This window comes from Desulfomonile tiedjei (genome assembly GCA_016212925.1).
Classification (GTDB): Bacteria; Desulfobacterota; Desulfomonilia; order Desulfomonilales; family Desulfomonilaceae; genus JACRDF01.
The window spans coordinates 1-46689 of sequence record JACRDF010000004.1 but is presented as its reverse complement, the minus strand read 5'-3'; the positions used below and the strand labels follow the sequence as shown (position 1 = coordinate 46689).

Sequence of the window (46689 nt, the reverse complement as noted above, 5' to 3'; positions counted from 1 at the left end):
CTGCAGGACAAGGGAGCCGACCTCGAAGGCCGCACGAAACAAGACAGCGAAGAGACGATCTACGAGTACCCCGGTATTTGGATTATTCCGTACTGGGCCAACTAAGGACCCGGCGTGACAACTCCGCACCCCGGGAATTATGAGGGGCCGCCCAAAAACCGGCGGCCCTTCCCCGACTAACATTGGTGGAGGATACCATGAAAAGGAAACGCGACCGAGTAGTACCTGTCAAAAGCTACTGTGGCAAGGTTCTTCCAGGGGCCCTAGTCATCATGATGTTGATTGCAATAATTGGCGGGAACCCATCTACAGCACTCGCGGTGCGGCTCGATCCCCAGTACACACCCCTCATGGAAGCCTGTGCGGCGGGCGACATCGGTGTGGTCAAAAGACTGATCGAAAATGGTGCGGACGTCAATGAGCGCAACAAACACGGGGGAACTCCACTCTCAGTCGCCTGTTACCGCGGGAAGTTAGATGTCGCAAAATTGTTGCTGGAAAGAGGCGCGAATCCGAATGTGAGGACTCCCGGCTCCGGGCTTCTTTCGCTGCTTATGGACGCTTGTGTCAGAGGCAATCTCGATTTGGTCCGATTATTGGTTGAACACGGGGCCGATATCAATGAACGCAATCGATCCGGTTACACAGCTCTCGCGCTTCTGGCGAACCACATCCGACTGAGGGACGAGAGGACGAAGAAAGACAATATCATCATAAAATACCTGAAAAGCCGCGGGGCCACTGAATAGTCGGCTACTTCAGACAGAATCGTTCATGTCTTATAGTTGCCTATCCCTGTGGGCCTCACACAACAGAACGGCGCAATGCCTCCAGGATCAAAGTGATAGAAGACATCCGCTCGTGAGAAATATCTACGTCGACCTTTCCGCTTAAAACAAGGCGGGTGTTCTCCATCAATAATCTTCATCTTTTCTTGTTATCTGCTCCCGCTCCTTCCGAATTGTAAAAGCAAGACCGAAGAAAGACGGAAGGTGCAAACAGCATGAAAACATGGGCTATAAAGAGAATGCAGCAGATGGAAGCTAATGGCGCTCCCGAGTTGGCACGGATGTTTGAGCTGGTTGCCCGAATCTGCGAACTGGACGAACAGCTCACCGGCAGCAGGCACGGCACGACTTATATTCCACCGGTCCATGGGGTGAATACTCAATCTCCAACGGCACGTCAGTTTGCTTGAGGTGGAACAAAGTGTTCGTCCGGCGTTAGTCCGTTTCGCAATGGTTTGCCCTCGACAGGCGGTGTGACTCCGGAGCGGAGTCAGGTCCACCGTTCGTAAGGAAGGAGGCACATCCCTGGCTCGGGAGTTGTGAACTTTATGACGAATCAATATTAGAAGCTGACGAACGGCCGAGAGCGGTACTCAAACCCAATCTACCGACAGACACTCTTGTGAAAATGACACTCACTTGTCTCGTATGCCGCAGAGTATCTTGTCGGGCCCGGATTTCTACTACACCATTCCAGCAGTTGGGGTAAGAAACAGGGAGACGCCTTTCATCATATCCGTGACGACAGAGGTCTTGCCGCTGGGATTCGGAAATAAAACAAGTGAAATATGATTTTGACTTCTGGTTCTCCTTGGATATATCGACCACACAAGCGAAAGGGGAAAATCCTCATGAGCGATCGCACGGTACCGGAGATGCTGATTGATGCTTGTCGATCTGGAGATCTGGGCGCCGTAAAGGAATTCCTGGATTCGGGGTTGGATGCTACCTCCAGATCGGTAGATGGTGAGACTGGTCTCATTGCAGCATCTGAAACCGGACGGATCGAAGTCGTTAAGCTCCTTCTCGATTGCGCAGCGAATGTAGACGCAAGAGATGATGAAGGCAATTCCGCTTTAAGCAGGTCCATTTTACGAGGATTTACGGACATAGCACACATGCTGGTTGAGCATGGCGCTGACATCAACGCGATGTATGAAGTGGAAGGTTCTGCCACTCCGTTGATAATGGCAGCCTGGTGCGGAAACATGGAGCTCGTGAAGCTCTTTGTGCGACAAGGAGCAAATCTGGAAGCACGACAACACAAAGGAGGAACTGCTTTACTGACAGCAATCTATCAGAAACATTGGGAGATCGCGGATTACCTCATACAATGCGGCGCGGACGTTAATGCTGCAAATGATTCAGGCGAGACACCATTGATAATAGCTTCCTTTCACGGCAGTACAAATACGGCTCGATTGCTGCTCGAATGCGGAGCCGACGTAAACCACCGCCATTTTGGGGGAGGCACTGCGCTCATGTGCGCAAGTTGGAAAAGTAATCTTTCTGCAGCGGAACTGCTCATTGAAGCTGGAGCAGAAGTGAACAGCCAGAACAAGGTCGGAGCCACCGCCTTGACTGGAGCAGCGACCTACGGTCACCTTTCAATCGTGGAGTTGTTGATCGAATCTGGCGCCGATGTCAACGCCCGGGACCAGTTTAGCTACACCGCTTTGTTGAATGCTGCTGCGAGAGGATTTCCTGATATCATTGACTTCATGCTGAACAATGGCGCGGACATTAACGTTGCTGATAATGATGGGAAGACTCCTTTGATTTTGGCGACGGAGAATGGATTTGCCGAAGCAGCAAGAATCCTTATCGAGCGCGGAGCCGATGTGAAAGCAAAGGATACTGAGAATCGTACGGCTCTCACATGTGCCATTGATGCCGGAAACGAAGAAATAGTTCAATTGTTGCTGGCCGCCGGAGAAGCATGACTTCCTTCACAGTCGGTCACCGCGGAGATCGCAGATACCGCGGAAACAATTGGTCCGCCATCCCGATGCAAGGCAAAGAAGGAATCGCGCCCCTTCTGCGTTCGCGGGGCATCCCGCGTCTCGCGGGACGGTGATCCCGTGTTGAAAGCAAGACTTCTCTGACACTGAACGCTTGTATTTTGGCAACCGCCATAAGTCGGTCAGTGTCACTCATCAGGATACTGTTCCCACTACCCGAGTCCCGGTTTCTTTGCCTTCCACCTAAAATATAGCAAGTGTCAAAAATAGTGTCCGATTATTAGAAGCGCCTCTTTGAATTTGGTAGGTGCCGGCCGATTTCGGAGAATACTTGTTTCCAATTTGTTACCATTTTCGCGGACTGAGATGGAACGAACCGGATTCGGTCCAACTCAGTTGGATTGAAATTGTTGGGGATTTCGATTAGGGCGTCTGTTAATCAGAGTGTTTTTCGCGTTCGCAACGCGGGGGTCGAGGGTTCAAATCCCTTCATCTCCACCAAGGAATTCAACAAGAAGAATCAGGAGGTTAAGCTTTGAAGCAGGCATCCTGATTTTCTTGTTCTGACCCCTCGGTGTCCAAATAGTGACTATCAAGAACCTCCCAGTGTCCAACTTCAGCAGAGGTGTCTGCAGAAAAGGCAATGGTCAATCAAATTAAGACTTCACGGATGAGCCAAGAGCAGATTTGACCCCTTTACAGGGCGTCCGTTGAATTGGTTGTTTTTTTGCGTTCGCAACGCGGGGGTCGAGGGTTCAAATCCCTTCATCTCCACCAAGGAATTTCACAAAGAATCAGGATGTTATACTTACGAGGCGGCATCCTGATTTTCTTGTTCTGACCCCTCGGTGTCCAAATAGTGACTATCAAGAATCTCGCAGTGTCCAACGTCAGCAGAGGCGTCTGCAGAAAAGGCAATGGTCGTTGACATTAAGAGTTCACGGATGAGCCAAGAGCAGATCTGACCCCTTTTTCCCCTTTTTTCCCCTCAGCATAGACAGGCTTTGATTATTGGGGATCGCTATTCTTTTGATCCTTTCGTTAAGAGCACTTTGGGTGACGCGACGGAATGGGCAACCCAAACGACGATTTTGTAGGTAAAATGTCACCAGAAGCTGAAAGATTGGTAAGTTACGACCTCTATGGAGGGATCTTCGGCCAATCTATCGTCGAAAAACGAAATACCGTAGCCCTGCAACCGCCAGGCAACCAGGAAGCTCTTGTGGAATTTGACAGACATTCAAGTATTGTGGAAATTGTTGCTGTACGGGCAGTTGCAGTTCCACGGCGTCCACGGCCACAACTATTACTTGCGTGGCTTTCGGGGCAGCCTTATACTCAATTCTGAAAAATGCGAAAGGAACAAGACGATCAGGAATAATTTCAAAGCTGTATCAGCGCCCTCATCCGGTGGGCAAGCAGCAGAATCGGAACAACGAAGGGCGGCAGATAGGCAATACAGCATAGGGCTTGGTTACCTGCGAGCATTCATTATAGTACTCGTGGTCCTTCATCATGCTGCTCTCGCCTATCAGTCGTTTCTCCCCACGTCTCCTGCATCTACGCTGGCCGAATATATGCATTCTGTCCGTGCTATCTCTCCAGTGAATGATCAACAGCGTTCGATGATCCTTTCTCTCATAGCGTTCTTTAATGACAGATTCTTAATGTCCCTGATGTTCTTCCTTTCGGGACTATTCGTCTGGAAGAGTCTTCGGAGCAAAGGCAGATCTGTCTTCTTTCGCGACAGGCTAATAAGGCTCGGTCTACCGTTTGCAGTAATGGTGATTCTTGCACCACTCGCTTATTACACGACTTATCTCCAAATCGGCACGAATGGGGGGCTATCTGGCTATTGGCATCAATGGGTGTCTCTTGGCGACTGGCCAAGCCCAGGACCCGGATGGTTTCTTTGGTTATTGATGGTTTTTGACATCATCGCAATACTCTTATATGCACTGATACCCACGAGGAGCGATTTCTTTGATAAGATAACGTCTGGCGTACTGAGCCGCCCGGCGCTATTTTTCGTGTTCCTTGTCCTAATATCTGCACTAGCCTATATCCCAATGTGCACCGTTTGTGATCCCAACTGGTCCTGGTGGGTATGGGGCCCGTTTAGATTCCAAACAAGCCGCATATTCCTGTATATGGTCTATTTCCTGGTCGGAGTCGTTCTCGGTGCTTATGGCATTGAACGAACATTGGTTACACCGAATTCGACGTTGGCACGTCGCTGGGGCATCTGGGTAGTTGTGGCGTTGGCAGCTTCTCTGATAAATCTCGTCGCGCTTAAAGGTACGAATCAAATCCTAGCCAGTGTTTCCTTTGTAGTCTCCTGCGCTGCATCCTCCTTTGCCTTCCTGGCAGTATTTTTAAGATTCGCAAGAAGGCGAAGAAAGATATTCGACAGCCTTTCCTCTAATTGCTACGGCATATTCGTAATCCACTATGGGGTCGTGAGTTGGCTGTTGTATGCCATGCTGAAAGCGCCGCTGCCTGCCGTAGCCAAGGGATCCATTGTTTTTGTCTGCGCGTTAATGCTGTGTTGGGGAGCCGTCGCCGTCGTTCGCGGTATTCCGGGAGTTGCGAGGGTATTATAGGAGTGTGGGGCAGTTGGTAGAAATGCCGTACGTCCATCTGCTTTCTTGGCCAATTGGACCATATCTTTCGAATAATCAGCTGCCTTCGAAAGTTCAACGTCAGCGAAAATGGGAACTGAAAAGGGATACTGTTGAGCGAGAGTCTGCCCAATTCAATTAGCTGGTCGTTCGTCAAAATTTCAGCTAACATTAGCTAACAGAATTCAAAACGACTTATCACCAAAAGGAACAAAACGGAACGATGGCGGTTGAAATAATTAAGGAATTGTCATAACTGGCTAGGATCACTAACGCAGAAAATGCGTTTGCAACGCGGGGTCGAGGGTTCAAATCCCTTCATCTCCACCATAATTCTTCGTCAAGAACCACTGAGAAATCTCAACCATTTTCCTTGAAAATAGTCCGCACTTAGCTTGAGTGAGGTCCTCTGCTTACCGAACTTATGCGGCCATCTCAAGTTGCGGGAAGAATGCCGTTCAGGTTACGCCCCTTTTCTGTCAGCCGATATTGCTGTTTGCTGCTTTGAGGTTTGTGAGGGATCGTCATCTCCACCAGGCCGGCCTCCATCAGCGGGGCCAGCACCTGGTTCCTGAACTTGGTTCTGTTTGCCCGCCTAATTATACCCATAAGATCCGTAATGCCTTGTTTTGTATGGAGACTTTTCAGGATCTGCACTTGGTCATCACTTAGTCCCCGCATGGTCCAAACATGGTCCGAACTTAGTCCTGACTTGGTCCCAACGCGGGTCTGAGAGGCCTTGGTTATTCGCTCAGTACCTGACCAGGTCCCCAAGGTTTTCGATGGGACGCTCGAGCCTACAGATCGGTCGTGTCTCGCCAGGGTATGTGTTTGGTTTTCGTGAGAAGCAAGGCCATACCGGTTCAGCTTGCGATAAAGTGTGCTGAGATTAATGTTTAATCTCTGGGCGATTTCGCTTTTCGAGACATTCATGGCCATCAGCTTGGCTATGGTATGCTTTTCAAAGTCCTTGGTTGACTGAATCTCGAGGTTCGGTTTCGCTTCCGTGGCCTGATAGATCACATCAACCGGGATGAGATCCGCAGTCAGCTGGTTTGTCTGGACGCAGTTCATCATACGTTCCACCACATTCTGCAATTCACGAATATTTCCCGGCCATTCATGCTTCAGAAAGAAATCGATTACCTCCTGATCGATGCGATCGATCCTTCTCCCCAGGGCTTTGGAATATTTCTTGACGAAATAGTCCAGGAGCAGAGGTATGTCGTCCAGCCTTTCGCTTAAAGGAAGTAGGCGAATCGTAAAAACGTTTAAACGATAATAAAGGTCCTTGCGGAAATTCCCTTTATAAACCTCGTCCAACAAATCTTTGTTGGTTGCTGCAATGATGCGGACATCAACCGGACGCATCTTGGCTCCGCCGATGCGGAAAACGCATTTCTCTTCGATGACTCGCAACAGGACGGGCTGCATTTCGAGCGGCATCTCGCCAATCTCGTCCAGGAAGATCGTCCCGCCGTCGGCCAGCTCGAATTTCCCCTGATTCCCGCCCCGCCGGGAGCCCGTGAACGCGCCTTCCACATGGCCGAAGAGTTCACTGGCGATCAGATCTCTGGGGATAGCGCAACAGTTGATCGCGATATAAGGTGCGTTTTTACGCTCACTGGCGGTGTGGATGGCCTGCGCGTAAGCGTCCTTTCCCACGCCGCTCTCCCCCAGGAGCAGGACATTGGAACTGCTCCCGGATGCCAATCTCGCCTGCTCGACTGTGTTCAGAAATTCGATGTTCCGCCCGCAGATGGCGTCAAACGAAAAATTTGCCCGGGCCCCGATCATGCTTGTTACCAGTTTCTTGACGCGTCTAATCTCCGTCAGGATCAGGATCTTACCTATGACTTCACCAGCTGACGATAAAATCGGGTTCCACGTAAGGGTAAAATCATTCCATGTCTTACCGGAGTGTATCCGGACCTCAACATGTACCAGATGATCGTTGCCATCTATCAGAGACAAGACTTGCCGGTTTTCTTGACCTAAGACCAGTTGGAGGCTCTGGCCGAGAATCACTTTGTCGTTGAGCGCCAGGATTTTTTTTGCTTGATCGTTGATCAGTGTAATGAGGCCCTTATTGTCGATGGCAATCAGCGCCTCCGGAATCGAGGCCATGACAGTTTGCTGATAGCTGTTTGCAATCTCGCTTTTGACAAAGGCGGCTTTTGCCTCGTCCAGCGACTGATTGATCTTCATCTGGTTTTCGATCAGGTGGGCCGCGGCGACGGTCATACCGTAAGCATGATTATTTGCTCGATCACGACGACAAAACAGGACAATGCCGCCGAGAAATATCCCATCCGGGTCGAAGATGGGGGCGGCATAGGCAGTGGACACATGAGAGCGCTTAAGGTAATGTTGAGCCCCCATTACGCAACTTGGCTGTCTCGTTCTAATCGTCAACGCGATCGTGGTGGTTCCGACGGATTCTTCGTCCCACAACGCGCCGACTACCCAATTCTCCTGTCGAGCCCTCTCTTGAAAGCTTTCGGCAATTTGAACCTCAATCAGAAAACCCTGAGGATCGAAAAAACTAACCACGAAAGAGGTGAACGAGACCAAATGATGGTAATGGGTCAAAAAGAACCGGCTGTTCTGAACGAGTTTACTATTCTTTTCGGCCAAGACGCTGAACTCTTCTTTCGTCAAGATTTTCTGGTGGGGAATTCCCAGGGGATCGAGACCTTGCTCGCGACAGCGGATCCATGAATCAAAAATATCCTGAGGAATTAACTCCTTGTCCACATTTTCATCACCTTGCACAAACTTTTCCCATTCCCGATAAATCGAGTTGAATTTGGCCTGACGCCTAATTTTGTCTGAGCTTTCTCCCTCGGCTGCGAAGGGATTCAAAGCGAGATTTCTAAGAGTCATTTATGATTCTCCATTTTTGGTTGCATTCTGCAAAAAGATCTTCTCTTTATGCAAAACTAATGGCTGCAATATCAAGCAAAAAGATCCTCCGTAACAATAATTCCATGCATTGTTAAATGCTTAAGCACATATGCGTCGATGGCATATTAAATGCTAAGGAAGAACGAGTGAGCATTAACATGCCAACTAATCAAACGGAAGGATCGCCGCCTTTTTTCAGCCCACGAGATAGCTGCTGTCGAAAGATTCCCGATTTCTTGTCGCGTAAATTGCAGAGCAGTTTCTCAAATATACAGCCTATCTTATCGAGGTGGTTATAACTATAGTGATTCTCAAGAGTTTTCGCGGAATGAAGGCACGGTGGCGCGTTGGTCAACGGCGGCCAATAGGCCGCCCTACGGGAGATGACATCAAGCCTGGGACTACAAATGTAGGGCGGCCTATTGGCCGCCGCAAATTGCGGGGCGAGTCAAGATGAAGCCACCAGAGGGACACGCCGGCCAATTCGTGATCACTTTCGAGAACAGGTATAATAAGATTACTATCGAGCTAAGGAGGATTTACTCGTGATCAAATCGAGACTATGTGAATTAGTCGGGATCAAGTACCCGGTCATCCAGGCGGGCATGGGCCCCTTCAGCAACAACAACCTCTGTGTGGCAGCAGCAAACGCGGGGGTTCTGGGACTGCTTTCCACCAGCGGTCTGTTCAGCAAACAGGATCAGCCCTGGATATACAAGGCTTTTGTGGAGAGCGGGGAGGCCGACTATGACGACGATATGGCCACGGCTTTGGAAAAGGTATTGAAGCGAACCTATCGTCTCACCAAAGACAAGGGGGGCATTTTCGGAATAAACGTCATGGTGTCGGCGGAGTTGAAGGATCGTTCGGAGGTTATGATTGACACTGCCATCAGGGTCAGGGAAGAGAATCCCGACATTAAGAACCATTTCAAGGTGATCTTTACCTCGGCCGGTGACCCTGTCGGCTGGAAGGACAAGATCAAGGGCGCGGGTTTCACCTGGATGCATGTCGTTCCCTCCGTCAAGGGCGCTCTGCGTTGCAAGAAGGCCGGTGTCGATCTGATCGTTGCCTCCGGCCATGAGGGAGGATTCCACACCTCCTGGGAACCGGTCCACTCCCTAATACTTCTGCCTGCCGTGGTCGAGGCGGTATCCGACGAAAAGACCCTGGTATGCGGCGCAGGAGGTTTCTGCGACGGTAAGACCCTGGCTGCGGCCCTGGTCTTAGGCGCGGATGGAGCCCAGATGGGGACCCGCTTCCTGGCAACGCAGGAGAGCGATTTCCACCAGATATGGAAAGAGGGCGTCGTGGCCGCGGGTGACCGGGGGACCCTTGTGGCCCGCGGTTTTGTCGGTCCCGCCCGGTGGTTGAAGACCCCCAGGAGCCTCGAGCACCAGAAGAACACACTCCAGAAGTCGCCAGGAGTCTTCCTTGGCGCTCCGGATGACTTTTCCACGATTGACATGTCCCTGATCGAATTTGAGATAGAGTCTATTCGGGCCGTCTATGACGGCAACAAGGAGAAAGCCCTCCTGGCTGCCGGCGAAGTGGCACAGCGGATCCAAGACATGCCTAAGGTCAACGACCTGGTTCAGTGGATTGTTAATGACGCGGAAAATATCCTGCGCAGCGTCCCGACAAAATACCTGGCTTAAGAACCACGGCCGCGTGAAAAAGTCCTGAAGACAAAATACGCGGCCGTTTCTTGCTGAACTGTTGGAAATGGTAAGCGGGCCAAGAGAACTTAAATGAATATTGCCGAATTGAGGGTGAAAAGTCTTGCACTCGGCGACTGTAGCCGCTGGGGAAAATGAGCTACCGGGGATATGACCCGACGCAGAGCGAGACTGGCGACGTGCTGAGAAAATGCGGTTATTTCAAAGCGGGGAACGGAGATCTCTTAAAGATTGTCCATGCCCCGCTTTCTTAAATTACACAAACGAGGAAGGCAAAACATGAATAGCAGAGAAGTCGTGTTTGTTGACGGCGTCCGGACGGCATTTGGGACCTTGGGACGCACACTGCGGAATTTCACGATGGAAGAACTCGGCGGGCTGGCTTTGAAGGGCCTGTTGGAAAAGACCAAGATTACAGAGAAGGCACATGTGGATACTGTATTTGCGGGGTCGGCGATCGGCGGTACATCCGCCCTGAATCCCGCGCGCTGGGCCGCCCTTGCTTCCGGTCTGCCCGTGACGACTGCAGCGTCTTATGTCGAGATGCAGTGCGGATCGGCCATTGACAGCATCAACCATGCCGCATGGCGGATCATCGCGAACCAGGCGGACATCATCATAGCGGGCGGTATGGAATCTTACAGTCAGGCATGCTGCAAATTCTCCATGTCGACCGAGCCGTTCAGGATGATACCTCCCATGCCGGTCCCGACTTCTCTTTCTCCCACTAAGGACCCTGCCACCTCGAACATGGGACTGACGGCTGAAGCCTTGCAACAGATGTACAACATCTCCAGGCAGGAGCAGGATGAGTTCGGCTACCGGAGCCAGGTCCTGGCAAGGAAAGCGATTGATGCCGGCTACTTTGTCGACGAGATCGTGCCGATAAAGGTCCTCACCGGGAAAAAGACCCCTCCGATTGAATTCAAGGTTGACGAACATCCCCGCGAAACCTCGATGGAAGCCCTTGCAGCGCTGCGCCCAGCATTCATCGCAAACGGGACGGTTACGGCCGGAAACGCATCCGGACGTAACGACGGGGCCGCTTTTGTACTCATGATGACCAAAGAGAAGGCGATCGAGCTGGGATACACACCGATGGCCAAATGGCTGAGCGGTGGTGATTACGGTGTCGATCCCAAGATCATGGGAATCGCGCCTGCTTACGCGATCCCCCAGGCATTAAAGCGCGCGGGCCTGAAGCTTGCGGATATTGAAGTCATGGAGTGCAACGAGGCCTTTGCAGTGCAGAATCTCGCGGTGATCAAGGAACTCGAAAAGCAGATGGGCGAGAAGATCAATATGGAGAAAAACTGGAACCCGAACGGCGGCGCTATCGCATTCGGCCATCCGAATGGAGCTTCGGGCGCCCGTATTTGTCTCTTCACAATGAAAGAGCTTATCAGAAGAGGAGGAAAATACGGCTTTTTCAGTTCCTGCTGCGGTGGCGGACTCGGCGTGGCCACGGTCATCGAGAATCTTCAGGGCTGAAATTGAAAAACACATGATGAGGCAGGGGTCAACCATGAGGGCCAAGGAAGGGTACATTAAGAGCTTGGCCAAGATGAAGCGGGACCTGTACGCCGACGGTCGGAAGATCGACCGGACAGATGAATGGCAGATGAACTGCCGGGTTGCCCGTGAACCCATCTTTTTCGCTTGTGCCTTTGCATTTGATTGGGGGCGTAAGAAACTCTGAATTCTCAAGGAATTTGCACCCTATGGACGGGTCGGTGTTGTATAAGGGGTGTTCGCACAATTTTCAAAGGGAGCTTGTCCATGAAGACTCTACAGCATCTGTCGGAACCGATTAAAATCGGCGCTCTCCAGGTTTCCAACCGGGTTGTCATGCCGCCGATGGGCACGGGGCTGGCCGATACCGACGGCATCGTCAGCGAGGCCAACCTCGCGTATATCAAACGCCGGGCGCAAAGCGGCGCCGGTCTGCTTATCACGGAGATCACGGCCGTTCATCCGGCAGGCCACGTTTCCCCCAGCGGTCTGGGGGCGTGGGACGACAAGTTCATCCCCGGCCTATCCAAGATGGCGGCAGCCGTTCATAGTCAGGGCGCTAAAGTTGCTCTACAGCTTCATCACTGCGGCCGGGAAAGTTACCTGCTGCAAAAGAAGAATTTGGCCCTCGGCCCTTCGGCCATTCCCAGTTACATATTCGGCTTTCTCGGTTCTCCGCACGAAATGACTCTGGAAGACATCCAGGAGGCGATAGCCGCTTTCGGCTCCGCGGCGCTTCGCGCCAAAGCGGCCGGATTTGACGGCGTGGAACTCCACGGTGCGCATGGCTATCTGCTCATGCAGTTTCTTTCCGCGCACTCCAACCAGCGCCAGGACCAATACGGCGGCGATTTCAAGGACCGTGCGCGATTCATGCTGGAATGCACCCGGGAAGTGCGCAAACAAGTCGGCCCCGACTTCCCCGTGTCCATGCGCATCTCCGGCGAAGAAGGCATTAAAGGCGGCTATGGCATAGACGATATGCAGACGATCATCCCCGATCTGGTAGCTGCCGGTGTGGATGTCATTCATGTCTCCTTCGGCACGCACGGGAATATGGAACTCAATCTCAATACACCGAATCCCAGCGCTCCCGTTGAATTTGTTCCGGGGTTTAACGCCCATCTTGCGCGTAAGATCAAGGAAGTGGCGACAGTACCGGTCATCTCGGTCGGCCGCTTTACGGACCCTTTTTTGATGGATGAGGTTATCGCCCGCGGTGATGCGGACATGATCGCGGTGGGACGTCAGCATCTGGCCGATCCGGACTTTCTGAAAAACGCAATTGCCGGGCATCCCGAGGATACGATGGAATGCCTGGCCTGCAACCAGGGTTGCATCGAGCGCCTGTCCCTGGAGCAGCAACCTATCCGTTGCGCGATCAATCCGCAGACCGGCCAGGAACTGATCAGACCGGAAGGACCGGCGGAAATTAAACGAAATGTCTGGGTGATCGGAGCAGGACCGGCCGGGCTCACCGCGGCTTTCGAAGCCGCAAGGCTGGGACATCAAGTCACGCTATTCGAGCGCGAGAGGCAAACCGGCGGAAATGCGCGCTATGCGGCTATGGCGCCGCACAAAAATGTTTACGAGAGATATATTCTCACTCTTACAGCCAAGTGTAAAAAGCAGGGCGTGGAGATAAAGACCGGCGTGGAGGTCACTGAAGCCATGATCGATGACGGCAGGCCCGAAGCCGTGATTCTCGCGATCGGCGCGGCCAAGTCGGACTGCCCTGCCGAGGGTATCGGCACTTCCGTGGTTTGTGATGCCTGGCAAATCCTGGATGGAGAAGTTCAGCCGAAAGACCATGTTGTGGTTGTCGGCGGCGGATTGGTCGGCATGGAGACGGCTGATTTCCTGCGGGAAAAAGGTGTGAAGGACATTACCATTGTGGAGATGCTGCCGAAATCACCCGTCTTGCCGCTGGCCGCCCACGGCCAAATGCTGCATAAACGCCTGCGGGCGGCAGGGGTCAAACTGATGTTTGGCACGACAGTCAAACGCATCGAAGAAGGGGCGGTCCTCTTAACGAAGAACGCGGAAGACCTTAGGCTCGAACCGGTCGCGCAGGTCATTATTGCGATTGGTGTGACGCCTCGTAATGCTTTGAAAGACATGCTCTCGAAAAAAGGTTTTCGTCATTTTATCGTCGGTGATGCCGCTGCCCCGCGACGGATCATCGAAGCAACCACCGAGGGGGCCAAGGCCGCCTGGGAGATCTAATGAAGATATTTCTTTTTGCCGCGGTCCGATCAAATGCGATAGTTGTGCTTATGTAGCCATGGGATCAATAAAACGAGATCTAAAAGAAAAGCAGGAGGAGAGTGAAACATGAAGATAGATGACGTGAAGAATGTGAGTGTTGTGGGTGCGGGGAATATGGGGCACCAGATTGCGCTGCAGTGTGCCATGCACGGCTTTAAGACGGTCAGCACGGACGTGATTCCGGCCGTGCTCGAAAAAGCCGAGAAATTTTGCGATACCTATCTGCCGGGGCGCGTCCAGAAGGGGAAGTTGACCGAAGAGGCCGCGAGAAAAGCCCGCAGTCTCATCTCCTTTACAGGCGATCTGAAAGAGGCCGTCAAGGATGCCGATTTGGTTATCGAGGCGGTCCTGGAAAGAATCGATCTGAAGCGGAAAGTCTTTGCCGATCTGGACAAGTTCGCTCCACCGAAAGCCATTCTGGCCACGAACAGTTCTTTCATTGTCAGTTCCCGCGTCGCGGATGTTACCAATCGTGCCTCTCAGGTCTGCAACCTCCATTTCTTCAACCCGGCGCTGGTCATGAAGCTGGTCGAAGTGGTCCAAGGGCCCCATGTCTCCGACGAAACCGCGCAGTGCATGATGGACTTCTGTCTGAAGATCGACAAGGTGCCCATCCTGATCAAGAAAGAGGTGGATGGTTTCGTCCTGAACCGCATCTTCGCCGCTATTTCGAAAGAAGCCATGTGGATGCTGGAAATGGGCGTGGCTAGTTATGAGGATATCGATAAAGCCTGTGTCTATGGTGCGGGCCATCCCATGGGTCCCTTCCGCCTCATGGACCTTACGGGTATCGACCTGTCCTATGACATCGGTATGGACCATTTCTATGCATCAGGCAACAGGGCGGACCTTCCGACCCCGAGCGTTGTGAAGAAGGTTACCGAAGGGAAATTCGGCCAGAAGACGGGTGAGGGCTGGTACAGCTACAAGAAATAACCGATTCTACAAGTGGCTGCAAGACCTCTCTGGCCTGCGCAGTTACAGTAGGGGCGCTTCGAGAAGCGCCCAGATTTCGGGCGGTTCCCGAACCGCGCCGTACAAAGCCCGGAAACCGGTACATGTGTTATCGAGGTTTTGCAGCCAGCTGTAATTAAGGTTCATCAATTGAGCACCTTCCGGGTTGCACGATGCGGGAGGTGCTTCTTTCTCAAGGTCCTTTACGCCGGTTCTCAGAGGCCTTTGATGTGATTTATTGATTAATGGGGCCGATGGCGAACGTGTGATTTAACAGCTTGACAACCTGAAAAGGAACCTTTCATGCGGAAAGCCATTTATCACGGTATTCGGGACATCAGGGTTGAGGAAGTTACGGACCCGGCGCCAGGGCCCGGTGAAGTCAAAGTCAAAATCAAATACTGTGGCATCTGCGGGTCCGATTTGCATGAATACCTTCATGGCCCATTCCCGAAGAGCCCTTTCGGTCATGAGGCCTGCGGCACTATTGTGGCCGTCGGGCCGGGTGTTGAGGAATATTCGGTCGGCGATCGTGTTTGGGCCTTTATGGCGGGGGCCTATGCCGAGGCCATGGTCTGTCCCACGCAACGCCTGTTGAAGGTCCCCGATGATATGGACTGGAGACGGGCCGCCGTCCTGGAGCCGCTGTCAGTAGCTGCTTACGCCATAGATCGCGGCAGCGTTAGAGCAGAGGACACCGTCTTTATTGCCGGCGCCGGCACGGTAGGGCTTATGGCCCTTACAGGCCTTAAAGCCATGGGCGTCCAAACCGTTTACATGACCGACGTTTTGGAAAACAGACGAAAAATCGCCGAAAAAATGGGGGCAACACTGGTCTGGGACCCCTCAGAAATCAAGAGTTCCGCAAAGATCAGAGAACTCACGAATGGGCGAGGGGTGGATGTAGCCATCGAGGCCGTCGGCTTTGAGGCAACGTTGAAAGATTGTCTGGGTTCAGCGCGTTACCAGGGCACGGTCATCGTCCAGGGAATTTTCACCGAGCGGGCCTCCGTTCATATGCTGGGCTTCGTGACCAAAGAAACAACCATGATCGGCACCAACTCCATCAATCCTTCACTGGCCATGGAATGGCTGGAAACGGGAAAGATTCAACCGGAACGCATTATCACGGACATTATACCCCTGGCAGACATTGCCAAGTGCGGATTCGAGGTTTTGGCGGGTAAGAGCAAGACCGCCATTAAAATTTTGGTTGAACCCTGAGAGCAATCGCAGAATGGGGCGCAATCCTCTCGGACGCACTCACAGGGCTTGTGTGTGTATTTGGAACCTCTCTTGGCGTTCGATCCGATTCGTCCAAGGCTATTTAAAGATTAGGAATATGGAATAATTATCGAGGAGGCAGATTATGAACTATGAATTCATCAAGGTAGAGCAGAAAGGCCATGTGACCACGGTGACCATCAATCGTCCTGAGGTCATGAATTCCGTCAGTCCGTTGGTCAGCCTGGAAATGGACCAGGTATTCAATGATTTCGATGCCGACCCGGAACAATGGATATGTATCATTACAGGCGCGGGAGAGAAGGCTTTCTCGGCGGGCAACGACCTGAAATTTCAAGCCGTGAACGGCCCGGCCAAGATGCGTGAAATTATGAAAGGAGTGAAGGGCGGGTTTGCCGGATTAACCTCACGGTTTGACTGCTACAAACCTTTCATCGCAGCGGTCAATGGACTGGCTCTTGGAGGCGGGTTTGAAATTGCCCTTGCCTGTGACATCATTGTCGCCTCCGAAAACGCCAGTATGGGATTGCCCGAACCCCGTGTCGGATTGATTCCCGGTGCAGGTGGCGTGCATCGTTTGCCCAGGCAGATCCCCTATCACTTGGCCCAGTATATGATCATGACGTCTAAAAGAATCACGGCGCAACAGGCCATGCAATATGGGCTTGTCGCAGAAGTCGTTCCTCTCGCGGAGTTGATTCCGACTGCCGAGAAGCTCGCCGCGGAAATTCTCCTGGGTGCCCCTCTGTCTATCCGTGCAGCCAAAGAAGCAACTGTGAAAGGGTTGAACATGACCTTGCAGGAGGCCGTATCCACTCAGTTTCCGGGGCAGCTTGCCATGTATCAATCCGAAGATTTCGTTGAAGGGCCTAAGGCTTTTGTCGAAAAAAGGCCTCCCAATTGGAAGGGCAGATGAATTCCAGGGCATCACAGAGGCGTCTTTACACTTTGCCAAGAGTTTCGTCCGATTCGAGCCAGTCTTATAACGAGTGCTAAATTTCTTGCCCAAATGCAATTAGTCTGCGTACGGCGCAGGCCCCCGTGCCTGCCCCGGGACCAACGAAACGTCAAAGCAAGGGCGGACGCGGGGGTCCGCGCCGTACGAGGCCGGGGCTTCTCTGGGAACCTGAGAAATGTCGTCGCACACGGTTTCGAGAGACAAATCGGACAGTAATTTTGGCAACTAATATAAACAATTGAAAAGGAGAAATTCATGATCAAGACGGTCGATCAATACCTAGAAAGCTTGAACGACGGGCGGGAGGTCTGGTGCCTGGGAGAAAAGGTGTCGGACGTCCGGACCCATCCCACCCTGAGCGGCATCATCAAGACGGCCTGCATGGACTACGTCCTGCCGAACCACCCTGACTTCAAGAATCTGTTTGTGACGAAGGACGAGGACGGCGAGGACATCAATTTCCTGCTCACCTCCCCGCGGTCGCCCGAGGACCTTCTGAGGCGTAGGGAGTGCTATATCAACGGCATGCGCTCAGGGGGAGGCGTCATCGTCCACTGCATGGGGGCGGATGCTCTAGCAGCCTTCACCGTAGCCGCCCGGGTCATTGATAAGGAGATGAAGACGAATTATTCGGAACGCGTCGAGAATTACCGGAAACTCCTGCAGAAAAACGACCTCGCCATAACCGGCGCGATCACGGATGTGAAAGGGGACCGGAGCCTGCACCCCTCGCAGCAGAAACAGCACCAGGACTATTACTTGAGGATCGTAGACAAGCAGAAGGACGGGATTGTGGTGCGGGGGGCGAAGGTGCATATAAGCGCTACCCCGTGCGCCAACGAAGCGCTGTGTCTGCCTTGCCGGACACACGGCGAAAAGGACAAGGAATACGCCCTGGCTTTTGCGACACCTCTGAACGCGAAGGGGATCAAGCTCCTGGCTGTCGAGCCGGTCTCCCGCACGTACGGCGAAGAGGGTGAATTCGATTACCCCAAGACGAGCGAGACGCAGCCGACTGAATGCCTGATCGTCTTTGATGACGTGTTTGTTCCGTGGGAGCGTGTATTTATGTGCGGAGAGTGGCAGTTCACGCGCAACCTGGCCTATGCCTTTGCGAACTATCATCGCCTCTTCGGGACCTGCAAGATGATCGGCAAGCTCGAGATTATCACCGGCGCCGCAGCCCTGATTGCCGAGTATAACGGCGTGGAAAACGTGAGCCATGTCCGGAACAAGCTGGCCTGGATGGCCATGATCACGGAAACGGTCGCGCTCTTGGGCAAGCAGGCCTGCATGGACCCCGAGACCGAGTCGGGCCTTGATGTGGTAATGCCGAACCGGATGGCGATTAACGCCTCCAAATACACCTTCGCCAGCAATTTCCACCAGATGTGCCAGCACCTGCAGGACATCGCTGGCGGGCTCGCGACCACGGTTCCTACGTACCGCGACTGGAACAATCCTGAAATCAGGCCTTATATTGAAAAATATCTGAGCGCCAGGGACGGTGTCCCGACCGAAGACCGGCTGCGCGTGATGCGTCTCGTAAAGGATATGACCTGCAACTTCTACCAGATCGACACGATCCACGGCGAGGGCTCGATGGCGGCCCAGCAGATGTTCCTGTACGCAAGCGCGGACTGGGGCAAGCTAAAGGCAGCGGCCAGGCGTGCCGCCCATGTGGACGGCTGGCAGACCGATCCCATTTACGGAAAGCTTCTCCTGCCGAAGCAGCAGGTGAAAATGCCTCCGGTTTCTGAGTCGTATCAGAGCATCCCGCGTACGGCAAAGAAATAGACAATAGAGCCACGTGCGACCGGAAAAGCCAAACTGTACCTGAAAGAATCAATGACGGCCGGGAGAGAAGCAGGACCGTGGGCACTTACGAAGTAATCGTTTCTCGCGGCAGGCCGGTCACTTATTCAGTGGGCTCTTATTAAGGGATTAACGCGAGAGGAGATTTCATGAAGATTCACGACAAAGTTGTAGTGGTCACCGGCGCCGCTTCCGGGATCGGTCGGGGATTGTGCCGACGTTTCGCCGCCGAGGGGCCAAAGGGTATCGTGGTGTCCGACTATAATGGAGAAGGGGCTGCAAAGGTGGCCAAGGAGATCGGTGGTCTTGCCGTGACGGCAGATGTGGGCAAGGAAGCGGACATCCAAAAACTGGTGGAGATCGCTACCCGTGCCTATGGCCCCATTGATTTGTTCTGCTCGAACGCGGGGATCTCTGTACCGGGTGGCGTTGAGGTTCCGGATTCGGAATGGCAGCGTTGCTGGGATGTCCATGTAATGGCCCATGTGTATGCCGCCCGAGCGGTTTTGCCGTCCATGATCGAGCGCGGGGGCGGGTACCTACTCCAGACGGGTTCAGCCGGCGGGTTGCTTACTACCGTTGGTGCAGCACCTTATGCAATCAGCAAGCATGCGTCTGTGGCCCTTGCGGAATGGCTTTCAATTACCTATGCCCGCGATGGCATCAAAGTGAGTTGCCTGTGTCCTTTGGGAGTAAAGACCGGAATGCTCTCCGAAGAAACGGAAGGTGTCGGAAAGCTGCTCATGGAAACAGCCCTTTCTCCGGAGGAAGTCGCGGAACATGTCATCGTAGGATTGGAAAAGGAGGAGTTTCTGATTCTCCCCCATCCGGAAGTTACGGATTACGTCAGGAATAAGGCCAACGACTATGAACGCTGGCTGAGTTCCATGCGCCGGCAACAGGAAAAGTATGGCACCCCTCTATGAAGTCGGCGTGAAGGAGATGAAGGTATGAAAGCAGCTGTGATGCATGGAGCGAGAGACATCAGAACGGAAACCGTGCCCGATCCGGTCCTCGAACCGCACGGCGTGATTATCAAGGTGAAGGCGTGCGGCGTGTGCGGCTCCGACCTGCACGTTTACAAGCGCGACGAGAAAGGGACCATCTTTGGGCACGAATTCAGCGGCGATGTGGTGGAGGTAGGGTCCCAGGTTACGGGTATCGCTCCGGGCATGCGCGTGACGGGCGTCGGTTTCAAACCTTGCGGGAAATGCTTCTGGTGTGCACAGGGAAAGGGACACCGCTGTTCGGATATGGCGCTTCTCGGGTATCGGTTCCCCGGTGCGATGGCGGAATATGTACATATCCCCTTTGCCGCTCTGGGGCGGACCATGTTCCCGCTCCCCGCTGAATTGACCTACGAGGATGGGGCTTCGGTGGAACCCCTTTCCATTTCCTATTTTTCCGTCAACAGGGCTCAGCCCAAGGAAAATGACACCGTCGCCGTCCTGGGCCTTGGCGTGATAGGCCTGTATGCCATCCAGGTTCTGAAGACCCTGGGTGTTTCGAAGATTGTGGCCAGTGGCCACAGACCCGCCCGGCTGGGGGCGGCCGAGGCATGCGGTGCGGACATCGTTATTGACGCGGCGAAAGAGGACGCGGTAGAGGCGGCCATGGCGGCGACGGACAACATGGGCGTCAATACGGTCATTGAATGCGCCGGCCAGCAGGCGACCTTCGATCAATCCATCGCCATGGCCCGCGGGGGCGGGAAGATCATGCTGGTTGGGGTGTATGAGGACCCCCTCACCTGGGACCCCCTATCTACGATTGCCAAGAATCTCACTCTGATCGGATGCTTGGGCGGCAATTTCCCCGCATGCATTGAACTTCTCAGGAGCGGGAAGGTCAACGCCAAGCCCATGATCACTCACAGGTTCTCTCTGGACCAGGCCTCCGAGGCGTTCAGGACGCAACTTCAAGACCCGGGAGCTGTCAAGGCGTTGATCATCCCTTGAGAGGGAAATTGGGTCCAGAGCTGGTGGCGGACCGCATGGCCGGAAAGTCGGCCTAATACCGATTCGCTTTTTACTCGTCAGATGAGTCAGGAGCAGGCCGGGCTCCTTGTTTGAGGAAGACTACCCACAGTATATGCGAGCAGTATCGGCAAAAGTGAAAAGTCAGCTGTGACGGAGGCTGTGCGCGACACGGCCATGCCTCAGCCAAGGAAACCACGGTTTCCTTGCCACGGAGAAGTGTTTGACTTGACAGAGGGCCTGTTAACGGGTGACCGCCTTCTCCTATCCAGACGCTCCTGAAGGACCTTCAGGAAGCATTTTCTTTCCCTACGATGTTTGATTCCAGTGGTGTTTTCTTGTGTCGCGGTTAGTGACCCTCATGTTCCTACTTCGTATTATAGTAGTTCTCGGAAGTAATCACGGATTCACTTGTGGTTGTTCCGCCCGACGGGATCGGCTTGTTCGACAGTGCCACGCGCCAGTCGACAGGACGCTGCTTCCGGTAAGCTGCTCCTTTGTCCAGGATTCCCCGAAGGGGAATGCCGTGGGTAGCCCTGGGTGAAACCCAGGAAAGAGCCCCGGCAATCACGGTTCCGGCCCCGGAGGGGTCGGCCCCTCCAGGGCCGTATGAAACTAGTTTTTGGCTCTGTATACCACGGGTTTCACCCGTGGCTACCCAAAGAACTCCCCCTTCAGGGGAGCGATTTATGCGATAGCTATTTTCGCGATTAGTTTTGGGAAGTGCTATATTCAAGAGGATTTATGGCCGGGCTGCACAAGCGGTTTGGAAGCGTGTACGCTATGCCTCGGTATTCAGTGCCTCAATGGGGTCGAGCCGGGCGGCCTTCCATGAAGGATAGATGCCAAAAACGAGGCCGGTCGCTAACGAAAACACAAGTGATAATACTATGTAATAAGGCTCCAAGACGACCGGCATTCCTGAGATCAGCTTCACTCCGGCCGATGCGCCCAGTCCGAGGAAGAGGCCCGCAATTCCGCCCAGTATCCCGAGAAACGAAGATTCAACGAGGAATTGAACAAGTATGTCACTCCGTCTCGCGCCGACAGCCCGTCGGATACCTATCTCGCTTATTCGTTCCTGGATGGAAAGAAGCATTACCCCCAAAATTCCGACACCTCCAATGACCAGGGAACTTACGGCGATGCTCAGAACCAGAAGGTTGAATGTCCTTGCAACTGAACTCTGCGTTTCAATCACATCGGCCTGGTTCTGAATAGTAAAATCATCCTGCTTGTCCTCCCGTAATCGATGGCGTTCTCTCAGGAGCGACTTGATTTCAGTCCCGGCAGAGTGAATGTTGTCAAGTCCCGCAGCCTCAACGAAAACGTTGCTCAGGTATGTCACGTTCATGAGCTTGGCCATGGCGGTCCGTAAAGGCACGAAAATTTGGTCGTCTTGATCCTCACCGGAAACGGACCCCTTCGGAGCAGTTACGCCAATGACCTTGAACATCACTCTCCCGATCATTATGGACGCACCATTGGGGTCACGCCTGCCAAATAAGGAATCCACTACCGTGGGGCCGACAACTGCCACCGGTGCCATGAGCCTGTTTTCCGTTTCATCAAAAAACGATCCCGATTGGAGCGAGATATTTCGCACCTCCCGGATTGAAGGCATGGTAGCCACGATCTTCGTGCTGTAGGTCACATTCCCAGATTTTACCAACAGCTTTTTGGAGTGAGCAGGTGCAACTGTGCGAACTGATGGGCACTCTGTGGCAATTGCTGCGGCATCTTTCAGTGTCAAGTTCGTCATCATTCCCACCTGTCCGAGCTGCCCCTTGACTACCCTTGACTGCCCCGCATTGACGATAATCAGATTTGGACCCATGCCTTCAATTACCCTGCGAACTTCTTGCTCGGTTCCTCTTCCGATTCCGACTAAGACTATAAGGGATGCCACTCCGATCATGATAGCCAGCACGGCAAGGGCAACTCTCAAAGGATTTCCTGTGAGGGACTTTATGGCAATTCGGAAGCCGCGTAACTGAATGTTTCGCATGAGGACTCACCTCAATGCTTCGATAGGATGTGAATTGGCCGCTTTCCTTGCCGGCTGAATGCCTGCTATGAGCCCCACCACGATGGCACTTACGAGCCCGACGACGATGGGCTGCCACATAATGGCAGCGGGCAAGTTCATGTATCCTGACAAGAGCTTGAGTCCAAGAAGTCCCACGACAATTCCGAGAAGCCCACCTGTGGTGGCAACATAGACAGCCTCCAGCAGGAATTGCACGAGAATATCTCTCTTTCGGGCTCCAACCGCCCTCCGAAGACCGATTTCTCCCCTTCTCTCGTTCACGGCCATAAACATAATGTTTGCGATGACAATTGCACCCACCACCAGCGATATACCCGAAACCATCATGAGAAAAAGGCTGAATGTTGCCGAAAGACTCGACATCATGTTCATTATCAAGGTGGGAGTCACAATCGTGAAATCATCTTCGACCCCTTCACGGAGATTATGCCTTTCCCGGAGAAGTGCCCGAACATCGTTCACGGTCCGAGGCATATCGAACGAGTCGTTTAATTCCACCTTTACGGCGAAGAGATAATCTTGGCGGAAGACTCTTTTTTGACCGGTGGAGACCGGTATGACGATCTGGTTGTCCAAGTCGTCACCGCGGGGCGACGTGCCTCTCGGTTCAAGGACGCCAATGATCTCAAAAGGATTGTTGTTGATGAGAATCCGCTTCCCAACAGGATCTTTGGATTCAAAGAGGTCCCTCCGGATGGTTTTGCCAATGACGGCCACTCGTGCCAGATGAGCGTCGTCTTCCTGTGACAAGAACCTTCCCGTTTCCAGACCGGTGCCCCACATGGATGCCCAACTGGAACTAGCTGCCATTATTGTCGCGTAGGTACTTCTATTACCGTGCTTTACGGGGAAATCCGTGCGCACTATTTCCGCACACACGTCCTTCACGTTAGCAATCTCGGAAAGAATTGCTTGTGCATCCTCCAGCCTCAGACTAGTGCAAACAGGTTGCGGAACCCCCGGCTTTCTCCCCGCACCCGCGATGACACCTATTTGCTGGAGACCAAATTTTTCGACTCTGGCTAAAACCTCGGCCCGTGCCCCGATTACCGAAGAGGCAATAATAGTGAGCGTGGCCACGCCGATAACCACTCCGAGCATCATAAGGACCGTTCTGGTCCTATTTGCCGCGATGGCTTTCAGTGCCTGCCGGCTCATGCGCAGCATCCTCCTCATGCCGCCTCTCCTGATCGAGTCCCAGCGGGGCGGTCGTTGGAAATACGACCGTCCCTCATCTCGATGATTCGGTCGGCCTGAAGCGCAACCTCCTTGTCGTGCGTGACTACAACCATGGTGGTTCCGGCCGCGTGGAGTTCGTGAAAGATCTTCATGACTTCTTGGCCCGAGGAAGAGTCCAGATTCCCGGTGGGCTCATCGGCGAGTATGATGCCTGGTGAGTTAATCAGCGCTCTGGCTATGGCAACGCGCTGCTGTTGGCCACCGGACAACTCTCTTGGTAGGTGATCCACCCGATCCGCAAGACCAATAGCTGCTAAAACTCGGATGGCTCTTTCCTTCATGTCTCCTTCAAAAAGGCCATAGATGAGCGGAAGAACCACGTTTTCCCAAGCGGTCATTCGCGGCAGAAGATGAAAGGACTGGAAAACAAACCCGATTTTCTGATTCCTCATTCTCGACAGCTCATCATCGTCCATGTCATGAACGGCAACGCCGTCCAGGATGTACGATCCGCTCGTCGGTTTATCAAGACAGCCCAGGATATTCAGCAAAGTACTCTTCCCCATTCCTGACGGGGCCATTATGGCAACAAACTCCCCCTTGCGGATGCTTAGGGAGACTCCGCGTAAGATTTGCACTTCCAAGCTCTCTTTTTGAAAAGTTCTGAAAAGATTTTCCACTTGTATCATTCAAGGCCCTCAGATTCGTAATTGTTCAGTTATCAGCGTCGAAAGGGTGTCATTGCGAGCGCAGCGAAGCAATCTCAGCGCTTAAAGGTGGAGATTGCTGGTGGGACCGGCATCTTGCCGGTCATCCCCATTAGACAGGCGGGACGCCTGTCCCACCATTCACTCCTCGCAATGACAGAAATCGGCAGAATCTCTCCGTCAACTGAATAATTACTCGCATTGTTCACTTGCGGAACGGATCGCCGATAATGACTAGCTCTCCCTCTTTCAGGCCATCCAGTATTTCGATGTAGGATTGGTCTCTTAATCCGATCTTCAGGAAACGTTTCTCCGGCAGCCCGTTATTGGCCGCAAAAACGAACTTCCGGCTCCCGTCGCGTTGGACGGCCTTGTGCGGTACCGTGACAACCCCCTTCCGCCGATTGATGAAGATCGACACGTTGACCGTCATATCCGGCCTCAGCTTCCCTCCCCGATTATCCACGCTTACGGAAGTGATGTAGTAGACAACATTGTCCTGAATGGTGGCTGACGGATAGATGGAGGTCACTTTGCCCTGAAACTCGGTGGCCTGGTGAGCTGCGACGGTGAAGGTAGCTTCTTGATCGACCTGCACCTTACCAATGTCGTTTTCATCCACATAGGCCAGCACTTCCAGATGATCAAGGTCGATGATTCTGATGAAGGTGGGCGCGTTGAGCCCTGTAACCACAGTCTCCCCTTGCATCGTGTTAACCGAGGCGACGGTGCCTTTGATCGGCGCGGCAATGGTGGCGTAAGAGAGCTGAGATTCCCAGTAATCGAGTTCGGCCCGAGATTTGAGAGTCCTTGCCTTGGCCATTTCGTGCTGTGCTTCACTTTGGTCCAACTTCTGGGGCGAGATCGCGTTAGTGACACTCAGCTGTTTGTCGCGCTCAAAGTCCTTTGCCAGGCGGATTTCCTCGGCCTTGGCTTCGGCAAGAACCGCTTTTTGAAGCTTTACTTTTGCGACTAAATCGTCCTGTTCAATCCTGGCAATGACTTGTCCTTTGTTGACCCTATCTCCCACATTGATGGGCAGCTCTACAACTTTACCAGGCATCCTTGCCCCAACTTTCACGTCAGCCCCCACCATCGCCTTCACGATTCCGGTTGCCTGAACCATTGCGCCCACATCACGCTTCGACGCCGGTACCGTCTCGTATTCCTGTTGTGGCTTGCCCGAGAGCTTCCCATTGACCCAGTAGGCCCCCCCGCCCACAAAGCCTATGGCAATCAACACGAGCATTCCGACAAGTTTGAGGCTCGATTGTTTTCTCAGCATAGGGTGTTTCTCCGCATCATGCTTCAGCGGTCCCAGGTTGACCGTCTCCCATTTGAAACGAAAGCGATACCTAAGTGATTCCTGATGGGTATGCACAGCCTGGACAGGAAGATCTCGCAAGTGCTTACCTCAGGACCAGACGGTTTCACCTTCTTCGAAACCTTGAGCTGCCTTGTCTTGGGAGGTGGCATGATCTAGCTCGATGGAGGTGGTTCCGGCAACCATTGCTGCACGATAGAGCCTCCTCTAGGGCCAATCTAAGAATCCATACCCCCACATAAACCCTCGCGGAATTGGAATCACAGGACGAACGGCAGTATTCATCGAAACGTCGTTGTTGAACGGGATCGAATCCCAGTGCCTCATATGAATCATGTATCCATCGGTACAAGGCCTCCAGGTCCTGGAGGTTAAGGTCCTCACCTTCAGCAATCAGATCCAATATTTGCTCTCTCTTTCGATCGGAAACTTTCACAGGTTCCCCCCAAATGGATCATTACGTGGCCTGGAGGCTGTAGCCACTGTTTCAGCGTGTTTCTCCGAAACCTACGTTTCGGCAAAGAAGAACATTTTTGGACACAGGAACTTCTTTCTCGACATGGTGGAGCGCAGAGAAAAACCGCAAATAAGCGTTTGCGGAGCGCTCCACCGTGGAAAGGAAAGGATTATCTGCTCATCATCTTCGGTCCATGGCCCATTTTCTTTGTAGCCAGGAAATCCGCCAAAAGATTGACCTGTTCCGGCGTAAGTTTTGAGAGTTGCTCTCTTTTCATTTTGAGTTCCTCAGCCATGACCTCCGAAGCGAGCTTCGTAGTCTCTTCATCCAACTTCGCAAGCTTGGCCTGGTCTATTTTGCCGGAAATCAGCATGGTTTTTTTCTCATCGTGCAACCCCATTAAAGCGTTTCGGGCTTTTCTGGTCTTGTCCTGAGAATCAACATACGCGAGTCGCATCTGTTTCAGCTGGTCATCTGTTAACTTGAGTTTTTCCATCAGATCGGGTGGACCGTCCAACAGACCAAAGAATCCCCCTCCATGCGGAGGTGGCCCCGGGGGTGGTCCCGGAGGTCCACCAAAGAATCCCCCTCCATGCGGAGGCGGCCCCGGCGGCGGTCCCTGAGGCGCAGCAAGAGCATGAAAGCAAGTCGCTGATGCGATTGCCAATACTCCGATAACCAAAACGATAGCTGTCTTTTTCATCGAATTCTCCTCCTGTTGTAGTGATAGATTCCAGGCCGGCAGACTCCAATGCCTTGCCAACGCCTGGACTCTGTTCGTCTAGGGTAAGTGTAGAAGCCTGATGTGGAGAAAATATGGAGGAGCTGTGTTAAGATTGTGGAGTAGATAAGATAGTTACAATGAGGCAGCGCGGTAGGATGTGGTGAGCCCGCTGTGAAGCGGGCGAACCGCATCGATGGAGTTCTTGATCCCTCCGCGTCGCGGCAGCCCGCTTTTCTCGACAGATGCGGTTCCCCCGCGCAGAACGCGGGATCACCACGCCCTACGAAGCTTCATCAGCCATCTTCGTCGGAGGTCACCGTAACAACACCGAGTTTGTACCCAACCCCGTGTACTGTGCTTATGACTTCTTGTTCGGCAAAGTTTTCGGCCATTTTCTTGCGCAAATTCTTGATGTGCGAATCGATAGTTCGTTCATATCCGTCGGCACTGTAACCTTGAACAAGATTCAGAAGTTCTCCTCGAGTGAACACGCGATTTGGACGCGCCATTAGTGCCTTGAGAAGGGCGAACTCGTTCGGGGTCAGGCTCACAGGCTTTCCTCTGACCGTGACCTCACGCGTGGCGCAGTCCATCGAGATTAATCCTACTTTGAGCTGTAATTCTACGGGCTGAAGTTGGCTCCGCCTGAGCACTGCTTTTACACGAGCAACTATTTCCCGGGGGCTGAACGGTTTACACACATAGTCATCTGCGCCCAATTCAAGGCCGACAATCCGGTCAATTTCTTCGACACGCGCTGTGAGCATGATAATAGGAATGGTAGAGAATTTCCTGATTTCTCGACATACGTCCATTCCGTCCATACCGGGCAACATGATATCCAGGAGCACCAGTGCCGGCGTGTTCTTCCGCACTTCCGCAATGGCCAAATCTCCTCGCTCAACAATCGTTACAAGGAAGCCGGCAGAGACGAGATAGTCCCGCAGCAACGCGGCAATCTTGGATTCATCCTCTACAACCAACACATTTTTCCCGGCCATAGCGTACCTCAATTAGCGATTCATGCCCTCATAAGCGGAAACTCGATCGAAATTAGGCATCCTCCCAAAGATGAATGTGAGGCACGAATCGCACCACCATGCCCGATCACGATTTCCTTGCATATTGAGAGGCCAAGGCCGCTACCTCCTAGAGCCCGACTCCTTGATTTATCCACACGATACAGTCTGTCAAAAACGCGCTCTAGAGCCTCAGGAGGGACGCCCGGTGGGGAATCTTCAAAAACCAGAGTGAGTTTTTGGAGCGAACAATAATGACTGATGCGCAAAACCCCCGGAGAATCGGTGTATCGAATAGTATTCTCGATCAGATTTGCGAATAGCTGTCCCAAGCGATCTTCGTCTCCCATAATTACGGCGCTTTGGTCCTCGATCGAATGGTCCTCGAGTTGAATACCGGCTTGCGTTAGCCGCGTCTCAAATGAACCGATGACCTCTCGAAGAATGTCCAGCGGCTTCACCGGATGCTTTTTCTGTACAAGATTCTCGGAGTCCGCTACAAAAAGCACATGGAGATCGTCCACGAGTTTGCCGATTCGGTTTGTCTCATCATGGAGTGAACCGAGCCTCTCGCCGTTGATTTCTCGCACGCCGTCCTGCATTGCCTCTATTTCCCCCCGAAGTATGGCAAGGGGTGTTCTCAATTCATGAGCCACATCAGAGGTCCATTGCTTCCGAAGTGTTTCGTTCTTTTCCAAAGCTTGCGCCATGGAATTGAAAGCGTTTGCTAATTCGCCCAACTCATCGCTGGTTCGCACGTCAATTTGAGTGCCGAAGTGCAGGGAGCTAAGTTCTTTTGCAGCTTCTGTCAACTTCTTGATCGGAGACAGGAAATGCCTGGACAGGAAAAAGGAGATTAAGCCCGCCAGAGCAAAGACACAAAATCCGGCCAACAAGATAGCCCTGGTTTGTTCCTGGACAAATGCTAGCTCCAATGGATGTGAACCATGTCTCAAGGGCATTAGTCCGAGCCAGCCTATATCGTTTCCACTGATATTGATCGGGCGAAGCACGTAACCTCGGACAGGTAACCCGGGAAGCCCCGCAACGAGTTTTTTGTTCTCATCGAAGAGAGCAAGACGTGGCCCAATCCATTCTCTCCTGGGCGGATAGGGAGGCGGGCCAGTTGGCCCTGTCCGCAATGCTCCCTTTCCACCGAATTCGTGGCGGTAACCGTTGTCCGGACTCTCTTCCGGACGCGCTGGTGGGTCTCCGGACGAAAAACCTCTCTCCCGATGCCCTTCAGATAGTTGGGAGCCAGGTGGAGGAGGAGGCGGAGGATGCCCGGGGATTTCAGGTAAATAGAACGAAATGAATCGAGGCCACAGTTCCGGGTTCTCTCGAAACTGCTCCCAGGATTGCTTCTCCTGATGCAGAGAGCCGAGGGCAGCCACCAGATCGTCCAGTGTTTCCATCTCGACTTTGATCGCATACTCAGAGAACCGCCAATTTGCGGAAAAGTACATGATCAAGGCCATAACGACTATCGCGGCCAGAATGGTAATCATGAAGGCTGAAAAGATCTTGTGAAACAATTGGAGCTTCATGCCTTTTCCTTACACGGATTCCCTTTGAAGTAGGCGGAAAAAGAGCCCTCGTGATTGACGTATCCCTGGCCGGGGGAACTGCTCAAGCGCTTACTCCTGTCAAACCTGTCCTGTGCGCCTCCTGAATTTACCCACCGGCCCAATAGTCCTCCGCACGGTCACCCATAAGATCCAAGGAAGGCAAACGCCGTCCCACGTTAGCGAAAGAGACCATGTTTTGCTGAGCGTACCCCACCCCATGAGCCCGGTCAAGTGCGCCGTTCTCCCTTTTGGTCAGCTATAACAGTTCTCGAAAGTAATCACCGATTGATTGGCGGGTGTCCCGCCAACGCGGGACGGTTCCATTCGGAAAAAACTTTTGAGAATCACTCAATGTTTTACCCGCGCTGCACGGATTCTTTCACCTGCCAGGAATCCTCATGTTCATGATGCCGGAGGTCAAATACACGGCCGTTGTCCGTGGCCACTTTGAAACAAAGGTAGTCCGGTTCTCGCCACGATTCGAGGATTGCGCGAACCTCGATTTCGTGGTCCTGCATCAGAAACGAGATGGGGCGTTCATTTGCCCTGTACCCGGCGAAGCACCGAACTGCGGTACGCTTCCATGATTTAGGCTCAGTCTCCGACATGGCTTCTCGCAATTCTCCTTTTCGGTGTTTCGCATGGAGCGTCCAACTTGTTCTCGGCCCGGACACACGCCATTGTCAAGTTTGGAAGCGGTGCCGGCAATTTCTCGGGAACTTCCTAATGGTTCAGTAATCATACTTGCTCATAATTGCAAAACAGGCAACCGGCCTTGCGGGGAGGGCAAGGCACGATTAAACCGCTATAAACGGTATCCAATGCCGAGGTTCAGCGTACATTACAGACAGAAGGAGTCCATCATGGGGGCCATGAAATTAATTGAAAAGCAGCAGAGGGCAAATTCGGGGGCGCGTTTAGGGCAAACGTCCTTGGACGGTTATGAACAAAGACTGATCCAATGGGATTGCTCCAGTTGCAGATTCTTTGAAAAGAGGGTCTTCAGAAGCGGATTTCCCTCTGAGGAACTGGATGCGTACATTATTTGCCGGTTTGCCGGCGGGGTGGTTGATTTGATCGGGGAAGCAACCGCGTGCCCGAAGACCTGCGAGGCGGAATTAATTAAGAACAAGATCAAGACTGGTCGAGGTAGGGTGCGTTGTGGGTATGTGGCTCCAAGAACCACGGCCGCGACTGGGGCCCCAACTTCCGCGTCAAGCGCACCGCCGCCACGGTTGCGGAACCGGCCCGTCAGGTTGGCTTTGCCACAGACTGAGGATACTACAAGGTCGGTGGACACGGAATGAACCTGCGAGATTTTTCTCGTTGATTCCGGGATTTATGAGTCAGCCAAGAGCGGATTTGACCCATTGTCTGTCTAACTTGACAACTGTCACTGAAGCCCGCTATTATTAAGTAGGACAGCTAACGTCCTGATCTGAGGCGGCATCCCTTTTCGGAGACGAATTGGGGATGCGGATCAGAAAACCAGCCTTTTGTCCTGCTTCTGCCAGGACTGTCATTTTCTTTTTTATCTTCTCTCGGATACTCGTCATGGTTTGATGACGGTATTCCCTCAGGCTATGGTTCACTCTGCGCTGGCCTCATGTAGCAGCTTGAACATTTGGCGCGTGGCTCTCGAAATGGAATTTGAGGGCGATAGGCCGAAATAAAGCAAAATCAGGACTAAAGTTGAAATAGCCGCGTTCCGGGCAACATGTCGACGGAGGTGACGTTCCGTCATTGACGCCAATACCTTTCCGGGAAAAGGGGACTAATTAGCATGGGCATTTTCAATCTTTGGACAAAACCGAAGACTTACCGACCTCATATTCTTCTCCAGCAACTGGAAGAGCGCATCGTGCTCGATGCGGCGGTGACCCCTGCGATGCAGGAGAACCCCGTGACTGACACAGGTACCCTGAAGGATACGCCTGCAAACGCCGCGGCTTCGACCGACTATGCGCCAGTGACGGCCGCCGGAGTTGAGCCTCCAACGCTTCCTACCAAGTTTGACCACCTGTTCAGTCAGGACCTCAACGTGGTCCTCGTCTCCAACGCTGTGGGAGACGTACAGGGTATTACGGATGCCGTGAAAGAAAACGCCCATGTCATCGTTTTCGATTCCGCTCAAGACGGCTTGGTCTCAGTCAAGGCAAGGCTTGACAGCCTGGTGAATGAAACGGGCCAAAAAATAGACGTGCTTGCCGTCATCACTCACGGCTCGGACGGCAACATAGACATCGGTCAGGATCATGTTACGAGGGCGAACTTCTGGGCCTATCAGGTTTTCTTTCAGGCCCTGGCCACAGACTTGACGGTAGATGCTCAGTTGCAGTTCTATTCGTGTGATACTGCGGAAAGCGGAGTGGGACAAGCCTTGGTGAGCAACATAGCCCTGGCTACCGGTGCGGACGTGTTTGCCAGTAGTGATACGACCGGGGGTGTGGGACGCAATTGGGTCCTTGAGTACTCGTCCGACTCAACAGTCCGGATGACGGGCATTCTCGACCCTCAGACGCTGGGTGGATTGAACCTTGAACTTGGCGGTCAGCCGGGCGAACCTAGAGACGCGTGGTTCCACGGGACCGGCTTGTTTCAAGGATGGGACATCTATAACTACAGCCAAGGAGTCTACTACACCAAGGATTACAAGGTCGCTTGGGACCATAGGGATTCCGGGGCATGGAGATACTATAACACTGCGGCTTGGGTTACGACGGACGACCTTGGGAGTGCGCCGTATGGCGATGGTAATCACTACGCCGACGTTAATGCGTGGTTCACCATACCATCCGGGGTTGGGTCTTATTCCGGTCACCAGGCCTATATAGGTGCGGGAGTGGAGTACTATCAGGACGATACGGGATCGTCGCCGGTGCACCAGTGGGCCCACTATGATTCCACCGGTTCGTGGTCCCATTGGGACGGCAGTGTATGGAGGCCTGTCACGGGTTTCGAGGCATATCCCCAGAACACGTGGTTCCATCTTGGCCAGGGGGGGTACGACGGTTACGACTATGCAGGCGGGCTGTACTACACCAAGGATTACAAGGTCGCTTGGGACCACAGGGATTCCGGGGCATGGCGATACTATAACACTGCGGCTTGGGTTACGACGAACGACCTTGGGAATGCGCCGTATGGCGATGGCAATCACTACGCTGCTGTGGAAACGTGGTTCACCGTCCCATCCGGGGTTGGGTCTTATTCCGGTCACCAGGCTTATATAGGCAGCGGAATAGTATACTATCAGGACAACACTGGAGCTGTGCCGCCTCATTACTGGGCCTATTACTATTCCACAAGTTCATGGGAGTACTATGATGGCACCAGTTGGAATTCGGTTTCAGGTTTCGGAGAGACTTACACTTACAATGTCAATGACAGGATTGAATACTGGGTCATGTATTACATGAATCAGTATAGGTCGAATCCGGTGTCCGGCCCGTGGGGCGTGCCCGCGGCTCAGCCGGCCTTGATATTTAATTCTGCGGTTGACTATATGGCTGAGCAACACTTGCTAGACATCCTGAACAGCCATGTTTGGGCCCACAATTCCACGGCCTTTCCGTCAGGATGGCAGACTCTCGAGCAGCGAGGAACACAAATCGGATGGCAGGGCTGGAGCACCGGTCAAGTCGGCGAAGACCTCTTCATACAGTTTTATGACCTGAACGGGAACTATCAGTTGGACCAGGGTACCAACGAAATCGGAAGCTACGATTGGTCGGGATGGACCGACACTCAGGCGCAGCAGTTTGCCCAGAGTGTGGTGTACGCCTTTGTCGTAGACGATGCCAGTAGCAACTGGGGGCATCGAACGCCGATCACCAATGAACAAGGTTGGCAACTTTATTATGCCGGGGTAGCCGCGGACCGAGGGGTTGTTGCAGTCAACTTCAGTACGTTTGCATACTAACAGCCGGGCCGGCAACTGCCAATTTCCGAGAGGCGTTTTCGTAATCAGACACTATTTTTGACACTTGCTATATGCAGTTGGTGAGGACATGGCCCGCGCTTTCTCGTGCTGGGAGAAAACGCGGGCCATAAAGTGGCAGAAATCAGGACGGCCAAACGCCGCTCGTAAAAACATGAGTGGAAGCTGCTATTTCAACTCTTTGGGGGTCCTCCAATCGGTTATCGGCACCATCACGCCTTTCTCCGGGTCCGCTCGATAGAGACGGGAAACCTTGGTCGGTGCGTGGCTGGTTGCGGTAAAGGTCACAGGCGGAACGATCCCGCCGGTGTCGAAATCCTTCAGGGTTTCCAGTCCCTTCTTGAAAGATTCCGGGGTCAGGTCCTTGCCCGCACGCTTCATCCCTTCGGCGTACACAGTGCCTACTCCTACGCCCATGGTGTAAAGCGAGGTCAGCATCTTGGCGGGGTCGCGGTCGTTCTTCTTGGCCAGTTCCCGCACCCGTTTCATGCCGGGAGTGTCATCCTCCCAGCCACCTACGCAATTGACGCCGATGTAATTCTTGGCCGCCGCCTTGCAAGCCTTCACCACCATGTCGTCGCTGGACCAGTTTATGCCGAAAGTCGTAGGCCAGTAATCATGCTTTTCAGCAGCTTTGAGAAATGTGATGAGAGGCGGTACCAGATTGCAGGTTATGACGTAATCCACGTTGTCCTTTTTCAGCGATAATACCTCCGAACTAGCGTCCACCGAGCCAATGTTAAGCACCAGTTCGGAAACCAGCTTCAAGCCGTACTGAGCGGCACGCTTGCGGGCAGCTTCCAGGCCTTTTTTGCCGAACTCGGTCTCCGCATAAACCACTGCAATCTTCGGGTTCTTGGCCTTCAGGTCATTCATGATGTAGTCAAACATAAGGTCGATCTGAGTTTCGTATGTCGCGCCCAAGAGGAAGACGTAAGGCCTGTGGGGCGTGAACATCTCATCCGCCAAGGCATTGGGTATGTTCACCACCTGGTGTTTTTCAATCAAATCGAAGAGTGCGATGGTCTGGGGCGTCCCTCCTCCGGTGACAATCGAAAGCACCTTGTCCCTGAAAATCAGCTTATTAAACGCAGAGATAGCGAGAGGGGTCTTGAACTGGTCATCTTCCCAAATGAAATTGATCTTTCGCCCGTTAATCCCTCCGGCTGCGTTGATCTCGTTGAAAGCGTCCTGAATCCCCCATCCGTTCGGGAGTCCAAGGGCCGCTACCGGCCCGGTTTTCACAAGGATCATGCCTATCTGGATCGTGTCCTTGGTGACGCCGCGGTCATCAGGAAAGGCATTGGTGGCAGTCAACAATGCGAGACACATCACCAGGCATGTCATCAGCATCCAACTTCTGTTGCGGGTCATTCTTTCTTTCCCTCCTTGAAGATTAATTGATTATTCACTACGAAACCGCTGTGTCTAAGCCAAGTCATTGTGGGGCAAGTTTCAGTACGTGAAGGGCCAGTTCTTGAAGCTGGTCTTAATACGCTGCCATATACCGTTGAGACCCGTAGGTTCGGCGATCAAAAAGACCATTATGAGAAGACCGAACGCGGCTATGTTCCACTCCGCGTCGTATCGACCTTGAAGGAACACTATCTTTTGCCCCATGGACTCCGCTATCCCCTTGATAACATCCGGCATAATGGTGAGGAACACCGCTCCGAAAATGGACCCCAGAATCGAACCGAGGCCGCCCACGATAATCATGGCAATGTATTCTATGGAGAGCAGAAGCGTGAAATTCTCGGGGTGCAGATATCCTGTGGAATAAGAATACAGGCCGCCGGCCACTCCCCCGTAAAATGCGCTTATGGCGAAGGCCATTACCTTGTATTTGGTCAAATTAACGCCGATCACGCCGGCTGCCACATCTCGATCTCGGATCGCCACAAACGCCCGGCCCACTCTCGTCCTGACTATATTCTTGGCAGCCATGGTCAGCAGAGCCACGAAAAAGATGGTGACATAGAACAGTTGAGACGGATCTCCTAGAGTAGCGCCAAAAATAGTGGGAGCCGGGACTGAGATCCCGCGTACCCCCATTGTCAGCGACTCCCAGTGGGTCACGGCATATTCGACTACTACTCCGAACGACATGGTGGCCATAGCCAGGTACAGCCCTTTCAGACGAAGGCAGGGTATCCCCAGTAGAGTGCCGAAAAACGCGGCAACAACTCCTCCACTCGGAATAGTGATATAGAAGGGCAGGTTCAGCTTTGTGGCTAGAATTGCGGAAGTATAGGCTCCCAGGGCCACGAATGCCGCGTGACCCAACGAGATCTGTCCCGTCAGCCCTGTGAGAATATTCAATCCCATGGCTGCAATGATGGCTATCCCGGAGATGTTGGCCATATATACGATATAAGGATCGGCCCAAAACGGTACGGAAAGAAGACCGGCCACGAACAAAACCAGCCAGACCTTCACCCAGATGGTCTGGAAGATTTTCATGTCCTCTCTATAGGACTCTCTGAACGTCTTGCTTCTCATAGTTCCTTCCGCGTCGCCTACACTCGCTCCAGTTCCTCCTTGCCGAATAAGCCGTAGGGTCTTATCATGAGCACCAGGAAGAGGACCACGAAAGCCGTGAGGTCTTTGATACCCGGGAAGGTCTGGTCCAAATAACCACCTGCCAATGTCTCCAGGATCCCTATCACCAATCCTCCGATGATTGCGCCGGGGATACTCTCCAGCCCGCCCAGAATTACAGCGGGAAATGCTTTGATGGCTACCAGGCTCAGAGCGATATTCAGGACCATCACGCTGGCCAGAAAAACCCCCGCAACTGCCGCGATGGCAAAGGACAGCCCCCAAGTCAGGGCAAACACCTGTTTGACGCTGATGCCCATCAACATGGCCGTATCTTGATCGTTTGCCACCCCGCGCATGGAAAGGCCCAGCCGTGAATACTTGAAAAAGAGAAAAAACAGGATAACCATTAATACCGATATGGCCATGGCCCAGAGGTGAGTATGGGACAAGACCAGACCTTTGAAGCTCAAGGCGCCTTGAGCAAACGGGGCGGGAAAGACCTTGTTGTCGTGCCCGAAGATAATTCCCGCAAGGCTGCGCAAGAAGATGGAAAGTCCTATGGTTACCATAACCACTGCAAATTGGGGTTCACCGAGCATGGGCCTTAGCACAAGGCGCTCGGTGATCAAGCCCATGATCATGGCAATTCCTGACGTGATCAAAAGCGCCCACAAGAAGGGGACCCCCGACATTATGAGCACATAGCAGACCAACGCACCGATCAACATGGCCTCGCCATGCGCGAAGTTGAGGATATCCGTGGCCTTGTAAATCAGAACGAAACCAAGAGCCGCCAGCGCATATAAGCTCCCTACAGCGAGGCCCGAAATGACAAGTTGAAAGAAGTAAAGCACCCCTTCAGTCAATTGTTTCAACTCCCTTCACACATGAGCCGGTAATCTCCGGCGGTTCTCGGAACGGTTACCCACCGGAACCCGCGCAAGTAAGGCACAGGGCTCCGCTAGTACATTGACTCGATGAGGTCCTTGAACTTCTTTTCTATGATGGCTCGTTTCACTTTCATGGTAGCTGTCAATTCTTCATCATCCTGATCCAGCTCCTTGTCGAGGATGGTGAATTTCTTTATGGTCTCCACCCGCGCAAAGTTGCTATTGGCCGTGTCCACCTCGGCCTGAATCAGTTCCCGTACCTCCGGATGAGTAGCGAGGCTCTTATAGTTTGTGTAGGCGATTCGATTGATTTGGGCCCAGTGTTCGACGTTCTCCAGTTCGATCTGGATGAGGCATGTCAGATACTTGCGACGGTCGCCTATCACAATAGCCTCTTTGATGTACGGGCTGAACTTGATCCTGTTCTCCAGCTCCGACGGAGCGATGTTCTTACCCCCGGCAGTGATAATTATGTCCTTCTTCCGGTCCGTTATCCTCAGGTCTCCGTCCCCGTCCACCTCGCCAACGTCGCCGGTATGGAGCCAACCGTCAACGACGGCGTCCCGTGTGGCCGCCGGGTTTCCGTAATAGCCCTCAAAGACCGGATCGCCCCGCAACAGAATTTCCCCGTCATCCGCTATCTTGAACTCCACACCCGGTATGGGTTTACCTACTCCACCGCTTTTTATTTCGCCGTTCCTTGGCATAAATGAGATCCCGGTTGATTCCGTCATGCCGTACGCCTCACGGACCGGAATTCCTATGGCGTGATAGAATTTCATCAGATCCGGCGAAAGCGGCGCTGCCCCACTGACGAATATGTGGGCTTCAAGAAGGCCCAGGTGATTCCTCAACGGCCTGAACAGAAGCAGGTACGCCAGCCCGTAAAGCATTTTCCAGTGTATGGGTACGGGTTTTTTTTGCAGTTTTAATTCAGCCACCCGCATCCCGATAGGGAGCATGGCCTTGAAGACCCAGCGCTTGAAGAATACCGAATCCTGCATCCGTATCATGAGAGTGGAATGCATTTTCTCCCAGATGCGCGGCACGCTCAGAAACGCGGTGGGAGAAATCTCACCCAGGTCCTCCTGGAGTGTGGCGACGCTCTCGGCAAAATTCACCGTGCAGCCCGCCCACATAGGAAAAATAAGCGAAAACATGCGCTCAGCAACATGGCAAAGGGGCAGGACCGACACAAAGGAGTCCGAGGGCCGGAAAGTCAGGACCTGTGCAAGGCCGCTTATCATTCCCATAATGTTCTTGTGGCTGATCATGGCGCCTTTGGGCTGTCCCGTGGTGCCCGATGTGTAGACAATAATGGCCACATCCTCTGCCCTGGTGCCGTCTACCATCTCCTCGAACAAATGAGGCTTTTCCTTGTGAAGGCTTTGGCCCAGAGCCTCGACTTCCCTGAAGCTGATGATCAAGGGGTCCTTGTACCGGCGCAAACCCTTCATATCCACGACTATGATCTTCTTGAGTTCGGGCAGGCTGCCCTTGACTTCCAGAATTTTGTCCACCTGTTCCTGATCTTTTGCCACAACGAAGCTGGACTCTGAGTTGCTCAAAATGTATCGGACCTGCGATGACACGTCGGTTGGGTATATACCTATGCATATTGCGGACGAGCACTGTGTCGCCAGGTCAGCGTACAGCCATTCCCGGCAGTTGTCCCCCAGAATGGACAGCTTGTCGCCTCGTTTCAGACCGAGTTGCTTAAGACCAAGGGCGAAGAAGCACACGTGGTCCCAATATTCTTCCCAGGTGGTGCGTTGCCAGATCCCTAGGTCCTTTTCCCTGAGCGCGACCCGGCCGGAATAGAGTTTCCTGTTTCGGGCGAAAAGTTTGGGCAAAGTGTCAGCGTCCATGATCAAGCCTTTCGGACTCCTGCGCTATGCTCCCAGATATGCCGCGATCACGTCGGGATTGGATTGCACCTGTGAGGGAGTTCCTTCGCCAATCTTGGAACCGAAATCCAGCACAGTCACCGTGTCCGCAATGTCCATGACTACGCCCATATCGTGTTCCACCATGATAACGGTAACTTCCTTCTCTTCTTTGATGTCTAGTATGAAGCGAGCTATGTCTTCCGTTTCCTCGATGTTCATTCCCGCGACCGGCTCGTCCAGAAGGAGAACCTTGGGTTTCATGGCCAGGGCTCGACCGATCTCGACCCTCTTCTGAATCCCGTAAGGTAGGGTCCCCACCATCTTCTTGCGGACTTTCTCGATTTCAAGAAAGTCTATAATTTCTTCCACATGCAACCTCTTCTCCTCTTCTTGCTTGGCCGCTTTCCCGAAGAAGACTGCGCAGGACAGAGGACCGGAAGTCATGTGAGTGTGGCACCCCAGCAACAGATTATCTATTACGCTCATGTTGCTGAACAGTTCAATATTTTGAAACGTTCGGGCGATTCCTCGTTCCGCGATTTCGTGCGGACGCAGATGGGAGATCCGTTCTCCGCGAAGGAGTATTTCACCCAATGTGGGACGGTATACGCCGCTAATGCAGTTAAAGAGAGAAGTTTTGCCCGCTCCGTTGGGACCGATCACCGCATGAAGTTCCCCCTCTTTGACGGACATCTTCAGGTCCGAGAGGGCGGCGATTCCGCCAAAATGGAGCGACAGCCCTTTGATTTCCAATAGTTCCATGATTACCGCGGTCCGTCAGGACAACCAACGTTTGCGCCGTTTGTAATGCTTCACATCGGAATAGCTCTTTCTTTCAAGACTTTCAGTTACGCCCAGGTAGAATTCCTTTACGTCCTCATTTTCGAGGAGGCGTTCCGTTGGTCCGTCCAGGACTATCTTTCCATTCTCCATGATGTACCCGTACTGGGCGAAGTTCAGCGCTGCATGCGCATTCTGTTCGACCAGCAGGATTGAAGTGCCCTGTTCCTTGTTGATGCGGCGGAGTATTTCAAAGATCTCCTTGACCAGCATCGGAGCGAGGCCTAACGAGGGCTCATCGAGCATGAGCAATTTGGGGCGAGCCATCAAAGCTCGGCCGATCGCCAGCATCTGCTGCTCCCCTCCGCTCAGCAAAAGCGCCTGCTGGGTGTGGCGGCGGCGAAGCTGAGGGAAATAGTCCATAACCATTTCCAGATCTTGTTTCACCGCATCCCGGTCCCGGCGTGTGTGTGCTCCGATCCGGAGATTCTCCATCACGCTCAGGTCGTCGAATACCCGCCTGCCCTCCGGGACCAAACTGATGCCCATCCGTACTACTGAGTCCGGGTCTTTGTCGGTGATGGATCGGCCCATAAACTCGATGTCCCCTTCTTCCAATTCACCATTCTGAAACCTTACTATCCCGCTTATAGCCTTGAGAGTAGTGGTCTTGCCCGCCGCGTTGGCTCCGAGAAGGGCCACGGCCTTTCCCTCGGGGACCTCCAGGGAGATCCCTTTCAGAACCATGATCACATTGTTGTAGACCACCTGGATATTCTTTACCTTGAGCACGGAAACGGCTCCCGTTTTGCGGGAAGAGGAGTGTCCTATCGTAACTCCCAGTTGATTCGGCGGCCACGGGCCGCCCTACGGATGCAAAGCAGTCACAAAGACCTGAACCGGGATTTGGGGTTCGGTCCGACGAACAGAGCGCTCCAAGCGATTGAGTCCTCGGCTACACGCGCTCCAAAACCACGGCGAAACCCATGCCTCCACCCGCACATAGCGAAGCTACACCCAGCTGGAGGTTGTCGGCAACCATGCCGTGGAATAGGGTTACCAGGAGCCGGCAGCCGGTAGCGCCGACAGGATGGCCCAGGGCTATTCCACTGCCGTAAACATTGACTTTGGAACCATCCAGGCCTAGTTCCCGTTCGCACGCCAGATATTGCGCTGCAAAGGCCTCGTTGATTTCAAAACGATCCATGTCGCCAAGCCCGAGGCCCGCGCGACCGAGGGCCCCACGTATGGCCGGCACCGGGCCGATGCCCATGATGTTGGGATCGACGCCCGCCACCTGGTAGCCTCTGATCCGCATCAGCGGATCCAATCCCAAGTCCCGCGCTTTTTTCAGGCTGGTAACAATTACAGCGGCTGCGGCGTCGTTCATCCCGCATGCGTTGCCCGCTGTAACGGTGCCGTCTTTCTTGAACACGGCCGGCAGTTTTGCAAGCTGATCTACAGTCACATCGGGCCTGACGTGTTCATCGGTATCGAAAATCAGCGGCTCCTTCTTGGGTCGTCCCACCGGCACCGGAAGGATCTCCGCCCTGAATTTCCCTTCTTGAATGGCCCGTGCCGCTCTCTGGTGGCTCCGGACCGCGAAAGCATCCTGTTCCTCGCGAGTTATCCCGTACTTTTCTGCCAGATTTTCCGCGGTCAAGCCCATCCCCACACCGATGGGGTACTCCTGCATGCCTTTCCAAAGCAGGTCGTAAGCCTGTAAGTGCCGGATGCGCTGACCCCATCGAGCGGATTCCATTATGTACGGGGCATTGCTCATGCTTTCAACCCCGCCTGCCAGCACAACCTCCGCTTCCCCACATTGCACGGCCTGCGCCGCGCTGATCACCGCCTGCATGGAAGAGCCGCACGCACCGTTGATGCTGAACCCGGGAACGCTCTCGGGAATGCCGGCCTGATAAGCCGAAACACGGGCCACATTTTGTTCCAATGGCGAAAAACAATTCCCGAAGATGACTTTCTCTATGATCGAGGGGTCGCCTATCCTCTTTGCCACCTCTTCAATCACCAACCGGGCCAACTCGGTCACAGGCACACTTTTCAGCGTGCCCCCGAAAGCGCCCTGCGCGGTTCTCACCGCACTTGCCAGGACCACTTCATTCATGGTCTGTTGACCTCACTAAACATGATTTCCTCGCCTGATCGGACCACGGGCTGCCACATGTCTCACGCCGGAAGCTCACGTTTCACAAGCCCGTGCAAGAAGATCTCGCGATACGTCCGAACGTATAATTCTCCGTCCAGACTGTTTCTGTTGAGCACCCATTGATGGAGCGCGCCGTCATGCAGAGCAATAAAGGTCAGCGCCGCGATTTCAGGGTCAAGCTCCTTCTTGAAAATTCCCTGACGTATTCCCTGCCTGACAACCTCGCTTATGACCTTCCTGTATTCCACATATACGCTTTTGAGCGCGGGTTCGAAATCCACGTCCGCGTTCAGCTCAGTGGTGAGAAAGGTCAAGAACACGCACAGATCCTGATTTTCCAGCGCGAATCTCGAATTGAAGCTGAAAACACGATGAATACGATCCAGGGCATTGCCTGAACAGCGCTCCAGCTCTTCGATCATTCCACCGATAAATCGAGACTTGTATTCATCAATAATCCTGAGCAGGAGTTCGCCCTTTCCGCTGAAGTGTGAGTACAGGGCGCCTTTGGTGAGTCCAACCTTCCGGGTGATGTCGCCGATGGAAGTTCCGTGATATCCCTTACGGACAAATATTTGGAGCGCAGCCTGAATGATCTTTTGTTCGGTGTTGATAATTCGTTTCATGGCCGGTCCGGGTGTTGTCAATACTGAACGGTCGGTATGAGCGATCGTAGGCCTTGAATGCGACCATGTCAAGTTATTTCTCCGTTGGAAAAGCATAATGTTTTCACTTGACAATAGCCCGACAGGCAACCAGAATACTGACCGGTCAGTATCTGTATTCTGTTCCTGATTCTAAGGAGGCGCCCGATGGACTACTCCCTCTCCGATGAGCAGACTCAAATTATCGAAGCCGCACGAAAATTCGCACGCAAAGAGTTCCCAAAGATCGCACGAGAATGCGACCGCGAAGAAAAATTTCCCAGAGAGGTCTGGCAAAAGGCCGGCGAACTAGGCTTTATGGGTATTTTCATCGCGCCGGAGCATGGAGGACTGGGGCTGGGATGCCTGGAGCATGCGATGGTCATGGAGGAGTTCTGGCGAGTGGATCCGGGCGTCGGCAACATTTTGTTGGCTGTCTTCGGATCGGAAATTGTCGGGGAGTTCGGCACTGCGGAACAGAAGAATAAATATCTCACTCCCATTGCAGAGGGCAGGGCCATCATGGGCTGTGCGATCACCGAACCCAATGCCGGCAGTGATATCTTCGGCGTCAAGACTCGCGCTGTGAAGACCGAGGACGGTTACGTAATCAACGGAACCAAGCAGTTCATCTCCAACGGCAGCATAGCTGACAACTTGCTGGTGTTCTGTGTCACAAACCCTGAAGCCCGGAAACCGACAGAGCGGTTCAGCTTTCTGTTGGTTGAAAAGGGCCGAAAGGGCTTCACTGCCAACAAGCTTAAAGGCAAGATGGGCATTCGAGCCTCCGACACTGCTGAACTCGCATTTGACGACGTGCAGGTGCCCGCGGAGAATCTGATCGGCGGAAAAGAAGGGGAGGGCTTCACTCAGGTCATGCACCTGTTCAACATTAATCGAGTAGTGGCAGCCGCGCAGGGAGTCGGCGTAGCCCAGGGCGCTCTGGACAAGGCCGTGGCATATATCCGGGAAAGGACCCAGTTTGGAGGGCCTCTGGCTTCGTTTCAAGGCCTTCAGTTCAAAGTTGCAGACATGGCCGCGAGAATAGAGAGCGCTCGTTCGCTTTACCACAAAGCCGCCTGGCTTATCGACCATGGCCGGATCGATCGCAAGATTGTTTCAATAGCGAAGCTCGTGGCCGGGGAAACCGCTGTGCGAGTGACTGACGAAGCTCTTCAACTCCACGGTGGATACGGATATATGGACGAATACGATGTGGAGCGGTTTTACAGGGACGCAAAAATTGTGGAAATATACGAGGGCACCAAAGAAATAGAGAAGATCACCATTGCCAGAGAAATCCTGGGAAGGACGTGAGCGCCCCGATTGGGTGACCATATTCGCAGTGACTGAAACGACCATGCCCTATTTGATAAAGGACTGAATGAACTCACGCACTTCGTTCTTTGTCCGGAAAACGCCGTAATGCCCTTCCAGAAGAAGGTCCGCATCCAAGGCTGCGAGCTTTTTCAAAGAGGCCTGATACTGTTTCTCGTCAGATAGCAGTGCCGGAAGGATTGGACCGTGAACATCTTGCCCGAAAAGCACAAGCCGGCCGCCAATATGTGTAGTGTACACCACCGAGCCCGGGGAATGGCCGGGCCAATGCAGGGCTGTTATTGTTCCATTCCCGATCGCGAGAGTGGATTCCTCACCTCGTAACTTGATGTCAATAGCGAGCGGTTTTAGCCGCGCTCCGTACCATGATGCAGCGGTAACTTCGCTGTCACCGGACTCAAGGTAAACCGCGTCCAATTCATGGGCAACGATACGGCAGTCAAAATCCCTTCTTACGGCTTCGGCCCCGCCGGTATGATCAAAGTGGCAATGGGTCAGCAAAAGATATTCTAGTTGTCCATTTGGGTGTAAGCATTCCTCAATGTGCCTTTTCAATCGGGAATGCCCTGGTCCGCATCCGGCATCGACAAGGGCTGCCTTGTCACCAAAGCGTATGAGATAGATAGCTGCATCGCCCGGATCGGTCAGTCCGCCGCCGCCAACTTGCCACAGATTGTCCGCGATTTTTTCGCTCACTTCGCCCTCCTGTAGTCATGTGAAAGCATACCACACAAAGCTCGGTTAGAAGATCAATCAGTGAAAATTGCCCGCGTAGGATGCGGTGTTTTCCCGATCGTTGCGGTTCGCTCCGCTAACGACATCCTATCGGACTGGGCAGGAAACCGAGTGACAAAATTTTTGTCCGAATGCGGCTAGTCTTGGTAAGGGCAGGCCCCCGGAGACCGTCTCAGAATCGAGGATTCTGGGATGGCGCGCGTAGGGGCGGTTCGTGAACCGCCCGAAACCAGGGCGCTTCTCGAAGCGCCCCTACACAAGAAATCCTCTGATCAGCAATTCTGAGACAGTTTCCCCGTGCCTGCCCTCGGCCCAACGAGATACCAAGACAAGGGCGGACTCGGGGGTCCGCGCCGTACAAGCGGCCGAGGCCTCCCTTTTCACCTGAGACGTATGGTCGCACACGGTTTCGAGAAACAAATCGAACAGAAATTTAGGCGACTATTGTAAACGTAGGACAGGCCTCTTGCCGGGCCTACATGGTCCAGCTGAAGCCCCACCTCACCACGCGAAACTGACCGGTTGCTGAGATAGAGAAGAAGAAGTTGACTTAAGTCAATGCAGGTAGTTTAAAAGTGAATTAGGGGTAAGAAAACCGAATGTTGAGGTCCTGGAAACGTGACATCCACAAGGATAGGCTCGAGGTGAGCAATGTCTGACGCAACAATTGAAGCGTGCATTCCCGTAGACATTTCGGATGACGACATTTTGGACGCCATGCGGGACATCTCAGGCTACCTGGACATAACCCCCGGCGATTTCAAAGAGGTTTACATCAAGGCCTACCGACATGCCGTCACTAGGCTCACTCGTTCGGTTAAAGCAGCGGACGTTATGACCCGGGACGTGGTGTCTGTGCGGCAAGATACGCCGCTGAAGGAGGTGGCGGAACTCATGGCGGTCCGGAAGATCTCCGGACTCCCGGTCGTGGATGATGCCCGCCGTGTAGTGGGAGTAGTTTCCGAGAAAGACTTTCTTGCCGCAATGGGCAGGGGGGAAGCCGACACGTTGATGGCAGTGGTCGCGCAGTGTCTGGTGGGCAAAGGCTGCCTAGCGGCTCCTTACCGTGCAAAATTCGCGCGAGACATAATGACATCTCCCGCGGTTACGGTCCCGTCGGAAACTCCGATCCTGGAAGTTTCCGCTCTCCTATCGGAAAAGAAGGTCAACCGAGTGCCTGTGGTGGACGCTGACGGTATCATGATCGGGATAGTGTCACGAGCGGATGTGCTGCGATCGTCTTTTTTCCCGGAGGGCGTATGAACTATTTCGCGAAGATGAAAGGGACCACCAAAAGTCCACCGGCTGTTAGTCTAGCCGAGATAGGCTTGTCCTGGCTCGGCGCGTTCATCGGGATTGCATGTGTGGCCCTTGTGCAGGCCTTCATGTTCGACGGAACCGATTTGGTGTTCATGACCGGCTCTTTTGGAGCGTCGGCCGTGCTTGTTTACGGCGCAACCAAGAGCCCGCTGGCTCAGCCCAGAAATCTTGTGGGCGGACACTTTCTGTCAGGGCTGATCGGAGTGGCTGCATTTGACATTTTCCCCACACAGCCCGTGATAGGAGCCGCTGCCGCAGTAGCCACCGCAATAGCTGTCATGCACGCGACCAAAACCCTCCATCCCCCTGGGGGAGCCACTGCTCTGATAGCTGTTATAGGCGGAGAAAAAGTGCATGCACTTGGCTTTCTTTACGCCCTGATGCCCGCAACCGCCGGCGCAGTGATACTTCTAATTGTGGCCTTGGTGTTCAACAACCTACCGAAAGCCAGAAGGTACCCCGAATTCTGGCTCTAGCCGCCCGGTTGGGTATCCCTTAATACGGATTCCCAAGCAAGCTTGGAACGCGTTTAAGGGTCAGGCCTGCTCTTGACTCATCTCTAGCCCTCGATTGCCGGATGAGCCCGAACATGAGCCAAGAGCAGACCTGATAATCATAAAAAGGCGCCTCTGAGTCGGGGGGTGTGATATCCCCGACTTGCCATTAACCAAAGGAGGCGCCCAATGGAAGTGTATGCGGCGATTGATCTTCATGCAAGCAACAGTTT

Annotated in this window: 36 protein-coding genes; 18 read left to right on the top strand and 18 right to left on the bottom strand. The window is 53.3% G+C overall.

The genetic code is table 11. The annotated features are described in order from the left end of the window. Positions 1–197: 197 nt before the first annotated feature. From HY913_02535 to HY913_02520, 4 genes are all read left to right on the top strand, one after another. Positions 198–749 (top strand): ankyrin repeat domain-containing protein, encoded by a 552-nt coding sequence (locus HY913_02535; GenBank protein MBI4962130.1) that lies wholly within the window; start codon positions 198–200, stop codon positions 747–749. A 254-nt stretch (positions 750–1003) separates the two neighbouring features. Beyond that, a complete protein-coding gene (locus HY913_02530) occupies positions 1004–1198 on the top strand; it encodes a hypothetical protein (GenBank protein ID MBI4962129.1) in 195 nt (64 codons plus the stop codon). 441 nt (positions 1199–1639) lie between these two features. Beyond that, positions 1640–2731: an ankyrin repeat domain-containing protein gene (locus HY913_02525; GenBank protein ID MBI4962128.1), complete on the top strand. Its 1092-nt coding sequence runs from the start codon at positions 1640–1642 to the stop codon at positions 2729–2731. Between the two features lie 1247 nt (positions 2732–3978). Then, positions 3979–5352: an acyltransferase gene (locus tag HY913_02520; protein MBI4962127.1), complete on the top strand. Its 1374-nt coding sequence runs from the start codon at positions 3979–3981 to the stop codon at positions 5350–5352. 453 nt (positions 5353–5805) lie between these two features. On the opposite strand, the gene HY913_02515 is transcribed toward HY913_02520, so the two are convergent. Then, the gene (locus HY913_02515) at positions 5806–8256 is read right to left on the bottom strand and encodes a sigma 54-interacting transcriptional regulator (protein ID MBI4962126.1); all 2451 of its coding nucleotides are present in this window, start codon (positions 8254–8256) and stop codon (positions 5806–5808) included. A gap of 566 nt (positions 8257–8822) precedes the next feature. Between HY913_02515 and HY913_02510 the strand changes: the two genes are divergently transcribed. The 10 genes from HY913_02510 to HY913_02465 all read left to right on the top strand — a co-directional run bounded on the left by HY913_02510 (position 8823) and on the right by HY913_02465 (position 20666). After that, positions 8823–9935 carry a nitronate monooxygenase gene (locus HY913_02510; GenBank protein MBI4962125.1) on the top strand — a complete coding sequence of 371 codons (1113 nt, stop codon included), beginning with the start codon at positions 8823–8825 and terminating at the stop codon, positions 9933–9935. Between the two features lie 300 nt (positions 9936–10235). Beyond that, positions 10236–11447 (top strand): thiolase family protein, encoded by a 1212-nt coding sequence (locus tag HY913_02505; protein ID MBI4962124.1) that lies wholly within the window; start codon positions 10236–10238, stop codon positions 11445–11447. Positions 11448–11481: 34 nt separating this feature from the next. Continuing rightward, positions 11482–11655 (top strand): hypothetical protein, encoded by a 174-nt coding sequence (locus HY913_02500; GenBank protein MBI4962123.1) that lies wholly within the window; start codon positions 11482–11484, stop codon positions 11653–11655. An 80-nt stretch (positions 11656–11735) separates the two neighbouring features. Then, on the top strand, positions 11736–13694 hold the full coding sequence (locus tag HY913_02495) for an FAD-dependent oxidoreductase (protein MBI4962122.1): 1959 nt from the start codon (positions 11736–11738) through the stop codon (positions 13692–13694). 108 nt (positions 13695–13802) lie between these two features. After that, positions 13803–14672, top strand: a complete 870-nt coding sequence (locus HY913_02490; protein MBI4962121.1) for a 3-hydroxyacyl-CoA dehydrogenase family protein — start codon at positions 13803–13805, stop codon at positions 14670–14672. A gap of 321 nt (positions 14673–14993) precedes the next feature. After that, the gene (locus HY913_02485; protein MBI4962120.1) at positions 14994–15914 is read left to right on the top strand and encodes a zinc-binding dehydrogenase; all 921 of its coding nucleotides are present in this window, start codon (positions 14994–14996) and stop codon (positions 15912–15914) included. A gap of 145 nt (positions 15915–16059) precedes the next feature. Then, positions 16060–16851: an enoyl-CoA hydratase/isomerase family protein gene (locus tag HY913_02480; GenBank protein MBI4962119.1), complete on the top strand. Its 792-nt coding sequence runs from the start codon at positions 16060–16062 to the stop codon at positions 16849–16851. Between the two features lie 297 nt (positions 16852–17148). Beyond that, a complete protein-coding gene (locus HY913_02475) occupies positions 17149–18690 on the top strand; it encodes a hypothetical protein (GenBank protein ID MBI4962118.1) in 1542 nt (513 codons plus the stop codon). A gap of 167 nt (positions 18691–18857) precedes the next feature. Beyond that, a complete protein-coding gene (locus HY913_02470; GenBank protein ID MBI4962117.1) occupies positions 18858–19634 on the top strand; it encodes an SDR family oxidoreductase in 777 nt (258 codons plus the stop codon). A gap of 24 nt (positions 19635–19658) precedes the next feature. Beyond that, entirely contained in the window at positions 19659–20666 is a 1008-nt protein-coding gene (locus HY913_02465; GenBank protein ID MBI4962116.1) for an alcohol dehydrogenase catalytic domain-containing protein, read from the top strand. Between the two features lie 799 nt (positions 20667–21465). Here HY913_02465 and HY913_02460 read toward each other — a convergent pair. From HY913_02460 to HY913_02425, 8 genes are all read right to left on the bottom strand, one after another. Further along, positions 21466–22692, bottom strand: a complete 1227-nt coding sequence (locus HY913_02460) for an ABC transporter permease (protein MBI4962115.1) — start codon at positions 22690–22692, stop codon at positions 21466–21468. A 6-nt stretch (positions 22693–22698) separates the two neighbouring features. Further along, positions 22699–23892, bottom strand: a complete 1194-nt coding sequence (locus tag HY913_02455) for an ABC transporter permease (GenBank protein MBI4962114.1) — start codon at positions 23890–23892, stop codon at positions 22699–22701. 14 nt (positions 23893–23906) lie between these two features. Further along, positions 23907–24602 (bottom strand): ABC transporter ATP-binding protein, encoded by a 696-nt coding sequence (locus HY913_02450; protein ID MBI4962113.1) that lies wholly within the window; start codon positions 24600–24602, stop codon positions 23907–23909. A 223-nt stretch (positions 24603–24825) separates the two neighbouring features. Beyond that, positions 24826–25905 (bottom strand): efflux RND transporter periplasmic adaptor subunit, encoded by a 1080-nt coding sequence (locus tag HY913_02445; GenBank protein ID MBI4962112.1) that lies wholly within the window; start codon positions 25903–25905, stop codon positions 24826–24828. A 665-nt stretch (positions 25906–26570) separates the two neighbouring features. Continuing rightward, on the bottom strand, positions 26571–27104 hold the full coding sequence (locus tag HY913_02440; protein MBI4962111.1) for a periplasmic heavy metal sensor: 534 nt from the start codon (positions 27102–27104) through the stop codon (positions 26571–26573). A 314-nt stretch (positions 27105–27418) separates the two neighbouring features. Next, entirely contained in the window at positions 27419–28126 is a 708-nt protein-coding gene (locus HY913_02435) for a response regulator (GenBank protein MBI4962110.1), read from the bottom strand. 20 nt (positions 28127–28146) lie between these two features. Continuing rightward, the gene (locus HY913_02430; GenBank protein MBI4962109.1) at positions 28147–29691 is read right to left on the bottom strand and encodes a HAMP domain-containing protein; all 1545 of its coding nucleotides are present in this window, start codon (positions 29689–29691) and stop codon (positions 28147–28149) included. 377 nt (positions 29692–30068) lie between these two features. Continuing rightward, positions 30069–30320 (bottom strand): hypothetical protein, encoded by a 252-nt coding sequence (locus tag HY913_02425; protein ID MBI4962108.1) that lies wholly within the window; start codon positions 30318–30320, stop codon positions 30069–30071. Positions 30321–31495: 1175 nt separating this feature from the next. Between HY913_02425 and HY913_02420 the strand changes: the two genes are divergently transcribed. After that, entirely contained in the window at positions 31496–33634 is a 2139-nt protein-coding gene (locus tag HY913_02420; GenBank protein ID MBI4962107.1) for a DUF4347 domain-containing protein, read from the top strand. A gap of 186 nt (positions 33635–33820) precedes the next feature. Here HY913_02420 and HY913_02415 read toward each other — a convergent pair whose 3' ends face one another. From HY913_02415 to HY913_02380, 8 genes are all read right to left on the bottom strand, one after another. Then, positions 33821–35026 (bottom strand): ABC transporter substrate-binding protein, encoded by a 1206-nt coding sequence (locus HY913_02415; protein ID MBI4962106.1) that lies wholly within the window; start codon positions 35024–35026, stop codon positions 33821–33823. Between the two features lie 81 nt (positions 35027–35107). Then, the gene (locus HY913_02410; protein ID MBI4962105.1) at positions 35108–36154 is read right to left on the bottom strand and encodes a branched-chain amino acid ABC transporter permease; all 1047 of its coding nucleotides are present in this window, start codon (positions 36152–36154) and stop codon (positions 35108–35110) included. 17 nt (positions 36155–36171) lie between these two features. After that, the gene (locus tag HY913_02405) at positions 36172–37062 is read right to left on the bottom strand and encodes a branched-chain amino acid ABC transporter permease (GenBank protein MBI4962104.1); all 891 of its coding nucleotides are present in this window, start codon (positions 37060–37062) and stop codon (positions 36172–36174) included. A 95-nt stretch (positions 37063–37157) separates the two neighbouring features. Then, positions 37158–38954 (bottom strand): AMP-binding protein, encoded by a 1797-nt coding sequence (locus tag HY913_02400; protein ID MBI4962103.1) that lies wholly within the window; start codon positions 38952–38954, stop codon positions 37158–37160. 24 nt (positions 38955–38978) lie between these two features. Continuing rightward, a complete protein-coding gene (locus HY913_02395) occupies positions 38979–39737 on the bottom strand; it encodes an ABC transporter ATP-binding protein (protein MBI4962102.1) in 759 nt (252 codons plus the stop codon). Positions 39738–39752: 15 nt separating this feature from the next. After that, a complete protein-coding gene (locus HY913_02390) occupies positions 39753–40547 on the bottom strand; it encodes an ABC transporter ATP-binding protein (GenBank protein MBI4962101.1) in 795 nt (264 codons plus the stop codon). A 163-nt stretch (positions 40548–40710) separates the two neighbouring features. Then, complete coding sequence (locus HY913_02385; protein MBI4962100.1) at positions 40711–41883, bottom strand: thiolase family protein; 1173 nt, start codon at positions 41881–41883, stop codon at positions 40711–40713. Between the two features lie 62 nt (positions 41884–41945). Further along, a complete protein-coding gene (locus tag HY913_02380; GenBank protein ID MBI4962099.1) occupies positions 41946–42551 on the bottom strand; it encodes a TetR/AcrR family transcriptional regulator in 606 nt (201 codons plus the stop codon). A gap of 186 nt (positions 42552–42737) precedes the next feature. On the opposite strand from HY913_02380, the gene HY913_02375 reads away from it, so the two are divergent. Continuing rightward, the gene (locus HY913_02375; protein ID MBI4962098.1) at positions 42738–43886 is read left to right on the top strand and encodes an acyl-CoA dehydrogenase family protein; all 1149 of its coding nucleotides are present in this window, start codon (positions 42738–42740) and stop codon (positions 43884–43886) included. Between the two features lie 48 nt (positions 43887–43934). On the opposite strand, the gene HY913_02370 is transcribed toward HY913_02375, so the two are convergent. Continuing rightward, positions 43935–44603, bottom strand: coding sequence for an MBL fold metallo-hydrolase (locus HY913_02370; GenBank protein ID MBI4962097.1), 669 nt, complete (start codon positions 44601–44603; stop codon positions 43935–43937). A gap of 690 nt (positions 44604–45293) precedes the next feature. Between HY913_02370 and HY913_02365 the strand changes: the two genes are divergently transcribed. Both HY913_02365 and HY913_02360 read left to right on the top strand, forming a co-directional pair. Continuing rightward, entirely contained in the window at positions 45294–45905 is a 612-nt protein-coding gene (locus HY913_02365) for a CBS domain-containing protein (protein MBI4962096.1), read from the top strand. Beyond that, positions 45902–46438: an HPP family protein gene (locus HY913_02360; protein ID MBI4962095.1), complete on the top strand. Its 537-nt coding sequence runs from the start codon at positions 45902–45904 to the stop codon at positions 46436–46438. The genes HY913_02365 and HY913_02360 overlap by 4 nt, the downstream gene beginning before the upstream one ends. Positions 46439–46689 lie beyond the last annotated feature (251 nt).

Bases quoted from the DNA above. Each gene is read 5' to 3' on its own strand.
- HY913_02470 (MBI4962117.1), top strand. From the start codon at position 18,858: ATGAAGATTCACGACAAAGTTGTAGTGGTCACCGGCGCCGCTTCCGGG.
- HY913_02515 (MBI4962126.1), bottom strand. From the start codon at position 8,256: ATGACTCTTAGAAATCTCGCTTTGAATCCCTTCGCAGCCGAGGGAGAA.
- HY913_02465 (MBI4962116.1), top strand. From the start codon at position 19,659: ATGAAAGCAGCTGTGATGCATGGAGCGAGAGACATCAGAACGGAAACC.
- HY913_02440 (MBI4962111.1), bottom strand. From the start codon at position 27,104: ATGAAAAAGACAGCTATCGTTTTGGTTATCGGAGTATTGGCAATCGCA.
- HY913_02455 (MBI4962114.1), bottom strand. From the start codon at position 23,892: ATGAGCCGGCAGGCACTGAAAGCCATCGCGGCAAATAGGACCAGAACG.
- HY913_02530 (MBI4962129.1), top strand. From the start codon at position 1,004: ATGAAAACATGGGCTATAAAGAGAATGCAGCAGATGGAAGCTAATGGC.
- HY913_02430 (MBI4962109.1), bottom strand. From the start codon at position 29,691: ATGAAGCTCCAATTGTTTCACAAGATCTTTTCAGCCTTCATGATTACC.
- HY913_02400 (MBI4962103.1), bottom strand. From the start codon at position 38,954: ATGGACGCTGACACTTTGCCCAAACTTTTCGCCCGAAACAGGAAACTC.
- HY913_02380 (MBI4962099.1), bottom strand. From the start codon at position 42,551: ATGAAACGAATTATCAACACCGAACAAAAGATCATTCAGGCTGCGCTC.
- HY913_02495 (MBI4962122.1), top strand. From the start codon at position 11,736: ATGAAGACTCTACAGCATCTGTCGGAACCGATTAAAATCGGCGCTCTC.
- HY913_02535 (MBI4962130.1), top strand. From the start codon at position 198: ATGAAAAGGAAACGCGACCGAGTAGTACCTGTCAAAAGCTACTGTGGC.
- HY913_02365 (MBI4962096.1), top strand. From the start codon at position 45,294: ATGTCTGACGCAACAATTGAAGCGTGCATTCCCGTAGACATTTCGGAT.
- HY913_02385 (MBI4962100.1), bottom strand. From the start codon at position 41,883: ATGAATGAAGTGGTCCTGGCAAGTGCGGTGAGAACCGCGCAGGGCGCT.
- HY913_02435 (MBI4962110.1), bottom strand. From the start codon at position 28,126: ATGGCCGGGAAAAATGTGTTGGTTGTAGAGGATGAATCCAAGATTGCC.
- HY913_02525 (MBI4962128.1), top strand. From the start codon at position 1,640: ATGAGCGATCGCACGGTACCGGAGATGCTGATTGATGCTTGTCGATCT.
- HY913_02505 (MBI4962124.1), top strand. From the start codon at position 10,236: ATGAATAGCAGAGAAGTCGTGTTTGTTGACGGCGTCCGGACGGCATTT.
- HY913_02375 (MBI4962098.1), top strand. From the start codon at position 42,738: ATGGACTACTCCCTCTCCGATGAGCAGACTCAAATTATCGAAGCCGCA.
- HY913_02425 (MBI4962108.1), bottom strand. From the start codon at position 30,320: ATGTCGGAGACTGAGCCTAAATCATGGAAGCGTACCGCAGTTCGGTGC.
- HY913_02490 (MBI4962121.1), top strand. From the start codon at position 13,803: ATGAAGATAGATGACGTGAAGAATGTGAGTGTTGTGGGTGCGGGGAAT.
- HY913_02360 (MBI4962095.1), top strand. From the start codon at position 45,902: ATGAACTATTTCGCGAAGATGAAAGGGACCACCAAAAGTCCACCGGCT.
- HY913_02445 (MBI4962112.1), bottom strand. From the start codon at position 25,905: ATGCTGAGAAAACAATCGAGCCTCAAACTTGTCGGAATGCTCGTGTTG.
- HY913_02485 (MBI4962120.1), top strand. From the start codon at position 14,994: ATGCGGAAAGCCATTTATCACGGTATTCGGGACATCAGGGTTGAGGAA.
- HY913_02420 (MBI4962107.1), top strand. From the start codon at position 31,496: ATGGGCATTTTCAATCTTTGGACAAAACCGAAGACTTACCGACCTCAT.
- HY913_02450 (MBI4962113.1), bottom strand. From the start codon at position 24,602: ATGATACAAGTGGAAAATCTTTTCAGAACTTTTCAAAAAGAGAGCTTG.
- HY913_02460 (MBI4962115.1), bottom strand. From the start codon at position 22,692: ATGCGAAACATTCAGTTACGCGGCTTCCGAATTGCCATAAAGTCCCTC.
- HY913_02480 (MBI4962119.1), top strand. From the start codon at position 16,060: ATGAACTATGAATTCATCAAGGTAGAGCAGAAAGGCCATGTGACCACG.
- HY913_02475 (MBI4962118.1), top strand. From the start codon at position 17,149: ATGATCAAGACGGTCGATCAATACCTAGAAAGCTTGAACGACGGGCGG.
- HY913_02415 (MBI4962106.1), bottom strand. From the start codon at position 35,026: ATGACCCGCAACAGAAGTTGGATGCTGATGACATGCCTGGTGATGTGT.
- HY913_02500 (MBI4962123.1), top strand. From the start codon at position 11,482: ATGAGGGCCAAGGAAGGGTACATTAAGAGCTTGGCCAAGATGAAGCGG.
- HY913_02395 (MBI4962102.1), bottom strand. From the start codon at position 39,737: ATGGAACTATTGGAAATCAAAGGGCTGTCGCTCCATTTTGGCGGAATC.
- HY913_02410 (MBI4962105.1), bottom strand. From the start codon at position 36,154: ATGAGAAGCAAGACGTTCAGAGAGTCCTATAGAGAGGACATGAAAATC.